The sequence below is a fragment of the Sporosalibacterium faouarense genome, from assembly GCF_016765695.1.
Lineage (GTDB): Bacteria > Bacillota > Clostridia > Tissierellales > VENL01 > Sporosalibacterium > Sporosalibacterium faouarense.
In genome coordinates this window covers 1-57,671 of the sequence record NZ_JAETGO010000094.1, presented here as the reverse complement: position 1 = coordinate 57,671, position 57,671 = coordinate 1, and the positions used below count along the sequence as shown (strand labels likewise).

At 30.6% G+C, this 57,671-nt stretch carries 57 protein-coding genes, 1 tRNA gene and 1 other annotated feature (1 of these 59 running past the window's edge); of the genes, 4 read left to right on the top strand and 54 right to left on the bottom strand.

From position 1 onward, the window contains the following. From rsmB to JMO20_RS18630, 11 genes are all read right to left on the bottom strand, one after another. Positions 1–585: the beginning of a 16S rRNA (cytosine(967)-C(5))-methyltransferase RsmB gene (gene rsmB, locus JMO20_RS18680; protein ID WP_202711269.1), read on the bottom strand. It extends 762 nt beyond the left edge of the window; the window shows 585 of its 1,347 coding nt (coding positions 1–585); its start codon is at positions 583–585; its stop codon lies beyond the left edge, outside the window. 43 nt (positions 586–628) lie between these two features. After that, positions 629–1,318, bottom strand: a complete 690-nt coding sequence (locus JMO20_RS18675; protein WP_202711268.1) for a zinc metallopeptidase — start codon at positions 1,316–1,318, stop codon at positions 629–631. A 2-nt stretch (positions 1,319–1,320) separates the two neighbouring features. Next, positions 1,321–2,073 (bottom strand): DUF116 domain-containing protein, encoded by a 753-nt coding sequence (locus JMO20_RS18670; RefSeq protein ID WP_202711267.1) that lies wholly within the window; start codon positions 2,071–2,073, stop codon positions 1,321–1,323. Between the two features lie 18 nt (positions 2,074–2,091). Further along, positions 2,092–3,021, bottom strand: coding sequence for a methionyl-tRNA formyltransferase (fmt, locus tag JMO20_RS18665; RefSeq protein WP_202711266.1), 930 nt, complete (start codon positions 3,019–3,021; stop codon positions 2,092–2,094). A gap of 22 nt (positions 3,022–3,043) precedes the next feature. Next, complete coding sequence (def, locus tag JMO20_RS18660) at positions 3,044–3,490, bottom strand: peptide deformylase (RefSeq protein WP_202711265.1); 447 nt, start codon at positions 3,488–3,490, stop codon at positions 3,044–3,046. Positions 3,491–3,502: 12 nt separating this feature from the next. Beyond that, entirely contained in the window at positions 3,503–5,989 is a 2,487-nt protein-coding gene (gene priA / locus JMO20_RS18655; protein WP_202711264.1) for a primosomal protein N', read from the bottom strand. Between the two features lie 106 nt (positions 5,990–6,095). Continuing rightward, complete coding sequence (coaBC, locus tag JMO20_RS18650) at positions 6,096–7,286, bottom strand: bifunctional phosphopantothenoylcysteine decarboxylase/phosphopantothenate--cysteine ligase CoaBC (protein ID WP_202711263.1); 1,191 nt, start codon at positions 7,284–7,286, stop codon at positions 6,096–6,098. 11 nt (positions 7,287–7,297) lie between these two features. After that, a complete protein-coding gene (gene rpoZ, locus JMO20_RS18645) occupies positions 7,298–7,504 on the bottom strand; it encodes a DNA-directed RNA polymerase subunit omega (protein ID WP_202711262.1) in 207 nt (68 codons plus the stop codon). Positions 7,505–7,517: 13 nt separating this feature from the next. Continuing rightward, on the bottom strand, positions 7,518–8,114 hold the full coding sequence (gmk, locus tag JMO20_RS18640) for a guanylate kinase (protein WP_202711261.1): 597 nt from the start codon (positions 8,112–8,114) through the stop codon (positions 7,518–7,520). After that, positions 8,115–8,396: an extracellular matrix/biofilm regulator RemA gene (gene remA / locus JMO20_RS18635; RefSeq protein WP_481133365.1), complete on the bottom strand. Its 282-nt coding sequence runs from the start codon at positions 8,394–8,396 to the stop codon at positions 8,115–8,117. A 21-nt stretch (positions 8,397–8,417) separates the two neighbouring features. Then, the gene (locus JMO20_RS18630; RefSeq protein WP_202711259.1) at positions 8,418–9,299 is read right to left on the bottom strand and encodes a YicC/YloC family endoribonuclease; all 882 of its coding nucleotides are present in this window, start codon (positions 9,297–9,299) and stop codon (positions 8,418–8,420) included. Between the two features lie 363 nt (positions 9,300–9,662). Here JMO20_RS18630 and JMO20_RS18625 point away from each other — a divergent pair, with 363 nt between their 5' ends. After that, positions 9,663–11,444 carry an Rqc2 family fibronectin-binding protein gene (locus JMO20_RS18625; protein WP_202711258.1) on the top strand — a complete coding sequence of 594 codons (1,782 nt, stop codon included), beginning with the start codon at positions 9,663–9,665 and terminating at the stop codon, positions 11,442–11,444. Positions 11,445–11,827: 383 nt separating this feature from the next. Here the strand turns inward: JMO20_RS18625 and JMO20_RS18620 are convergent, their stop codons facing one another. The 27 genes from JMO20_RS18620 to JMO20_RS18490 form a co-directional block, all read right to left on the bottom strand. Beyond that, entirely contained in the window at positions 11,828–12,547 is a 720-nt protein-coding gene (locus tag JMO20_RS18620) for a hypothetical protein (RefSeq protein WP_202711257.1), read from the bottom strand. Further along, a complete protein-coding gene (locus JMO20_RS18615) occupies positions 12,548–13,252 on the bottom strand; it encodes a fluoroquinolone export ABC transporter permease subunit (protein WP_202711256.1) in 705 nt (234 codons plus the stop codon). Continuing rightward, the gene (locus JMO20_RS18610) at positions 13,249–14,103 is read right to left on the bottom strand and encodes an ABC transporter ATP-binding protein (protein ID WP_202711255.1); all 855 of its coding nucleotides are present in this window, start codon (positions 14,101–14,103) and stop codon (positions 13,249–13,251) included. The genes JMO20_RS18615 and JMO20_RS18610 overlap by 4 nt, the downstream gene beginning before the upstream one ends. A gap of 164 nt (positions 14,104–14,267) precedes the next feature. Further along, on the bottom strand, positions 14,268–14,885 hold the full coding sequence (locus JMO20_RS18605) for a TetR/AcrR family transcriptional regulator (RefSeq protein WP_202711254.1): 618 nt from the start codon (positions 14,883–14,885) through the stop codon (positions 14,268–14,270). Positions 14,886–15,043: 158 nt separating this feature from the next. Further along, entirely contained in the window at positions 15,044–16,171 is a 1,128-nt protein-coding gene (locus JMO20_RS18600; RefSeq protein ID WP_202711253.1) for a DHHW family protein, read from the bottom strand. Between the two features lie 13 nt (positions 16,172–16,184). Beyond that, positions 16,185–17,456 carry an MBOAT family O-acyltransferase gene (locus JMO20_RS18595; RefSeq protein WP_279380186.1) on the bottom strand — a complete coding sequence of 424 codons (1,272 nt, stop codon included), beginning with the start codon at positions 17,454–17,456 and terminating at the stop codon, positions 16,185–16,187. A 220-nt stretch (positions 17,457–17,676) separates the two neighbouring features. Continuing rightward, positions 17,677–18,162, bottom strand: coding sequence for a DUF4358 domain-containing protein (locus JMO20_RS18590; RefSeq protein ID WP_202711251.1), 486 nt, complete (start codon positions 18,160–18,162; stop codon positions 17,677–17,679). Positions 18,163–18,252: 90 nt separating this feature from the next. Continuing rightward, on the bottom strand, positions 18,253–18,786 hold the full coding sequence (locus JMO20_RS18585) for a DUF4358 domain-containing protein (protein WP_202711250.1): 534 nt from the start codon (positions 18,784–18,786) through the stop codon (positions 18,253–18,255). Positions 18,787–19,199: 413 nt separating this feature from the next. Further along, the gene (gene pyrE / locus JMO20_RS18580; RefSeq protein ID WP_202711249.1) at positions 19,200–19,772 is read right to left on the bottom strand and encodes an orotate phosphoribosyltransferase; all 573 of its coding nucleotides are present in this window, start codon (positions 19,770–19,772) and stop codon (positions 19,200–19,202) included. A gap of 29 nt (positions 19,773–19,801) precedes the next feature. Further along, a complete protein-coding gene (locus JMO20_RS18575) occupies positions 19,802–20,722 on the bottom strand; it encodes a dihydroorotate dehydrogenase (RefSeq protein WP_202711248.1) in 921 nt (306 codons plus the stop codon). Then, positions 20,715–21,482 (bottom strand): dihydroorotate dehydrogenase electron transfer subunit, encoded by a 768-nt coding sequence (locus JMO20_RS18570; RefSeq protein WP_202711247.1) that lies wholly within the window; start codon positions 21,480–21,482, stop codon positions 20,715–20,717. The genes JMO20_RS18575 and JMO20_RS18570 overlap by 8 nt, the downstream gene beginning before the upstream one ends. Positions 21,483–21,493: 11 nt before the next feature. Beyond that, on the bottom strand, positions 21,494–22,417 hold the full coding sequence (gene pyrF, locus JMO20_RS18565) for an orotidine-5'-phosphate decarboxylase (RefSeq protein WP_202711246.1): 924 nt from the start codon (positions 22,415–22,417) through the stop codon (positions 21,494–21,496). Then, entirely contained in the window at positions 22,408–23,697 is a 1,290-nt protein-coding gene (locus JMO20_RS18560) for a dihydroorotase (protein WP_202711245.1), read from the bottom strand. Before JMO20_RS18560 ends, pyrF begins: the two co-directional genes overlap by 10 nt. Before the next feature lie 33 nt (positions 23,698–23,730). After that, positions 23,731–25,008, bottom strand: coding sequence for a uracil-xanthine permease family protein (locus JMO20_RS18555; protein ID WP_202711244.1), 1,278 nt, complete (start codon positions 25,006–25,008; stop codon positions 23,731–23,733). Between the two features lie 87 nt (positions 25,009–25,095). Further along, complete coding sequence (pyrR, locus tag JMO20_RS18550; protein WP_202711243.1) at positions 25,096–25,632, bottom strand: bifunctional pyr operon transcriptional regulator/uracil phosphoribosyltransferase PyrR; 537 nt, start codon at positions 25,630–25,632, stop codon at positions 25,096–25,098. A 208-nt stretch (positions 25,633–25,840) separates the two neighbouring features. Next, positions 25,841–26,761 carry an RluA family pseudouridine synthase gene (locus tag JMO20_RS18545; protein WP_202711242.1) on the bottom strand — a complete coding sequence of 307 codons (921 nt, stop codon included), beginning with the start codon at positions 26,759–26,761 and terminating at the stop codon, positions 25,841–25,843. A 4-nt stretch (positions 26,762–26,765) separates the two neighbouring features. Next, a complete protein-coding gene (gene lspA / locus JMO20_RS18540; RefSeq protein ID WP_202711241.1) occupies positions 26,766–27,230 on the bottom strand; it encodes a signal peptidase II in 465 nt (154 codons plus the stop codon). 216 nt (positions 27,231–27,446) lie between these two features. Further along, on the bottom strand, positions 27,447–28,151 hold the full coding sequence (locus JMO20_RS18535; RefSeq protein WP_202711240.1) for a TraR/DksA C4-type zinc finger protein: 705 nt from the start codon (positions 28,149–28,151) through the stop codon (positions 27,447–27,449). A gap of 58 nt (positions 28,152–28,209) precedes the next feature. Then, positions 28,210–28,491, bottom strand: coding sequence for a DUF5665 domain-containing protein (locus JMO20_RS18530; protein WP_202711238.1), 282 nt, complete (start codon positions 28,489–28,491; stop codon positions 28,210–28,212). A gap of 250 nt (positions 28,492–28,741) precedes the next feature. Next, positions 28,742–28,879: a hypothetical protein gene (locus JMO20_RS18525; protein WP_202711236.1), complete on the bottom strand. Its 138-nt coding sequence runs from the start codon at positions 28,877–28,879 to the stop codon at positions 28,742–28,744. A gap of 107 nt (positions 28,880–28,986) precedes the next feature. Beyond that, positions 28,987–29,445 carry a DivIVA domain-containing protein gene (locus JMO20_RS18520; protein WP_202711234.1) on the bottom strand — a complete coding sequence of 153 codons (459 nt, stop codon included), beginning with the start codon at positions 29,443–29,445 and terminating at the stop codon, positions 28,987–28,989. A gap of 13 nt (positions 29,446–29,458) precedes the next feature. Then, a complete protein-coding gene (locus tag JMO20_RS18515; protein WP_202711232.1) occupies positions 29,459–30,250 on the bottom strand; it encodes a YlmH family RNA-binding protein in 792 nt (263 codons plus the stop codon). Continuing rightward, a complete protein-coding gene (locus JMO20_RS18510) occupies positions 30,251–30,523 on the bottom strand; it encodes a YggT family protein (RefSeq protein ID WP_207753555.1) in 273 nt (90 codons plus the stop codon). A gap of 16 nt (positions 30,524–30,539) precedes the next feature. Then, positions 30,540–30,992 (bottom strand): cell division protein SepF, encoded by a 453-nt coding sequence (locus JMO20_RS18505; protein ID WP_202711228.1) that lies wholly within the window; start codon positions 30,990–30,992, stop codon positions 30,540–30,542. A gap of 11 nt (positions 30,993–31,003) precedes the next feature. Continuing rightward, positions 31,004–31,693 carry a YggS family pyridoxal phosphate-dependent enzyme gene (locus tag JMO20_RS18500; RefSeq protein ID WP_279380185.1) on the bottom strand — a complete coding sequence of 230 codons (690 nt, stop codon included), beginning with the start codon at positions 31,691–31,693 and terminating at the stop codon, positions 31,004–31,006. Between the two features lie 18 nt (positions 31,694–31,711). Continuing rightward, positions 31,712–33,016: a biotin/lipoyl attachment domain-containing protein gene (locus JMO20_RS18495; protein ID WP_202711224.1), complete on the bottom strand. Its 1,305-nt coding sequence runs from the start codon at positions 33,014–33,016 to the stop codon at positions 31,712–31,714. Between the two features lie 183 nt (positions 33,017–33,199). After that, positions 33,200–33,574 carry a hypothetical protein gene (locus JMO20_RS18490; RefSeq protein WP_202711222.1) on the bottom strand — a complete coding sequence of 125 codons (375 nt, stop codon included), beginning with the start codon at positions 33,572–33,574 and terminating at the stop codon, positions 33,200–33,202. 193 nt (positions 33,575–33,767) lie between these two features. Between JMO20_RS18490 and JMO20_RS18485 the strand changes: the two genes are divergently transcribed. Continuing rightward, a tRNA-Pro gene (locus JMO20_RS18485) sits at positions 33,768–33,844 on the top strand. 63 nt (positions 33,845–33,907) lie between these two features. Here the strand turns inward: JMO20_RS18485 and spoIVA are convergent. The 8 genes from spoIVA to JMO20_RS18445 all read right to left on the bottom strand — a co-directional run bounded on the left by spoIVA (position 33,908) and on the right by JMO20_RS18445 (position 42,719). After that, complete coding sequence (spoIVA, locus tag JMO20_RS18480; protein WP_202711220.1) at positions 33,908–35,386, bottom strand: stage IV sporulation protein A; 1,479 nt, start codon at positions 35,384–35,386, stop codon at positions 33,908–33,910. Positions 35,387–35,541: 155 nt separating this feature from the next. Beyond that, positions 35,542–36,570: an NAD(P)H-dependent glycerol-3-phosphate dehydrogenase gene (locus tag JMO20_RS18475; protein WP_202711218.1), complete on the bottom strand. Its 1,029-nt coding sequence runs from the start codon at positions 36,568–36,570 to the stop codon at positions 35,542–35,544. A gap of 27 nt (positions 36,571–36,597) precedes the next feature. Then, a complete protein-coding gene (gene plsY / locus JMO20_RS18470; RefSeq protein ID WP_202711217.1) occupies positions 36,598–37,194 on the bottom strand; it encodes a glycerol-3-phosphate 1-O-acyltransferase PlsY in 597 nt (198 codons plus the stop codon). Further along, positions 37,194–38,513 carry a ribosome biogenesis GTPase Der gene (gene der / locus JMO20_RS18465; protein ID WP_202711215.1) on the bottom strand — a complete coding sequence of 440 codons (1,320 nt, stop codon included), beginning with the start codon at positions 38,511–38,513 and terminating at the stop codon, positions 37,194–37,196. The genes plsY and der overlap by 1 nt, the downstream gene beginning before the upstream one ends. A gap of 25 nt (positions 38,514–38,538) precedes the next feature. Continuing rightward, on the bottom strand, positions 38,539–39,885 hold the full coding sequence (locus JMO20_RS18460; protein ID WP_202711213.1) for a DUF512 domain-containing protein: 1,347 nt from the start codon (positions 39,883–39,885) through the stop codon (positions 38,539–38,541). Positions 39,886–40,122: 237 nt separating this feature from the next. Beyond that, positions 40,123–40,317, bottom strand: a complete 195-nt coding sequence (locus JMO20_RS18455) for a capping complex subunit for YIEGIA (RefSeq protein WP_202711212.1) — start codon at positions 40,315–40,317, stop codon at positions 40,123–40,125. 5 nt (positions 40,318–40,322) lie between these two features. Next, on the bottom strand, positions 40,323–41,243 hold the full coding sequence (locus JMO20_RS18450) for a YIEGIA family protein (protein WP_202711210.1): 921 nt from the start codon (positions 41,241–41,243) through the stop codon (positions 40,323–40,325). 243 nt (positions 41,244–41,486) lie between these two features. Beyond that, complete coding sequence (locus tag JMO20_RS18445) at positions 41,487–42,719, bottom strand: serine hydroxymethyltransferase (RefSeq protein ID WP_202711208.1); 1,233 nt, start codon at positions 42,717–42,719, stop codon at positions 41,487–41,489. Positions 42,720–43,163: 444 nt separating this feature from the next. Between JMO20_RS18445 and JMO20_RS18440 the strand changes: the two genes are divergently transcribed. Continuing rightward, positions 43,164–44,009, top strand: a complete 846-nt coding sequence (locus JMO20_RS18440; protein WP_202711206.1) for a threonine/serine exporter family protein — start codon at positions 43,164–43,166, stop codon at positions 44,007–44,009. Continuing rightward, positions 43,945–44,379, top strand: coding sequence for a threonine/serine exporter family protein (locus JMO20_RS18435; protein WP_202711205.1), 435 nt, complete (start codon positions 43,945–43,947; stop codon positions 44,377–44,379). The genes JMO20_RS18440 and JMO20_RS18435 overlap by 65 nt, the downstream gene beginning before the upstream one ends. A 145-nt stretch (positions 44,380–44,524) precedes the next feature. Here the strand turns inward: JMO20_RS18435 and JMO20_RS18430 are convergent, their stop codons facing one another. From JMO20_RS18430 to hisS, 8 genes are all read right to left on the bottom strand, one after another. Further along, the gene (locus tag JMO20_RS18430) at positions 44,525–47,659 is read right to left on the bottom strand and encodes a M28 family metallopeptidase (RefSeq protein ID WP_202711203.1); all 3,135 of its coding nucleotides are present in this window, start codon (positions 47,657–47,659) and stop codon (positions 44,525–44,527) included. Continuing rightward, positions 47,649–49,004, bottom strand: a complete 1,356-nt coding sequence (locus JMO20_RS18425) for a hypothetical protein (RefSeq protein ID WP_202711201.1) — start codon at positions 49,002–49,004, stop codon at positions 47,649–47,651. Before JMO20_RS18425 ends, JMO20_RS18430 begins: the two co-directional genes overlap by 11 nt. 162 nt (positions 49,005–49,166) lie before the next feature. Continuing rightward, positions 49,167–50,450 (bottom strand): S41 family peptidase, encoded by a 1,284-nt coding sequence (locus tag JMO20_RS18420; RefSeq protein ID WP_202711199.1) that lies wholly within the window; start codon positions 50,448–50,450, stop codon positions 49,167–49,169. A gap of 378 nt (positions 50,451–50,828) precedes the next feature. Next, positions 50,829–51,098, bottom strand: coding sequence for a metal-sensitive transcriptional regulator (locus tag JMO20_RS18415; RefSeq protein WP_202711198.1), 270 nt, complete (start codon positions 51,096–51,098; stop codon positions 50,829–50,831). Positions 51,099–51,114: 16 nt separating this feature from the next. Continuing rightward, positions 51,115–53,418, bottom strand: coding sequence for a spermidine synthase family protein (locus tag JMO20_RS18410; RefSeq protein ID WP_202711196.1), 2,304 nt, complete (start codon positions 53,416–53,418; stop codon positions 51,115–51,117). A 37-nt stretch (positions 53,419–53,455) separates the two neighbouring features. Then, entirely contained in the window at positions 53,456–53,884 is a 429-nt protein-coding gene (locus JMO20_RS18405; protein WP_202711194.1) for a SoxR reducing system RseC family protein, read from the bottom strand. Positions 53,885–54,238: 354 nt separating this feature from the next. After that, positions 54,239–56,026 (bottom strand): aspartate--tRNA ligase, encoded by a 1,788-nt coding sequence (gene aspS, locus JMO20_RS18400; protein WP_243414872.1) that lies wholly within the window; start codon positions 56,024–56,026, stop codon positions 54,239–54,241. 4 nt (positions 56,027–56,030) lie between these two features. Further along, complete coding sequence (gene hisS, locus JMO20_RS18395) at positions 56,031–57,296, bottom strand: histidine--tRNA ligase (RefSeq protein ID WP_202711192.1); 1,266 nt, start codon at positions 57,294–57,296, stop codon at positions 56,031–56,033. A gap of 77 nt (positions 57,297–57,373) precedes the next feature. Beyond that, positions 57,374–57,599, bottom strand: a binding site (T-box leader). Between the last annotated feature and the right edge of the window lie 72 nt (positions 57,600–57,671).

Genomic DNA, 57,671 nt, shown 5'->3' with positions numbered 1-57,671 from the left:
TAAATTTTCTTTAGATGTTTTTAATGTATTCGCTCTTATATTTAGCTTAGGCTTTTTGTTATTTGCATTACATAATTCTTCAGTAAAATCTACACCAAACTCTTTAATCCACCTATTAATCATCCATTTAGGATGGGAATACTTAATAGATAGGTATTCAACAGGATTCTTTTCTTTACTTGGTATTTCTATACTCTCTTTCTTCCTAGAAATACTCCTCAATACACCATTAACAAATCCAAAGGTTCCTTTATGGGAATTCTTCTTCGCTAAACTCACCGACTCATAAACTGCAGCTCTATCAGGAACCTTATCCATAAATATAATTTGATAAATACCCATTCTTAATATATTTTTTATAACCGGAGATATCTTTTTAAATCTAACTTTTGAGAACTTCTTTATTACCCAGTCTAGATACATTCTGTTTTCTAATACTCCATAGACGATTTCTCTAATTAATCCTTCATCTTGAGGACTTACTTCATTATTAATATTTCTATTTATTGAGATATTAGAAAAGGCTCCCTCCTGGTCTATCTCTAAAAGAATCTTTAATACTATCTCTCTACTATTGTTAGCCATTGTATCCCTCCAATAAAATAAAAGGGGTATTCTCCCCTTTTAATTAATCCCTTCTATTACTTAAAAGTATTAACCTAATTAACTGAGCTATACCTACTAAGGTTGCAGCTACATATGTTAATGCTGCTGCACTAAGAACTTTCTTTGCAGGCTTAATTTCTTCTCTAGTAATAATTCCACCTTCAAGCTGTGCCAATGCTCTACTACTTGCATTAAACTCAACAGGCAATGTAACTATTTGGAAAGCTACAACAGCTAAATATAGTAAAATTCCTACCTGTATTAAAACAGAGTTGAAAATAAACCCCGCAAATACTAATATCCAAACGAATCTTGAACCAAAATTTGCAATTGGAGCAATATTATTTCTCAGCATTAAAGGAAAATATCCCTTTGCATGTTGTATTGCATGACCAACTTCATGGGCAGCTACACCTGCCGATGCTACTGATCTACCATTATGTACAGGTGTAGATAACCTTAAAACTCTAGTTCTTGGGTCATAATGGTCTGTGAGGTTTCCTCTTATATGCTCAATTCTTACATCATGTAGTCCATTTTTATCTAATATCATCCTAGCTACTTGAGCTCCAGTATACCCAGATCTATTTTGAACTTTTAAATATTTATTGAATGTTCCTTTAACCTTAGCTTGAGCATACATAGCAAACAAAATTGCTGGAATTAAAATAATAAACTCAATTGGAGCTCCATACATATATGGGAAATACATAATTATTCCTCCTCTAAAAATAACTTAATTGCTTCTTCTAAGTTTTTTACATTGACTTTAGTGTTAAAGCATGGTCCGTTAGGTCTTTCATTAAATACACCTATAACTGGAATAAGCTTAACATCATTTATTCCACTGGCTAAATCTCTTTCACATGCTACAGCTATAATTGCTTTTGGTCTTTTCCTTTTTATCCATTCCCTAGCCAAAGTACCACCTGTTGCAACCACAGCGTCAACGTTATATTTATTGGATATCTCTACAATATCTTTGATATCACATTTGCCACACATTCTACAATTTTTTATGTCATTAGTTATCTTATACTGACATTTTGAATCTTGTAAACAATGGGGCAATAATATAAGTATTTCTTCTGGCTTCACTTTAATAGTTTTTGTTTTTACTAAAAAATTATTTATTTTACCATAAACTCTTCTTATACTATCAATATCAATTTTAAAAACCTTTGAAATCCATATCAATATAGGATATATAAATCCTAATAAACCTCTAAGAATTTTATAATTTAATTTGGAAATTTTTTTATTAGATGCTATTTTATATAACATATAAATAGTCCAAAGTAAAACTATAATAAAAACTATCATAACAACAAAGGTTCCCATTAAAATAACCCTCATTACACTTATACTTTCTAAGGTTAAAATAAATAAGCTTATAGCACTAACAGCACCAAGAATAGAAATAATTGCTATAATTGCAAATAAAAATCTTTTCTCATCTCTTTTCATTAGCTTCACATCCGTAACTTATGATAATATTACTCCTTGTTCAAACTCATTACCCTTTAGGTAATCTTCAACCTTCATACTTCTTTTCCCAGGAAATTGTATTTTTTTAATTTGTAAACAATCATCTTTAGTATTTACAAATATTCCTTCATTACTTACTTTAACTACTTCTCCAGGAACACCTTCTTTAAATTTTTTAACTATTTCTACATTGGATATCTTTATCTTCTTATTCTTATATTTTGTAAATGCACTTGGCCAAGGTTCAGTACCTCTTACAAGATTCTTTATATCTATTGCAGTATCACTCCACTCTATTCTACCTAAATTTTTATTCATTATAGGAGCATAGCTTGATTCACTTTCGTTTTGAGGAATACTTTCTATACTACCCTCTTTCAAGCCATTAAGAGTATCAATTAGTAACTCAGCACCCATAACCATTAATTTATCATGTAGTACTCCTGCTGTTAAATTTTCAGCTATATCCATTTGGCTTTTAAGTAGCATATCACCTGTATCTAATCCTTTTTCCATAAGCATAGTAGTTACACCAGTAATTTTTTCTCCATTTATTAATACCCAGTTTATCGGTGCTGCTCCCCTATATTTAGGAAGCAAAGAAGCATGTACATTTATACAACCGTACTCTGGTAGATTTAAAATCTCTTCCTTTAAAATCTGACCATATGCAACTACAACAATAACATCTGGTGATATTTCCTGTAATTTGCTGATACTTTCAGCACTATTAATTTTTTCTGGCTGAAAAACTTCAATCCCTAGTTCCTTGGCCTTTACTTTTACAGGAGGAGGAGTCATTTTTTTCCCCCTCCCCTTTGGTCTATCTGGCATAGTTACTACTAATGAAACATTATAATTTTCTTCATATATTTTGTTTAATGTTGGAACTGCAAAATCTGGAGTTCCCATAAAAACTACATTCATCTTATTAACACCTCAGCTATCTTTATTCTTCCTCTTCGATTTTATCAATAAATAAAACTCCATTTAAATGGTCTATCTCATGACATAGTGCCCTTGACAAAAGCATACTTCCCTCAATTGTTTTTTCATTTCCTTCTTCATCTAGATACTTAACCTTTACTTTCTCAGGCCTTCTGACCTTTCCATTTTTTCCTGGAATACTTAGGCATCCTTCTGAATCCAAATATTCACCATTTTGTTCTATTATTTCAGGATTTATTAAAGCAATTGGCCCTTCTCCTATATCCACAACGATAACCCTTCTTAATATACCTACTTGTGGCGCTGCAAGACCTACTCCTTCTTCCTCGTACATTGTATCTTTCATATCGTTTATTAAAGTCTTTATCCTACCATCTATTTTTGCTACTTCCCTTGATTTTTTTCTTAATAAAGGATCTCCTTCATATCTTAATTGTCTAATTGCCATATGACTTACCTCCTAAATAATTGAAATTGGATTAATATCTATACTAAATCTTATATTACCATACTTAACTTTATTCATGTCTGTCAAGCATATTTCTTCTATTATACCTTTTATTTTATCCATTTCAAAGTCTTCACTTTTTATAACTACTTGCCACCTATAGTTACTTTTAATTTTAGCTATTGGTGCAGGATTTGGTCCCATTAAATTATCTTTACTAAATTTTATATTGGTTTTTCTTATTTTATTCATAATATCGTTAGACAACTTACCTGCAGCAATTGATACTTCTCTTTCATTTTTCCCTATTATAGTTATATTAATTATATTACTATAAGGTGGATAATTGAAAGTTTCTCTTAATAATATCTCTTTATCGTAAAAGCTAATAAAATCATGTTCTCTGGCAGCTTCTATACTATAATGATCTGGCTCATAGGTTTGAAGAATGACTTTACCTTCGTGGGCACCTCTACCTGCTCTTCCACCAACTTGCGTAATTAGCTGAAAAGTTCTCTCTGAAGCCTTAAAATCTGGCAAATTCAAACTCATATCCGCTGCAATTATACCAACTAAAGTTACATTTGGAAAGTCTAAGCCTTTTGATATCATCTGCGTTCCTATGAGGATATCAACCTTACCTTCCTTCACTCCGTCTAGAATTTTTTCATGACTGCCCTTTCTGGATGTGGTATCAACATCCATTCTTGCAACCCTAGCTTCAGGAAAGTTCTTTCTAACCAATTCTTCAACTTTTTGAGTTCCTACACCAAAGTATTTAATATACTTGCTTCCACAATCAGGACAAACTGTAGGTGGTTTAATTGATAGTCCACAATAATGACAAATAAGTAAATGTTTAGAGCTATGATAGGTTAAAGATATGTCACAATGCTTACATTTTACCACATATCCACATTTTCTACAGGAAACAAATGATGAAAATCCTCTTCTGTTTAAAAATAAAATTGTTTGCTTTTTTCTTGCAAGATTTTCTTTTATTGATTTATATAAACTTATGCTAAATATTGACTTATTTCCTCTGTCTAACTCATCCTTCATGTCAACTACCTCTATTGGAGGTAATTCTTTATTATTTGCTCTATTACTTAATGTTAATAAATGAATATCACCTTGTATAGCCCTATAATATGTCTCTACCGACGGAGTGGCCGAGCCTAAAAGAAGAGAAGCATTCTCTATCTCACATCTTTTCTCTGCAACTTCTATTGTATTATACTTTGGGTTCATGCTAGACTTATAGCTATTTTCATGTTCTTCATCAATAATTATTAATCCAAGTCTACTAAATGGAGCAAAAACAGCAGACCTTGCACCAACAACTATATCTACTTCTTCATTCTTTATCTTTTGCCATTCATCAAATCTTTCTCCTAAAGATAATCTACTGTGTAATATAGCTACTCTATCGCCAAATCTACCTACAAATCTTTCTACAGTTTGAGGTGTAAGTGAAATCTCAGGCACTAGTACAATTGATTGCTTCTTATCCTTAAGCATTTTTTCGATTAATTGTAAATATACCTCTGTTTTCCCACTTCCAGTTATTCCGTGAATTAGAAATTTATTGTTAATATTATTACTACTGTAATCATAAATCGTATCAACACAATTCTTCTGTTGAGGAGTTAATGTAATTTTATGATATTTAGCTATTTCTTTAGAAATAGGATTTCTTCTTATCTCTTCATCGACTATTTTGATATAACCCTTTTTCTCTAATGCATTAACTGTCCCCCTAGTTGTAGACATTTCTTTTAATAACTTCGAAAGTACAATTTGGTCTAATCCTGAGATATACTCTAGTACCTCTTTTTGCTTATGGGCTCTATTACTCATGCTTTCAACAATATTACTAGTATCATCTTCATCAAAATTCCTAAAAACAACTTTTTGATACTTCTTATTCACATTGCTTTCGATTCTATCATATGTAGTAATATACCCATTTCCTTCTAAATAGGTTACATGTTTATGAATGTTTCTTAAATCTAATTTATTTCTAACTTCTTTTACATGACTATCTCCTTTTTCCTTTAAATAGTCCATAATCCTCTTTTCATTCTCCATCTGCTCTAAATGCAATTTATTAACAGTTCCTTTTTCTGTTAACTTAAGGTATTTTTTCACCTTATTAGTTATTCCCGAAGGCATTACTGTTCTAAAAACATCTATATACTGAGCTAAATACTTCTCTTTCATCCATATTGCTAAATCCAACATTTCTTTAGATATTATTGGTTTTACATCAATAATACTGTCTACATATTTTAATTTACTAATATCTAAATCAGAATTTTCCTTCAAGTAAACAACTACTCCTTCTAAGAGTCTATCTCCTCTACCAAATGGAACTAAAACCCTCATACCAATTTGAATTTCTGATTTATATTCATCAGGAACTAGATAGGTGTAACACATATCAGTGTTCCTACTTCTATTATCAACTATTATTTCTGCAAAAATATTTCCAACCATTACAATCAACCTTTCACAAAACCTATAGGTTTATTATAACAAAATATACGGGAATAAGTATATTAAAAAGCTAGATATAAAGTTAAAATTATATCTAGCCCTTAATCTACTTTAGCATATCAACTAATTTATCAATTATAACCTTTGAAACTTCTGCTTTTGACATTTTGGGATATTCCACTAAGTTTTCATTACTATCAATTATAGTAATTATATTGGTATCACTCATAAATCCTGCATCTCTATTTGATACATCATTTAATACTATAAAATCAAATTTCTTTTTTTCAATCTTTTTCTTAGCATTCTCAACTAAATTATCAGTCTCTGCTGCAAAACCAACCATTATTTGCTTTTCTTTCCTCTTGCTAATTTCTTGAGAAATATCTGGATTCCTTATAAAACTAAGCTCAAGGTTACCATCATTTTTCTTAATCTTAGTATCACTAACCTTTTCAGGTCTATAATCTAAAGGTGCTGCTGCCTTAATCAATCCATCACAGCTATCGAAATGATTGGATACTTCTTTGAGCATTTCTTCAGTTGTTTTTACTCTAATGACTTCTATCCCAGTGGGAGGCTCAAGATTTGTAGGACCACTTATCAAAACTACATTGGCTCCCCTTGCTTTTGCTTCTACTGCCAGAGAATAACCCATTTTTCCACTAGAATAGTTAGTAATGTATCTAACTGGATCTATAGGCTCAATTGTAGGACCTGCTGTAACTACTACTTTCTTTCCCTCAAGATCTTTATTTATGAGAAGTCCAGTAACATATTCAACAATATCTACTGGCTCTGCCATTTTGCCTTCACCATAATCTCCACAAGCTAATCTGCCACTGCCTGGCTTAATAAATTGATGTCCTAGTGATTTAAGCTTTTTAATATTCTCCTGAACAATTGGATTAGTGTACATATTCGTATTCATAGCTGGTGCAAATACTACTTTTGCTCTAGTTGCCATTATGGTAGTACTTAACATGTCATCAGCTATTCCATTTGCTACTTTGCCAATTATATTAGCCGTTGCAGGAGCGACTAAAAAAACATCAGCCTTTTGGGCCAAAGATATGTGTTCTATATCCCAAGTTTTGGGTTCTTCAAACATATCCACAGTCACATAGTTCTGAGAAAGTGATCGGAAAGTTAAGGGAGTAACGAATTCAGAAGCAGATTTAGTCATTATTACATCCACATTTGCGTGTCTTTTTCTAAGACGACTCACAACATCAACTGCTTTATATGCAGCTATTCCTCCTGTTACGCCTAGTACAATATTCTTTCCTTTTAGCATTTGATCACCCCTTATTGATCCTTTATAACTGCTTTGGTATATTCTACTTTATCTTCATTTATTTCATGGATTGCTACTGTTACAGGCTTATTTGTATCTACCTCAACTAAAGCCTCATCTCCATCTACTAGCTGTCTAGCCCTCTTAGAAGCTAGCATCACTAAAGTATATCTACTATCCACTTTTTTCAATAATTCATTCATTGAAGGATATAACATTTAAATACCTCCTTTACAGTTGTTTTATTATATCAACTTTTCTTGATACCTTACATTTCTCTGCAATAATAATTGCTTCTACTTTCTTTACAGCTTCATCTACTTCATCATTGATTACTCCATAGTCATATTTAAAAGCATAGTCTAGCTCTTTATATGCACTATTAAACCTTTTCTTAATAGCTTCTTGAGTTTCTGTTCCTCTACCAATAATTCGCTTTTTTAACTCTTCCATAGATGGAGGTAATACAAAAATAAATACACCATCAGAATAAATGTTTTTTACATTTAAAGCTCCCTGAATGTCTATTTCTAAAAGTACATCTATTCCTTTTTCTAGCTTTTCTTCAATATTTTTCCTAGGAGTGCCATAATAATTTCCATAAACCTCAGCATATTCTAGAAACTCATTATTACCTATCATAGCCTTAAATTTTTCCTTATCTTCAAAGTAGTAATTAACTCCATCTACTTCACCTGTTCTAGGACTCCTAGTAGTTGCAGAAATTGAAAGCTGTATGTCTTTATTCTTTTTTAGTAGTTTTTTGCAAATAGTTCCCTTTCCAGCCCCCGACGGACCTGAAACCACAATCAGCAATCCCTTACTCATTTACTTCTCCTCTTTCTTTTTTTGATTTATATCATTTTCTTCATTATCCTTATTGTTTAATCTATGAGCAACTGTTTCAGGCTGAACTGCTGAAAGAATTATATGATCACTATCTGTTACAATAACAGCTCTAGTTCTTCTACCATAAGTAGCATCGATAAGCATACCACGCTCTCTAGCCTCTTGAATTATTCTTTTAATAGGTGCAGATTCTGGACTTACAATTGCTACCATCCTATTTGCAGACACTATATTACCAAAACCAATATTAATCAGCTTTATATCCATCAAGCTTCCTCCTCATTATTCTATATTTTGTATTTGCTCTCTAATTTTCTCTAGTTCACTTTTTATCTCTACTACATTATTGGTCATTTCCACATCACTAATTTTAGAGCCTATGGTATTGGCTTCTCTATTCATTTCCTGAGCTAAAAAGTCAAGTTTCCTTCCAACAGAAATATCTGAATTCAAGGTCTCAACCATTTGGCCAATGTGACTATGTAATCTAACAATTTCCTCATTTATATTACTCTTATCTGCAAATACCGCAACTTCATTAGCTAGAATATTTTCGTCTACTTCATATTTCCCTTCTAATAACTCTTCTATACGAGTCCATAGCTTTTCTTTATATTCCTTAACTATTTCTGGACATCTTTTTTCAACTTCTTCTAATATTTCCTTTACTCTATTGCCTCTCTCTTTGATATCTTTAGCTAATTCCTTTCCTTCAGATATCCTCATTGTAATCATTTTATCTAATGCTTCTTCAATCGCAGCTTTAAGACAACTCCATACTTCATCTTCATCTACTTCTTTTTTCTCTAAGTTAAGAACCTCTGGAAATTTAGATAATATATCTAAAGATATATGGTCTATAATTTTAAGTTCATTCGCTAAGCTCTCCAAAGCATCCTTATAAGATTGGGCCAAAGATAAGTTCACCTTCACATCAAAATCACTTTCTCCAATATTCTCTAATCCTATGTATAGCTCTACCCTACCTCTCTTAACCTTATTTCTAATCATCTTCTTAATTTTTTCTTCTAGGTAGTTTAAATGCTTAGGCATACGAATAATTATATCACTATACCTGTGATTTAGCGATTTTATTTCGACTGTAAACTTTCTAGCCTCATCACTACTCTCACCTCTTCCAAATCCAGTCATACTTCTAATCATTACTTTCATCCTTTCTGAATTGTTATAATCAATTTTACCATAAAAAGAGCCTATGTCAATCAAGTGAAATCCTAATTATATACTTGATTATTACATTTAAATAATACTCTTACTGTAAAATTAAATTTACAAAATTTATTATTATGCACTATGCTATTTTAACACTAATTATAAATGAGGAAATTACATAATTCAATTTTGTCTATAGTTTTATTTTATATCTTATTTATATTTTATCCGTTCTTATGTATAAATCCTTCAATATGTTACAAAAACTTAATATTTGTTTTCATAATCACTGAGCCTTTATATTTTCATAATAAGATGATATACTTTATAAAAATGAGTTTTGGAGGAGTAATTATGTCATTAGACGGAATTGTAACAAGATCAATTATACACGAGTTGAATGAGAAAATAGTTGATGGAAAAGTCGATAAAGTGTATCAGCCAGAAGAAGATGAAATAATAATAAATATAAGAGCTAAAGGTAGTAATGCTAAACTGTTGATATCTGCCAGTAGCAATAACCCAAGAATATATTTAACTAAGCATACCAAATCAAACCCTATAAAGCCCCCTATGTTCTGTATGCTATTAAGAAAACATTTACAAGGAGGTAGAATTACTAATATAAGACAGTCAGCAATGGATAGAATTATCCATATTGACGTTCAAAGCTTTGACGAATTAGGAGTTCTATCTACTAAGACTTTAATAGTTGAGATAATGGGTAGACATAGTAATATTATTCTTATCGAGGAGGAAAATAATAAAATATTAGATTCTATTAAAAGAGTAACTCCTGATATTAGTAGTGTTAGACAAGTATTCCCTGGAATTCTATATAAGGAGCCCCCTTCTCAAGATAAGTTGAATGCTTTATTCATTGAAAAAAATACCTTATTAGAGAAAATTAATGAGAATAACGAGGGAACCCCTTTATTTAAATTTATATATAAAAACTATATGGGTATAAGTCCACTAATTGCTAGAGAGATATGCTATAGGGCTGAAATTGATAGTAGTACAAAATTAGGAGCCCTTTCTGATGAAATGATTGATGGTTTCTTCTCCTCTTTTAGTGATTTAATGGAAAAGGTTAAATATGAAAAATATTCACCTACAATGATTTTAGATAGAGAAAAGAGAGAAGTAGTAGCTTTCTCAACTATAGATATTAAGCAATATAGTAACTATTCTAAAACTCATTTCGACTCGATAAGTGAAGTCCTTGAAGAATACTATGAAACAAGGGACAGAATGGATAGAATAAAGCAAAAATCTTCAAGCTTGAAAAAACTTATCACTACTAAATTAGATAGAGCTAAAAATAAGCTTGCTAAACAAAAAGAAGAACTTCTGACTGCTGAGAAAAGAGAAAAATATAAAATATACGGAGAATTACTAACTGCGAATATCTATAGAATTGAACAGGGACAAAACGAGATTGAAGTAGATAATTTTTATAGTGAAAATAATGAGAAAATTACTATTAGTTTAGACCCAAGGTATACTCCATCACAAAATGCACAAAAATATTTCAAGAGATATACTAAGCTAAAAAATGCCTATGAATTTGTTAGTAATGAAATCATTCATACAAAGGATGAAATTGAATATTTAGACCATATATTAGTTAGTATTGATAATTGCACAGATGTTGAAGAATTAGAAGAAATCCGTGAAGAACTTATAGACGAAGGATATATCAAAAAACATTCTAAAAAGAAGAAAAAAAATAAAGGTAAAAGTAATCAGTCAGAACCTAGACATTACAAATCTTCAGATGATTATGATTTATATGTAGGTAAGAATAATAAACAAAATGATTATTTAACACTAAAATTTGCTTCTAAAGATGATATTTGGCTTCATACCAAAGATATTCCTGGCTCCCATGTAATAATTAAAACCAAGGGTGAAGAAGTGCCTGCCCAAACTATTAGGGAAGCTGCTCTACTAGCTGCTTATTATAGTAAGGGTAAGATGTCTAGTAATGTGCCAGTGGACTATACAGAAAGAAGGAATGTGAGAAAGCCCAATGGAGCTAAATTAGGCATGGTAATATATGAAAATAATAATACGATTTATGTTACTCCAAAGATTGAGGAAATAAATAAAATAAAGGAATTAGATTATTAATATTTTTGTGTATATACATCGAGATATTTACTAATCGTAGATAATCTTGTATGAAATCTTAATATAAAATTTCTTCAAGTAATTAGTATCTTAGTGATAATTATAAAGAATGAAGCTTTTTAAAGGATATATTTCGATTATACAATCGAAATATATCCTTTTTTAATATCCAATCTATTCATAGAATAGCGAACTTAAGTATTTACGCACAAACTCTAATTTCCCATAGAGCTTTAATATAGGAATTTTTCAATTAACAAGTATCACTCTTCCAGTTAATTGAGGAAATTGCATATTTAGATATTCAATATAATTTTGCAAGATTTCATCTGAATTGCGACTTATTAAGTCACTTTTTCCTTTGAAAAAATAATAAAAATATATCAGGCTGCCTTCTTTTCATATCTATTAACTAGCCATATTAGGATTAGTATCTCCACTATAAAACCACCAATAATATACAACCAAAAGCTATCATTCCCTTGATTTCCAGCTACTATTGCATTAAAAGGCCAATAATATGGTATTACACCTCCAATTATCTTCCAAGGAGATTTCATGAAATAAGCTATTATAGGTATTATCAAGAAGATTCCTAATCCCTTTGAAATAGCAAGCCCTTCCACCTTATTATTAGCTATTCCAGCTAGCAGTAAAGCTGTTACAGGGGCTTCTAATGATGCCAGTAATGATATAGCTATTACTTCTATAAATGATACTTTCACTATACCAATTAGTGGCAATAATATTACTGAGAAAATAATGCTTAAAATTGCAGGAAATAAAGTTCTATATATTAAATATCCCTTTCTCCCAAGGGGTGTAACAATTAACATAAGAAAAATACTATCATCTCGTTCATCTAAAAGTATAAATCCAATTAGCATTCCTATAAGCATAGGTATAAACAGTACTACCGACCCACCAATTAAAGGGTAATATTCAGTCAAGTCAAAATACTCACTTGTTAGATTTGTTAGAATAGGAATTAAGTACCTAATAGCTAATGTCATAGCCACAGGTCCTATAAGTAGCATTATTAACATAGGTTCTCTTAAAACATTTCTAAAATCATTATATGAAAGAGATATTATTTTTTTCATTTAATTATCTCCCTTCTTTAAAATAATATATTTATAAAAGGATATATTAGCTATCTTAAAAGTTGCCGCTATCCAAACTAATAGGTATAGTATACTGTATATTAATTGCCAAGTATCTATACCTTTGAATGCTCCAGAAATAAGAAGTAATGAAGCTTGGGTGGGAAACAAATAAAATAGTCTGCTTTTGAATATACCAAAATACCCTATCAATGGTAGGCATAATACAATAATATATCCTACAGATGATAACAAGTATTTATTTATTGTAGGAAACCTAGAAACGGCGATAAATCCAATTAGTATAAACAAAAAAGAAGTTAATGTAATTCCTACCAAGAAAATAGGATAGTTTATATTTTTACCAAAGCTAAAAAACTCAATAATAATACTGGTAATTAGCGATAGAAAAGTCAAAGATACAAGCTTAGAAATAATATACTCTTTCACCTGTAAAGGAGTAATAATAAGATACTCTAGTACACCCTCTCCCTTTTCTAACAGGACTAATCCACTAATAAAGAAGAAGCCCAAAACACTGGGATCTGAAAAAATTATAAAAGGTACAATTACAATTAGAGCTTCCTCTGGTAAGAAATTTAAAAGAAAAATATACATAATTGTTACAATTGTATACACCAAATAGAATCCATACTTAAATTGTAAAAATATATCTCCTTTTATTGATTTTAAAGTTCTAATCATAATAGCTTCCTCCCTGTAGTTTGAACAAATATATCTTCAAGAGTTGCCTCCTGAGTATGAATTGTTTTAATTTCCTTTTCCCTCAATAACTTTATATATTCATCGTTGTAACCAATTCCCTTTAATGCAAAATCCTTTTCTTGGAATTTATTTTTATCTATATACTCAACTTTGATATTTCTTTTTCCATGCTCTATTTTTAGTTTTTTAGGCGAATCAATTAGCTTAATCTCTCCATCAACAATAAAAGCAACTCTATCACAAAGCTCATCGGCTACTGTCATATTATGAGTTGTTAAAAAAATAGTTTTACCTTGATGTTTTTTCTCCATTATAATATTCTTTATATTCTTAGCGTTTAATGGGTCTAATCCCGAAGTTGGCTCATCAAAAAAAACTATGTCTGGATTATGAATAAAGGCCCTGACAAAGTTTAACCTCATTTTCATACCCTTAGAATATTTGGATACTTTTACATCTGCATTTTTTTCAAGTCCAACCATCTCTAATAATTTTTTTGAATCTTCTTTTTTACCAGAATAGAAAGACTTAACAAAGTCTAAATTTTCTAAAGCTGTTAGCTTATGATATAAATTAGGAAGCTCAAAAGATACTCCAATCTTTTCATAGAAATCTGTATTCCAATTTATTATTTCTTTACCTAAAATCTTCACACTGCCGAGATAATCTTTTAGAATGCCTATTAAAATTTTCTGAGTAGTGCTTTTCCCTGCTCCACTTGGTCCTAGAAAACCAAAAATTTCACCTTTGTCAATTTTAAAATTAAGTTCTTTTAATGTTTTTTCCTTAGCTTTTGGATATTTGAACATCAAGTCCTTTACTTCTATCATAATGATACCTCCTATTATTTACAATAAATATCATGCGTTCTTTTTTAACTTAAAAAAATATTTTTTGAAAAAATAAATTTAAATAACTGAGGAAATTGTATATTTACAAATTTAAGATATTGTTACTATAGATGAAATGATAAAGTGACTTAAGTAATTATAAATTATAGACTAAAATTTCCATTTAACAAGCCATAAGACCCCATTGTGAAGAATAGTATATAATCAGTAATAAGACTCTGTTTCTCTTCCATGGTATAGTCTTTTCTTAAAATATCTAAAAATCCCTCTACAAATCCATTTGATGCGCTTAAAGCAAATTTTCTATAATATTTTACATTATATGATACAGGAGACTCTAAAACATGCTCCATAAAATGATCTGCTATATATCCCTCGATAATAGTTTTAATGTTTTCATATTTTGTCCCTTGACTACCATCTATTAGAATTACTAATGCTTTTTGAACATCTTCATCTATTATTTTTAATTGCTCACCAATTAGATACTTTAAAGTATCTCTGTCTAATTTAACTATTTGGCTTAAATCATCTTCATCTGTATGTTGATTAATGAAAGAATAGAATTTACTATAAGCTGGGTCTACTATACTAGAAAATAATTCTTCTTTATTTTCAAAATAATTATAAAAGTTTCCAATGGTAGTGCCTGCATTCTTTACGATTCTCCTTAAAGAAGCTTTGCCATATCCAAGTTTATAGAATTCTTCCTTTCCACTATTGATTATTGAACTTTTAACCTCTTCTTTTTGAATTTGCATTAAATATCACCTGCTCTTTTTTTAATTCTACCACATTAGGAATTAAACTTCAATATAAAATAGTAAAAATGCAGCGTCAATCATTAGATTGACACTGCACATTGTTTATTATTGTCATTTTTTTACCCAAGCACACTCTATATACTTATATTTTTTTACTAATAATTTATTTTTCTAATATTATTATCCTTTGAAAATGTTGATACATTATATAAAAATAAAACTTCTTTAATATTATTTTTCTCTAAATAATCATTAATACTTAAATTATAATATCTTAAATCTATAACATGTATTTCCTCATAATGATTTACTAAAAATGGAATAAAACTATGGGAATAAGAATCCTTAAATATAGCAATCTTTTTTCCATTTTTTATGCTAGTATTTATAGTTATTAAGGCATGATTACCATCTAAGAAATATGAATATTTATCCTTTTCTTCTAAGTGACTAGACTCATAAAGGGAATTAGTTGATTTATTAGTATCCTTATAAGATACTTCATACTGAATATCAAACTTTGGATAAAATACTTCAATAGAATCAGATGAAATGCTCCAATCTTGAGCCTTTGAATAATATGTTCCCAAGAAGTTCTTACTTACTATTCTACTATTAAAGCTATCCATTTTATAGTAATTCAGTCCCAATTCCTTTGCCAATGCAGTATACCCATAATATGCCCCTCTCATAGTCCAATGGTGATCCGTCTTAAAATAAATATATTCATCTTTATTTTTCATTAATGTTTCATAAACATCTATAAATTCAACTGATTTATTCAATTTATCTTTCATTACCTTTATAGAATCTAATTGGTCATATGGACTGGCGAACAAAGGTAGCTTCTCTTCATATATTTTAATTGAATTAGGCACAAGTAAAAAATAGGTTGCTATATCAGGGTGTTTTCCACTGAATTCATTAATAATCTCAGTGTTGTCTTTTATTTTATTACCGGGACTCTCATAATCTTCAAATAAATATCCATTTTCCCCAAAGTAAATCCCATTATTTTCAGTCTTATTTAATAATTTCTCTACTTTAGCTTTAAATCCAACCCAAAATTCCCTGTAACTAAATTGGTCAACATAGTATTCCTCAAATTTATTAGTAAACTGTCCCGAAAGCAATTTATTCAATTGAAATTTTGGTATTTGAGAAAGCACTCTATTCTCTAATTCCGAAAATTCTTTATCGGGAATTACAATGTTTAATATATTAACACTTAACAAAAAAACAATAAACATTATTATAATTATTTTATTAGAACTATTTTTCATACTGACCACCTATCTAAAATCTAAAGTATAAAAATGGATTATAGGTTGCATCAACTAGATATGCTGTTGTAAGAATTAGTATAATAAAATAAAATCCTATTATTACTCCATTTTCATATAATATTTTCAAACTACCATCAGCTTTACTCATTATCTTACTATGAAGCTTAGTTATAAATGGAGTTGAAAATATAATTAAAGCAATTAATAAAAGACCATAATTAATAATATAATAAAAAGTTTGGCCATTATAAAACTGAACATTATTTAACCCAAACATAACCTTTAGATATTCTATTCCTTCATTTAATTTATCAAATACAAAAAATACCCATCCTACTGTCACCACAAACATAGCGTAAAAATGTCCTATCGGTTTACCTAGTCTTTTCAACACTTTAAGAAATCCTACTCTTTCAATAGCTATAATTATTCCAAAGTATAGCCCCCATACTACAAAATTCCAACTAGCTCCATGCCAAAGTCCTGTTAAGAACCACACTATAAATAAATTACGATACGCTTTTACTTTACTAACTCTATTGCCTCCCATAGGAATGTAAAGGTAATCCTTAAACCAGGTGCCTAAGGAAATATGCCATCTGCGCCAAAATTCAGTAATGTTCTTTGATATATATGGATAATTAAAGTTTTCAAGAAAATCAAAGCCGAACATTTTACCCAAACCTATGGCCATATCTGAATAACCACTAAAATCAAAATATATCTGAAATGAGAATGCAATTATTCCTAACCAAGCTGTTACTACTGTTAATTCATTTTGTGGGGTGTTCTGCACACTACTCCAAAGCATCCCTATATTATTAGCCAATAATACTTTTTTCCCCAAGCCAATCAAAAAACGTTTTATTCCTTCAGCAAATTTATCAATGGTTTCTTTCCTATTATTAATCTGACTAGCTACAGTTTGATACCTAACTATAGGGCCTGCAATCAACTGAGGAAATAGAGTTACATAGGTAGCTAATGCAATTGGATTCCTCTGCACCGGTGCTTCGCCACGATAAACATCGATTGTATAAGACATAGTTTGAAATGTATAGAAAGAAATCCCAATTGGAAGGGATAAATTAAGAGTATCAAAGCTTGTCCCAATTAAATAATTTATATTCAATATAAAAAAATCTGAGTATTTAAAAAAAGATAATAAAGATAAATTTATAATTACTGAGGATATAACTGCAAGCTTAGCCTTAATGCCATCATCCCTATATCTTTCAATTAGCATACCGTGGATATAATCCACGATTGATGAAAAAATCATTAATAATATATATATTGGTTCACCCCAAGCATAGAATATTAAGCTAGCTATCAGTAATATAATATTCTTTATTTTCCTTGGAAATATAAAGTAGAGCAATAATGTCATAGGTAAAAATATAAATAAAAAGGTTAAGCTACTAAATATCATACAATCACTCTTTTCCATAACAGATGTAAATTATTAAAATAAAACAAAGGCACAAAAATGTGCCTTTATTCTATTGAAACAATGAATTAAAAGATTCACTAATCTGATCACCTTCAAGATGAACAGCTAAAAGAATGTATCTATCGTTAGTAATTAATACTCTATTTTCAATTAACTCTACTGCTGCTGCACCATAACCTTCATATGATGTCATTAAGTCCTCAGTATGCTTTTCAAGAGAAGCTTTTATTTCTTCAACCTTAGACTTGTCTTTAGCCTTAATTATTATTATTTCCATAGGGGAAACTCCCATATCCGGCTTCTTAATAACCCCCGCTTCAACTGCTTCTAAGTCTAGTCCTATTTTTTCTGCTAATTCTTGTTGTTCAATAAGATTCTTATTGCTTAAATTCTTAATATCTTCTGTATTACTTTCAACTTTACTAATAATTTCATTTATTGAAATATCTACAATATCTTCCTTAGTTCCATCACTACAGCCAATAAATGATACAAGTATTAATGCAATCATTCCTAAATATATTACTTTTTTCATTCTAATCTCCTTTCAAATTTCATCAGATCTGTAAATATACAATTCCCTCATTCAATAATCTGATATATCATATTTATTATGAAAAACATATTATTGTTCTAAGCTACTATCAAATATTTCTTTTATACTTTCTGGTTCTTGACTAGTTATATATATTAGATACCTTCCATTAACTTCAATTATATTATTCTTTACCTTCTCATATTGATCTGGTAGATAACTAGACCATGTATTATCTTGCATTTCTTTAATTTCCTCTAGTTTTCCCTTTAATGCATCTACTTCAGTTTCTGTTTTTGCCTTTAGTACTATAATCAAATCTGAATTTACATTAAACATAGATTGCAAGGCTATACCCTCTTCTATGTCTTCTTTTTTTATAAAGTCCCCTAATACTACATTATCTGATTCTTCCATTAAATCTACTTCCATATATCCTGGAAGTTTTCCATCTTCAATAGCTTCCTCATCCAATCCATTAGCTATGGCATCCTCTATCATTTTGTCTTGTATTGTACCAATAATGTCTTTAACTGGAATATTTACTTCTGATGTTTGCTGACTACAACCTGCAAAACTTATTACTGCTAATAATATAAGAATAACACTTATTATCTTTTTCATTGATTTCCTCCTTAGTATTTTTAGTTTATTTTATTTGGCCAAAATTTCAATACATAACTTTGGACGAGCTATTGCATATATTGTTCCAACTTTTTATAATACAAAATATACCAGCACAATTATTAGATAAAGTTCTTCTCTATTTGATTCAAAAAAAATAGACCCTCCCAATTCCGTTGGAAAGCCCAAAATTACAAGCCGTCAAATATTTTTGTTACTCTTATAGTTTTTCTTACTCTATTTTATATTCCATCAATATTAATATTTGTTAATAATTTAAGTCTAAAAAGGTGAACCGATTGTATCCACCTAAATTTCTAAGGGATATTTTATGAAGGAGTTGATACAATCAGTTCAAAGTTTATATCAAATTTTATTTAACTTTATAATATATCAATCATCGTTTTCATAGGTTAAATTTCTCTACTTCCTGGCTTTATTGCTTTTAATCCTTTTTGACATAAAGGACAATTATCAGTATCATAGGTTTCTATATTAAACTTTATAACTGATTTAAGCTCTTCACTAAATTTTCTATTCCCACTACTTCTATCAACAATACTTCCTACTCCTACTATTTCTCCGCCCTTTTCCTTTATTACATCAATTACTTCTTTAACTGAGCCACCCGTAGTGACAACGTCCTCCACAACTAATACTTTCTCTCCTCTTTCTATATTAAAGCCCCTTCTTAAGGTCATTTCCCCATTCTCTCTCTCCATAAAAATATTCCTAACATTTAGTTGTCTAGCAACTTCATAAGATAATATTATGCCACCTATTGCTGGTCCTATGACTAAATCAATTTTTTCATTTTCAAACTTTTTAACTAGTTCCTTTGTAATTAGCTTAGAATACTCAGGAGTCTTAAAAAGTTGAGCACATTGTAGGTATCTCTCTGAGTGTCTCCCCGAAGTTAATAAAAAGTGTCCTTTTAGTAAAACTCCTGCATCCTCTAAAACCTTTAATATTTCTTCTCTATTCATAACATACCCCTCCTAAAATAATTAAAATTCTAATATGGCTTTATCTTCCCTACGATATCATTGATATCTTTAATTTCGTTTTCAATCATATACTTCTCTAGCTCCTTCAAAAGGTCAGTAGTTACTCTTGGATTAATGAAATTGGCCGTACCAATAGATATGGCACTTGCTCCAACAAGGAGAAACTCTATTATATCTTCAACTGTACTTATTCCACCCATCCCGATAATTGGTATATCTACCACTTGACTAACCTGCCATACCATTCTTAAAGCAACTGGTTTTATTGCAGGTCCAGATAACCCTCCAACATTATTTCTTAAAATCGGTCTTCTGCTCTTAATATTTACTGCCATGCCCAAGAGTGTGTTTATTAAACTTAATCCATCAGCTCCACCTTTTTGGGCACTTTTTGCAATTTCTCTAATATCAGTCACATTTGGTGAAAGCTTAACGATTAAAGGCTTGTTAGTACTTTTTCTTACTTCCTTGGTTATGTTATACACAATGTCCTTATCTGTTCCAAAGGCAACACCACCTTGCTTTACATTAGGACACGATATATTCATTTCTATGGCATCAGTCTTAGTGTTATCTAATATATTGCACATTTCACAATACTCTTCAACTGTATTTCCAGAAATATTTGCTATAACTGTGACTCCCTTCGATTTAAGATAAGGAAGTTCATTCTTTACGAAATACTCAACTCCTGGATTTTCTAGTCCTACACTATTTAGCATTCCACTACTGGTCTCAGCAATTCTAGGAGTTGGATTTCCTTCTCTAGGCTTAAGCGTTAACCCCTTGGCCATAATTCCACCTAATTTAGATATATCTATAAAGTTCTCATATTCCCTTCCAAAACCAAATGTACCAGAAGCAACAGTTATTGGATTATTTATTCTCAATCCTCCTATATCCACTGTCGTATTTAATGATTTAGTCATTAAAAATCACCTCACTACTCCAGAATACAGGTCCGTCAGAGCAAACCTTTTTCATACCATGTATTGTCTTTATAGAACAACCTAAGCAAGCTCCAAATCCACATGCCATTCGCTCCTCTAATGAAACCTGACACTCAATATTATTAAGTTTAGCTATTTCTGCTATCTCTCTTAGCATAGGATTAGGTCCACATGCAAATATTAGGTCTATTTTTTTATCAATTAGTTCATTTTTAAATATATCTACTACAAGTCCTTTATACCCTACTCTTCCCGATACCGTTGATACTCCTATACTAGTACTAAATTTCTTAAATTCTTCTTCTAAATAAGTGTTATCTGCAAAACCTAAATAAGAATACACTTTGTTCCTATCAGATAACCTTTTTCCCAACTCTATTAATGGAGCAACACCTATGCCTCCACCGATCAATGCAATACTTTTCTCTTCATAATTAGTTTCAAATCCTGTCCCTAAAGGTCCAATAACATTTAATATTTCTCCTGACTTAACTTCACTTAAGAGCTTCGTTCCCTTTCCAATTACTTTATAATAAATCACTATAACCTTCTCATCTATCTTTATCTCGTTTATACTAATAGGTCTTCTTAGCAAGGGTGTATCCTGATTATTAACCTTTATTTGAAGAAATTGTCCTGCTTTACCTAACTTGGTAATTTGCTCATTAATAATCTCCATCTTGTATATATCTTCAATAATTTTTTCATTCTTTTTTACTCTACAGTTCTCAATTAACATAATAGAACCCCCTACCAAGCTAGCTTCTTAGATTTTTTCAATTCGTTGTTTATTGAGTCCCTCATTTTTATAGCTGAATCTCTAATAGCTAGATGGAACTCCCTGTCATTATATTTATCAATATTTTCATTCTTTTTATGGGCTCCTATAATACCTCTCGATGAATTAATTATTGCTCCTAAACCATCTTCATTAAAACAATGTATTATATCCTCTGCTGTCCCTCCTTGAGCGCCATATCCAGGTACCAAGAAAAAAGATTTTTTCATTATCTTCCTAAGTATCTTCATTTCTTCTGGATAAGTAGCACCTACTACTGCTCCAACTGAGCTATAGCCATGGTTTCCTATATAATCCGCTCCCCATTTGTTAATTAGCTCACCCATGATTTCATAAACACTTTTACCCCTTATAGATAAATCTTGAATATCTCCCGATGATCCATTTGATGTTTTAGCTAAGATAAACACACCTTTATTCTGATCACAATAATTAATAAAGGGGTTTATAGAATCTTCTCCTAAATACGGGCTTAAAGTGACACTATCCACATCTACAAACCCTTGTCCAAAGTATGCTTTTGCATATCCTTCAGCTGTAGACCCTATATCACCTCTCTTTATATCTGCTATAACCATTAATCCCATTTCCTTAGCATATTCGATAGTTTCTTTAAATACCTTAAGGCCTTCTAAACCATAGGCTTCATAAAAAGCAATTTGTGGCTTAATACATGGTATTATATCCTTAATTGCATCAATAATTATCATATTGTACTCTAAAATAGCCTGAGTTTCCGCTACAATTTTATCCTCTTGGATCTCAAAATGCTTTTTCTTTATAAAATCTGGTACTAAATTTATTCTTGGATCTAACCCAACAACTGTTGGATTTTTTGTTTCTATAATTTTATCAATTAGCTTATCTACAAACATTGTTTATCCTCCCTATATACAATCTCACCATTTACAATAGTGTACTTTACCTTTCCCTTGAGCTTTTCTCCAATATAAGGCGTATTTTTCCCTTTTGATATCAGATTCTCCTCTTTCAACGTATATTCACTATCTAGGTCAATTATTGCTAAATCTGCAATCCCTTCTTTATAGATGCCTCTGTCTTTTAGACCTAAGAGCTTAGAAGGATTTATACTTAATAGCCTCACCATTTTAAATATATCAATAATGCCTTTATTCAATAGATTAATATTAGTTACAGGCAAAGCTAATTCTATACCAGATAATCCAAAGGGAGCTTGTTCTAAATCCTTTAGCTTTTCTTCTTTTGAATGGGGAGCATGGTCTGTTGCAATCATGTCTACAGTTCCATCCTTAATACCTTCGATTATAGCTTGAATATCTGCCTCTGTACGTAATGGAGGATTGACTTTTCCTATGGACTGCTTTTCAATAATAATGTCTTCTGTTATAGAAAAATGATGGGGTGCAACTTCGCAAGTAACCTTTACACCTGAACCCTTAGCATTTCTAATCATTTCAATTGCTTCCCTTGTACTTACGTGACATATATGAACACTGAGATCAAATTCTTTTGCTAATTCAATATCTCTAGCTATCATATTATTTTCTGCTTTGCGGGATATTCCTTTTACTCCTAATCTATCTGATATTTTACCTTCATTAATGCATCCATTATTTACATATCTTTTATCCTCACTATGAATCATTATTGGAATACCTAGATTATTTGAAGTTATTGTAGCTTCTTTCATTAATTTTTTATCCATTATTGGCTGTCCATCGTCGGAAACTCCATAAATTCCATTTTTAAATAACTTTTCAATATCAGTTAATTGATATCCCTTTTCTTCAATAGTTGCCGCTCCAATTGGTAGTACATTAATACAAGCATCTCTTTTAATAATTTCTTTTAGTAGATTGAGATGTTCAACACTATCAATCACTGGATTTGTATTTGGCATAACTGCCACTGTGGTATAACCACCCTTTGCTGCTGCTAATGAACCACTCTTTATCGTTTCCTTATATTCATAACCAGGTTCTCTAAAATGCACATGTGCATCTACTAATCCATGTATTACAAAATATCCTTTAGCATCTATAACCTCTACGCCCTTTTCATTTATCTCTTCATCTATTTCAAAGATTTTCTGGTCCTTTATATATATATCGGATTTTATAAGCCTATCACTTGCGCAATCTACTATTGTTCCGCCTTTAATAATCATATCCATATACTTTTACCTCCTAAAAAAAGAAGCAGCATATTATGCCACTTCTTCGTTTTTGATTTCAGGTAATATTTTATTTGCAATTACTCCGATTAACGCAGCTAAGCTTAATCCAATTATTTGAATGTTTTCTGTTATTTGAATTCCAATTGTTCCATGGAAGTCAGGATTTGCATCTAACATTTTTGTTCCTATTCCTGCTACTAATATTATTGATACTATTATTAAGTTTCTATTATTTGAAAAATCTATATCTGCATTGCTTATCGTTCTAATACCTACACTAGAAATCATACCGAATAATATGATACTAACTCCACCCATTACTGGTGCGGGTATAGTCTGTAATATTGCACCTACTTTTCCTATAAAGCTTAATGCTATTGCAAAGATAGCTGCTAATCTTAATATTGATGGATCGTAATTTTTAGTTACAGCTAAAACACTTGTATTTTCTCCATAAGTTGTGTTAGGTGGTGCTCCTATGAAACCAGCAAACATTGTCGCTAATCCATCTCCCATTAAAGTTCTGTGAAGTCCTGGGTCCTTGAAGAAATTTTTTCCTACAACTGATCCATTAGTTGTTATATCTCCTATATGCTCCATGAATACAGCCAGTACTATTGGTGCTATCATTGCTATAGCCCCAAGATCAAACTTGGGTAATGTAGCATCTGGTATGTGAAAAAGACTTGCTTCTGTTACTGCTGAAAAATCAATGATATTCATCATTGCTGAGACTGCATATCCTACTATAACTCCACATAATATTGGAATTACTTTAAACATTCCTTTTCCAAATATTGAGAAAACCATCACTGTTGCTATTACTATAAACGCCACCAACCAATTAGCTGAAGCCATTTCTATTGCGGTAGGACTCAGTATCAAACCTATTACTATTATCATTGGTCCTGTTACTACTGGTGGGAAGAAGCTTTTTACTCTATCTACTCCAAATACCATAATTAATAGGGATAGTAACAGATACAATGCTCCTGCTACCATAATTCCACCTTGAGCATAGGCTAAACTACCAAACTTGTCCCCAACTGCTATAATAACTGGTATAAAAGCGAAACTTGATCCTAAGAAAACTGGAACCTTACCTTTAGTAACGAAATGGAATAATAAAGTTCCTACACCTGCTGCAAGTAATGCCACCGCTGGATTTAATCCTGTTAATATAGGTACTAAAACCGTTGCTCCAAACATAGCTATAACATGTTGAATTGCTAAAATAGCTCTTTTTCCTTTATTCTTAACCTTCGTCACTTCCTTTTTGTCATTAGTAAATACTTCATTTCTGATCATAAAAAATTCCTCCTTTATTTTTTGTTAAGGAGGGAGAATTTATTCTCCCCTTTTCAGCCTCACAGGACTGATTTAAAAGGTACTCTATTAAAGTTCATAGATTAAAACTTCATTCAGACCATCAGTTTCTAACAATCTAACACTAATTATTTCTGTATTAGATGTAGGAACATTCTTACCAACATAGTCTGGTCTTATAGGAAGCTCTCTATGTCCTCTATCTATTAACACTGCTAACTGTACCTTGTTGGGTCTACCTTTGTCTACTAAGGCATCTAAAGCTGCTCTTACAGTTCTACCAGTGTATAGAACATCATCAACTAATACAACAGTCTTATTTGATATATCTATGTTGAATTTACTTGAGTCAACTATAGGATTATCTCCTACTTCAGATAAATCATCTCTATATAAAGTTATATCTAGTATCTCAACTGAAACATCTTTGCCTTCAATTTCACTTATTTTTTTTGCTAACATATTAGCAATTGGTACACCTCTGGTCTTTATTCCAACTAATATCAAGTCTGAAATACCTTTGTTTTTTTCAATAATCTCATGTCCTATTCTTGTAATTGCTCTCATCATTGCCTTTTGATCCATAATGGTAGATTTTACTTTCATAAGATCACCTCCAAGTAATCAATACATAAAAAAACTTCTTATCGATTGATAAGAAGTTATAAGTACCCTATTAAATACTCATGTCTACCCTAACTCATCTAGACAACAAGTAATTTCAAGTATTTCCTTATCAATCTCTCTGGATCGATTTAAAGGTTTCATATTCATTTTTTACATAATAACATATAATTATACTATTGTCTAGTATCTAAATAGATTTTTTATTTCCAAGAGCATCAAGTACTTTTATAAAATGTTCTGGTAGTTCTGATGTAAATTCCATATACTCTTTAGTTCTTGGATGAATAAATCCAATAATTTTAGCATGTAAAAGCTGACCATCTAAATTAAATTTTTGTTTTTTACTGCCATATACAGGATCTCCAACCAGTGGATGCTTTATATAAGCCATATGAACCCTTATTTGATGAGTTCTACCTGTTTCAAGTTGGGCCTTAATTAACGTATACTCTTTAAATCGCTCTAACACTGTAAAATGAGTCGTTGCCTCTTTACTATTCTTTTCAATTACAGTCATTTTCTTTCTATCTACTGGATGTCTTCCTATAGGCGCTTTAATTGTTCCCGTTTCTTCTTTAATATTTCCATCCACTAAAGCGTAATATATTCTAGTTATTGAATGCTCCTTTAGCTGTTCAGATAACTCCATATGGGCCAAGTTAGTTTTAGCTATCATTAATAGCCCAGAAGTATCCTTGTCTATCCTATGTACAATTCCAGGGCGAATAATTCCATTTATTGATGATAGATTGTCAAGATGATATAGAAGTGCATTTACTAAAGTACCACTATAATTTCCTGGTGCTGGGTGAACGACCATCCCCTTTGGTTTGTTGACAATGGCAACATCATCATCTTCATATACGATCTCTATGGGTATATCTTCTGCCTTAACTTCTAATTTTTTGGGTTCTGGTAGCTTTACAATTATTTTATCTCCTTGGTTAACATTGTACTTAGGCTTAACCTCTTTATCATTAACTGTTACCATACCCTTTTTAATAATTTTTTGAATGTATGACCTAGACACTTCATCTAATTGATCTGCTAAGTAAGCGTCTATTCTTTCATCATCTTCTTCATCAACTAGAATTTCAATTATTTCCACAATATCACTCTTTTCCTTTCAATTCATATTTATCAGTAAGTACTAGATATATAATAATCAATGTTGCTACTACAATTGAACTATCAGCTATGTTAAACACGGGATAGTCATAAACGTTCCCAAATTTAACATCTACAAAGTCAACTACATAGCCTAATCTTATTCTATCTATTAAGTTGCCAATAGCTCCTGCCAAAATCATAACCAAAGAAATTTTCATTATTTTATTTAAGTTATTATTTAATTTCATAAATATAATGATAGCAACAAATATAATAACAGTTATAATTATAAAGAAAGTTTGCTTGTTTTGCATGATTCCAAAGGCTGCTCCAAAATTTTCAACATAATTGAATTGAAGAAAATTATTAATAATTACAAAAGGACTTTGTCCCATAAGTTTTTCTACTGCTAGATACTTAGTCATTTGGTCTAAAGCTACAATTAATAAAAATATTATATATAACATAATTCCCTCCTCAAAAGTTTGATACTAAAAAACAATATTTACAGTATAAGTCTTGCCAATTAAAAGATAGTGTAATCTTTTATCACAAATATTACCTTTATCAATATTGTTCACTATTATATTTTAAGTCATATTATACTTTATTACAATAGAATGTAACAAAATCTTTGCTTGGATACTCTAATATAAAAAATAGGTTAGATGTTTACATCTAACCTACTCTATTTCATCAATAACATCATTATCTTTTTTTATCTTTTGTTCGTCAGGTATATCTTCTCGATTCATCCCTTCCAGTTGCCCTTTATAATACCCCTCTGAAATATTCTCAACATCTTCTACTATTCCTGGTTCCTTATCATCAAAAACACCTTGATAGAAGCCACCTTGATCAGAAGGATCATCTTGTATTTCATTAAACCTTGCCACTGCTTGATAGCTATCTTCACCATCAAATTCTACTGAATCATCCCCAGAGATATCATTATTAGTTCTTCCAAATGGAAAATTTAAATTATATTCTTCTACTGGCCTTTTGTCCATCATTTCATCTATAGGGATCTTGTCATTTGCACACTCTATACAAAGCTTTGCATGAGGTAAGAAATCTAATCTATCATCTGATATTTCCTTTCCACATATATCACATTCTCCATACGTACCCCTCTCAATTTTATCTAGAGAATCTTCGATTTCCCTGAGTGTAAGTCTTTCTACATTTTCTAGGTTCATCCCTTGTTCAGCCATAAACATTTCTGTTCCAAGATCGGCAGGATGATTATCATACATTGAAAGTTCATCAAAGTACTCAGGCATAGATCCATCAGGATAGCCTTTCTTCATTTTATCTATGCTTTCTAGTGCATCTTTTTTTTCTTGCATTAGCTTATTTTTATAAAATTCTAATTTATTTTTATCCATAATATCCTCCTACGTTAGAAAAGCAAACTATAGTATCATTAATATATTATTTAGTATTCTACAAATTCTCTTGAACTATTTTAACAATTTCAGCAATAAAATCTCCTATTAATGGTAGATTTAAATCTATTATCATTCTTAGGATATAAATTGCTAATGCTCCTAAAATAGTAAAGCCTATAGCCATACCAAATCCTCTAACTATTCCAATTATAAAATTAATAAATAATAGCCTTTTTTTATCACCCATCATCTCTACATATTCTGTCATTCTACTATTCTCAAGAAGGTCTGATAATTCTTCTACTTTATTTTCAACTCTATTTTTTTTTCTACCCATAAAAATACCTCACTAACAATTATATATATTTATAGCTTCTCATTTAGTTTTACCTAAATCAAAAAAAATAAAAAATCTCTTTTAAAAAAGAGACTTTTTATTTTCAAATTTAAAATTAGCGAAATAACATAATAACCAATTCAATTTAAGCTATGAGGATAAAATCTTACATAATATTCCAAAATGCAAACTCACCCACCAAGAGATTATAATGATTCTATTTTGGGATTTCCAAATCTAGAAACTTTTCTTATCCCTTATACAAAGCTAATAATAAATAAAAGAACAACAAGCTGTCACCTTTAAATTTAGCTCCCCATACTTCTGTTAATAATAAGAAGAAAAATAATAAATAATCACTATATGATCTTTCACCGATAGCTAACAATTTCATCACTCCATAGACATATTATTCTTAATACATCTTATGAAAAAAAATAAAAAGTGTTATGAATTTTATTCTAGAATATAATTTCATAACACTTTTTATTAAACTTATTCATCTAAATGCTTATCTTCAATGAATTCTATAGATTCCAACTGTGAATGAAGGAATGATTTAAACCTAGTTTTAAATATAGATATATCTTTTTTGGTATTTTCATATTCTCTTTTTACATCCAGTACTTCATTATTTGCCTTTGCAATAATTTTTCTAGCATTTTCTTCGGCTTCTCTTATAATAACTTCAGCTTTTTCCCTTGCATTAACCTTTACTTCTTCTGAAGCACTTTGAGCCACAACCAAGGTGTTTTGAAGGGTCTCTTCAATATCATTATAATGCTTAATTTGATCATTTAACATATTTATTTTTTCTTTCAATTCCATGTTTTCTTTGTACAATTTCTCATAATCTACAATTACTTCGTCTAAAAAGCTATCTACATCCGTTTCTTTATAGCCTCTCATTCCTTTTTTAAATTCTTTGTTTTGTATATCCAATGGCGTTAACATATTCATACCCCCGCTATTTTAAGATTCTTATAAGTAGTTTTCTTCTACCTTTTCTTGTAGTTCCTTTAACTCTATGTAGTACCATACGTCCAAATCCTTTTATTGAAATCATATCACCTTCATTAACCTCAAAGGACACTTGATCTATTGGTTGCCAATTAACTTTAACTCTTGATTTATTAATATAACTAGAGCTTGACGATCTAGACATATTATATGCTGAACTTATAACTGCGTCTAACCTTAATGAAGAAACTGTAGAAGATATTTCTTTATAATCTACATCTCCTTTTATTACATCACATAATTCAATTTCCTTTATTTCCACTGACTCCTTACCAATACTTTCAAGATTATATTTTATATAATCCAATATCTCATCATGTAAAACAATTTGACCAAAGTCTTGGTGTATCAATATATCTCCTATTTTCTCTCTTTTCACTCCTAATGCCATTATGGCACCTAAATAGTCCCTATGATTTAAATCAGTAAATTTAAACTTTCCATCCACTCTTACGGCAGAGATCGGATTATTAATATCCCTCATTTCTCTATAATCGGGAAAAAGAATGATAGACTTCCTTTCAGCGTCATGATATCCACCTTCTTCATGATAGGAAATATCATGAATTCGATTTAAAAACGAATAGCATAATTTTCTTTGATAAGGATCTAAGAAATCTGTATATTCAATAGTATGATTTCTTATAACCTGCTCAAGTTTATCTAATACTTTTCGCAAAGGTAAAATTTGTTCTTCATCATTAATATGCTCTATACATTTTGACTTATCTAAAATCATTTACATTAACCTTAGTAAGTTAGTTATTATACCCGCTATTATTTGAACTGCAAACATAGCCAAAATAGGAGAAAAATCAAACATTCCTGTGTTTATTCCTAACCTTGCAATAAGATTCCTAAAGGGAGCTAGTATAGGTTCTGTTATTTGGTAAATTACTCTAAAAAGTGGATTTGACATATCTCTTATTATAAAAGATAATGCAATCCTAACTAATATTAAAATCTGTATTAAATATACAAAACGATTAATTGATTCATACAATACCCACATTCATTTCACCTCATTTTTATTTTTGCCATGGAAAAATACCTTTATTCTTAAGTTCTTCTCTAATATTATTACCATCTATCTCAACACTTTTCGGTGCAAGAATAAAAATATCCTTCGTGACCTTTTGAATATTTCCTTCCAGAGAATAAAGTCCCCCATTTAAGAAGTCAAATACTCTTCTTTTTAATTCACTTTCTAGTTTCGTTAGATTTATAACTACAGGCTTTCTAGCCTTGATATCATCAATAATTTTGATAACATCTTCAAATCTTTTAGGTTCGTGTACCGATAGCTTCACATTACTATTTGTATGGATATTAACTATCTTATTATTCCTATTATACTTCTTGGGAGTAATATCTTCTATTTCTGTACTTTCTTCCTCTTCTTCATAATAATCCTCTTCTAAGTCATCCAACCCTATTAGATACTTAAACTTATCAAGTATTTTATTAGCATTCTTTCCCATTGTATAACCCCCTAATAGTTTCTTTTACCAAAGATACCAGTACCTATCCTTACCATATTTGAACCTTCTTCTATAGCCACCATATAATCATTCGTCATACCCATAGATAGGAATTTCATTTCCACACCTGGAAAAGCTCTTTCTTCAATTTCCTGAGATAATTTCTTTAACTCTCTAAAAACACATCTTGTTTTTTCTGAATCTTCCATATAAGGAGCCATAGTCATTAGTCCTTTAATCTTTATGTTTTCATACTTTAAAACTGATTCAATAAAAGTAATGACTTTTTCCTTCTTCAGTCCAAATTTAGATTCTTCTTCTGAAATATTAACTTGAACCAAACAATCCATAGTTATATTATTTTGTTTTGCCCTCTTTTGAATCTCCTTAGCTAAAGAAATTCTATCTAAAGAATGAATTAAGCTAACCTTATCAATAATATATTTTACTTTGTTACTCTGGAGATGTCCTATCATATGCCACTTAATTCCTTCTTTAATATTATCATATTTCCTCTGTATTTCCTGCACTTTATTTTCTCCAATGTCCTGAATCTCTAACTCTAAAGCTTCATTAATAATATCCTCATCAACAGTTTTAGTTACTGCAATTAAAGTTATATCCTTTTCATCTCTTCCTGATTTATTTGCAGCCTCTTTAATGTTTCTTTTAATCTCTTGTAAATTCTTTTGTATATGCAACATCTTCACTCCTCATTACTAGTTAATTATTTCCCCTTCCTTGACTTTGCCACCATTAACGATTATTTCATCATAGATAGCTAAAGCTACTATATTCACAGTCTCTCCATTATTAGTCGTTTTAATAATAGAATTATTATAGCCTTCTCTCTCTTCTACAATAGTATAATCCTTATCTGAGCCCAAAACATTAATTCCTCTAAATTTTGTTATACCTCCTGCCCCTTTAATATATACCCCTTTAATCCCATATTTCTCAACAATTGATTTAGATGGTATTTTTAGTCCCTCATACCTATTTAAAATAATTTGAACTGGAGTATATCTCATTTGGTAGAAATCATAAAGCTTTTTATTTAGAGATAATATTAATACGGCCTGACTATTTTCCTTGTTAATTTTATATATTTTAGCTTTTAGCTCTTCACCAGAATCATCTAATCTGATATATACATGATTTTCCTCATCTAATGAGTCAATAACTTCTTCATCGATTATCTTAATAGCTAAAAACCATTCATAATTATCAATGATTTTATAAATCTGCTCTCCAGAGTTAACCTTTTTACCAGAAAATTGCTTCATTACATCCTTGTCAATTTTATTAAAATTCTTAGGATACAATTCGCCTAATTTCTGTGGCACATAAACCATTTCTAAGTTATCAATGTCATAACTAATAACACCAGATTTTTCAGAAATATATTCTATATTAGAAGTACTGATCTCTTCCAATAGTTTTTCCCTTCTCTGTTCAAGTAAATCAATACTTGCAGCATTGTAAGTGTTCTCTCCTGTCATTGTACTTTGCTTGTCTAATCTTTCATCAAGAATTTTTCGAATTTCTGAAACCCGCTTATAGTCTTCCTTTAATATACTTTTTTGAATTTCAATAATCAAGCTATCTATGTATTCCTGATTCTTATTAATATCTTCTTCAAATATATTTTTGGATATATTATTGTCTTGAAGGTTTTCAATTTCAGTCTCTATTTCTTTTAACTCTTCCTTCTTTTGTTCTAAATCATCATTTAAAGATATTTCTGCAATCTTATGATTCACCCCAATTCGGTCACCTTCATTTGCAAAAAAGGTTATTTGCCCATTTGCAGTAGCTTTATATACCGTTTCATTCTTAAAAACTATTCCATCAAATTCTTTAACAATCTCAATTTCACCTTTAGTTGCTGTATAGGTTTCTAACTTCGATGCATGTAAAGTCGGTATTATTCTAAAAACTAAATATACCATGATTATAATAACTAAAAAGATCTTGGCCTTTTTCTTACCAAACTTCTTTTTTCGTTTGTTTTCAATTGCCATTGTAGCACCACCATTACCTAATCTCTACTCTTAGTATATAACAAAATATTTCTACTATATAATAATTCTTCAAACATTCCATTTTTCCTTCTTATATTTAAGATATCCTCAACACAATAATTTGGTAATAATAAACAAATACCCTATAATTAAAAACAGATAAAATAACTAGAATGAGTTATCTTATCTGAAAAATTTTCCATATCTATTTATTACTTTGAATTTCTTTATCTTTTTTACCTTAAGTCTTTTAATTTTGTCTTTATGGGTTACTAGCAGTATAGAATCTTCCTTTTTCTTTGCACCTATAACTATACCTGCAACCTTAATATTCCCATGTAAGACTACCTTAACCTCATCTCCAGACTTTACTTGTTTTCCTCCAAGGGCAAATATTTTAATATCAGCTTCATCCAAGTATTCTTGAGTAACTGCTTTTTTATCTATAATAATTGTATTATTTTTCAAATGTATTTTTTCTTTAACAACTACAAAAATATATCCAATCACACTAACTATTAAAAACATATATAGAATTGGCTTTAAGTTTAACAGCATGTTATCACAACCTTTAATTTATTGCTTGGATTTTAGTATAACATATAAACTATGTCTTTTTAAACATATTTTTAGAATCTTTGCATAGCCTTGATATCAATTTAATATATTTATTAATAATAAAAATTGTGAATAATTAGTATGAAAAAGCCTTTACAAAACTATATATTTTCTATATAATGATTATTACTGTCGGGATGTGGCGCAGCATGGTAGCGCACAAGTCTGGGGGACTTGGGGTCGCTGGTTCAAGTCCAGTCATCCCGACCAAAATGTAACCACCAATAAATATTGGTGGTTTTTTTAATGGGGGAAGGAAGATTCCCTTCCCCTTTATATAATAATACAGATTAGCCCTCCACTGCCTTCATTTACTATTTTTTGTAGCATTCTTTGCATCTTTCCTTGCGCTTCCTCTGGCATAGTGTTTAACTTACTTTGTAATTGCTCACTAACAAGGTCATGTAATGACTTTCCAAACATGTTTGATTCCCATATTTTTGATGGATCGCTTTCAAATTGATCTAAGAAATATTTTGCTAGTTCCTCGCTTTGTTTTTCTGTTCCAATTAGTGGCGATACTTCAGTAGTTATATCTGCTCTAATCAAATGAACACTGGGAGCTTTTGCTCTTAATTTTACTCCAAATCTATTTCCTTGTTTATATATTTCTGGCTCTGCTAGTTCTAAATCTTCGAGTCGTGGATGGACTAATCCATATCCTCTATCTCTTACATCTGTTAATGCCCTCTCAACCTTATCGTACTCTTGCTTAGCCTGTGCTAACTTAGTAACTAATGCTAATATCTGATAGTCTCCTTCTATCTTATATCCAGACAACTCTCCTAAAACATCATAGAATAGATTGCTATCTACATCTACATTAACATTAGTTATTCCCTCACCTAGTTTAATGCTCTCGATATTAACATTGTTTACAATATCCAAATCTTTAAATTTAGATATGCCATTATTAAGCTCGCTGAGTCTGTGTACATTACTAACAGATTCTTTTACAACGTCTAAAATACTAGATCTTATCGAATGAGTTCTAGATAATCCCTCTACCCAACCAGGTAAATTGATATTTATCTCCTTTACAGGGAATTCTAAAAGAACTTTTTCTAGTATATTATCAATATCCCCTAAATTCATATTCATACAATCTACACCAACAACTGGTACTTCATACTTTTCTTCTAAGCTCTCTTTAAGAGCTATTGTACTGTCTAGCTCTGGATGTTTAGAATTTAGTAAAACAACAAATGGTTTTTCTAACTCCCTAAGCTCTTTAATCACTCTTTCCTCAGCCTTTATGTAGCTTGATCTATCAATATCTGTTATTGAGCCATCAGTAGTAACGACTACGCCTATTGTGGAGTGGTCATTAATTACCTTCTTAGTTCCAATTTCTGCGGCTTCCTCAAAGGGTATTTCTTTTTCATACCATGGTGTGCTTACCATCCTAGGCATACTATCCTCTTCATATCCCAATGCACCATTTACTAGATAGCCTACACAATCCACCATCCTAACCTTAAAGGATATATTATCTTTTATTGTTAGATCTATTGCTTCATTCGGTACAAATTTAGGCTCTGTAGTCATAATAGTTTTTCCTGAACCACTTAATGGCAGCTCATCATTTGCTCTTTCTTTCTTATATTTGTTATCAATGTTTGGTAATACTAGTAATTCCATAAATCTTTTGATAAAGGTTGATTTTCCTGTTCTCACAGGACCAACTACACCGACATAGATATCTCCATCTGTCCTTTCAGCTATGTCACTGTATATATTAAAATTATCCACAAGAATTCCCTCCTTTATATAATATTGGATAATTAAAGTACAAATTTTAAGACACTGAGGGCTTTATACTTATCAATATATATATATGAGTGGATATACAGATTATGACATGCCAAAGGAAAAGAATAAAAAAAGGACATACATATTCGTATGCCCTACCAATCATTATCCTCTTTATGTACAATATCTTGTATTTCATGGGTTTTATCTCTAAGCATAAGATTGATTACTGAATTTTTAACCTCTTTGCCATTATATAAAACTCCATATATCTCTTCAGTTATAGGCATTTTTACACCCATCTTCTGTGCAAGCTCATAAGCTGATTTAGTAGTTTTTATACCCTCAACTACCATTCCAACAGCCTCAACAGCCTCTTCCATACTCATTCCTTCTCCGATCTTTATTCCAGCTCTTCTATTTCTACTATGCATACTAGTACAAGTAACTATTAAATCTCCAATACCTGATAAACCTGCAAAACTCATTTGGTCTGCACCCATTTTTTCTCCTAAACGAGCTATCTCAAATATTCCTCTGTTGATTAAAGCAGCTTTAGTATTATCTCCATAGCCAAGTCCATCGGATATTCCAGCTCCTAATGCAATAACATTCTTAAGAGAGCCTCCTAATTCCACTCCCACCACATCAGGGCTAGTATATACTCTGAATTTTGGTGACATAAATACATCTTGAACACGCTCTGCTGTCTCTTTACATTTAGACGCTGCTACAATAGCTGTAGGTATGTCCTTTGCTACCTCTTCAGCATGGGATGGTCCAGATAATACCGTATATCTTATATCTGGAATTTCTTCCTCAACTATCTGTGAAACCCTGTTTAGAGTCCCATTTTCAATTCCCTTAGCTAGATTTACAATTATCTCGTCACCATTAATAAATTCTTTTATACTTTTAAGTGTACCCCTAACTCCATGGGTTGGAACAGCTAAAACTATAATATCCTTATTGCTTGACGATTTTTCTATATCCGTTGTTATATTCACATTACTAGGAATAATAACTCCTGGTAAGTATTTTAAATTTTCTCTTGATTTGTTGACTTCTTGACATTGAGATTCATTTCTCAACCACATATCTACTTCATACCCTTTTTTTCCAAGAAGAATAGCAATAGCTGTCCCCCAGCTACCTCCACCTATTATTCCAATTCTATTTTTCATAACCTCACCTCAAAATAAAATTATTTTCTAAGCCTTTTGACCAATCTTAGATTCATTTCCTTTTAAAAGACGCTTAATATTACTTCTATGTCTATAAATAGACATTAAGCCTAAAACTAAAGCAAATACGAAAAACTTAATATCAAAGGGTCTTATGATTATTAAACTAACTATAGGTAAAACTGCCATACCAGTAATTGAACCAAGAGACACATATTTAGATCTTATTATAACTATTAGTCCTATTAAAACACTTATGATTGCAATTATTGGCTCAATTGCCATAACTATAGCAATTGTAGTAGCTACTCCTTTTCCACCTTTAAAGCCCAAGAAAACAGGCCAGTTATGTCCTATTACAGCACTTACACCTGCTATTAATGCCCCAGATTCCCCTAGAATATATCTGCCGATTATTACAGCAACTACTCCTTTTAAAATATCTAGTATAAATGTAATGGCTGCTAACTTAGCTCCAAATACTCTTAAAGCATTGGTAGCACCTGCATTTCCACTACCATGCTCTCTAATATCAATTTTCTTAAACATTTTGCCAAGAAAAAAGGAAGATGCAAAGCTACCTAAGAGATAACCTATCAAAATTATGATAATAACATCTAGCATTATTTATCCCCCCTCTGCCTCATTTCAAATTGAATTGGTGTTCCTTCAAAACCAAAGGATTGTCTAATTTGATTTTCTAGATATCTTTGATAAGAAAAGTGCATTAATTCTTTGTCATTAATGAATAATACAAACTTTGGAGGTTTAACCCCTGCTTGTGTTCCATAGAATATTTTTAATCTCTTTCCTTTATCTGACGGTGGTTGATTCATCAATATTGCTTCACTAATTATATCATTTAATACTCCCGTAGTAATTCTCATTGAGTGATTATTTGATACTCTATTAATTAAATCAAAAACATTATTTAATCTCTGGCCAGTCTTAGCAGAAATCATTACAATCGGAGCATATGAAGCAAAAGATAAATTATTACGTACATCTTGCTCAAATCTCAAATAAGTTTTAGAATCCTTTTCAACTATATCCCATTTATTTATTGCTATTATTAGAGCCTTTCCATTCTCATGGGCAAATCCTGCTATCTTCTTATCTTGGTCTGTTACACCTTCAGTAGCATCTATCATGAGTATACATACATCTGCTCTTTCAATAGCTGTTAAAGTTCTTATTGCACTATACCTTTCTACATCTTCATAAATCTTTTTCTTTTTTCTAAGTCCTGCAGTATCTATAAAGACATACTTATCTTCCCCTCTAGTAAAGGGAGTATCTATCGCATCTCTTGTTGTTCCAGGGATATCACTTACTATAACTCTATCTTCACCTAGTATTTTATTAACAAGAGAAGATTTCCCAACATTTGGTTTTCCTATCAAAGCAACCTTAATAACATCTTCATCATACTCTGTATCCTTATCCTCAGGGAATAATTCAATTACTTCATCTAGCATATCTCCTAGACCCAGCATTTGTCCTGCTGAGATAATAATTGGATCTCCTAACCCTAACTCATAAAATTCATATATTTCATCGGGAGTCTTATGTGTATCAATTTTATTACATATAAGTAATACATTCTTATGGGATCTCCTAAGCATATCTGCAACCTCTCTATCAGCCGATGCCAATCCTTCCTTACCATCTACCATAAAAAGTATTACATCTGCTGTTTCAATTGCTATCTCTGCCTGCCTTTTCATTTGGCTTAAGATTATATCCTTGCTCTCAGGCTCGATTCCTCCAGTATCTATAAGGGTAAAATATTTATTTAGCCACTCCGCTTCTGCATATATCCTATCTCTGGTCACTCCTGGTTTGTCTTCAACTATAGAAATCCTACTTCCTGCTAACTTATTAAATAAGGTTGACTTTCCAACATTCGGTCTTCCTACAATCGCAACTACTGGTCTTGCCATAATATCACCTCTTCATTCATTTGTCTTATTTGTTATCTTTGATAAAAATATCTATAAAGGACTTTCCATCTACTTCAGAAATAAGTACTTTTTTCTGTAATTTTTCTTCTACATCTCTAACTGTAACATCATCTAGGAAAATTTCATCATTTGCTTTAAGCATTGCCCTTGGAATAATTATTCCATCTAGCTCTTCAAAGTCTTCACATTCTTTAAATTGCCTAATTAAATCATTGCCAGTAACTAAACCTGATACTGTAATAGTTTCGCCAAAATAGGTGTTTTTTATTGGAACTACTTTTAAATCGAGTTTATTAAACTTATTCATAATCATACTTGATATATCATTCATAAAATCATTAGCTAATGTACCAGTTGCAATACCATATTTCTTTCTATTTTTTAATGATGCTTTATTATTGTCTAGAACCTCTTCTATTTCCATTAAGAATTTTCTCATAAGTCCTATACCATTTTCTAGCTGAGGAAATCCTTCATATGCTTCATAATTAGGCACTTCTTTATTTGCTAAAACATAAAACTCATCTGCTGCAAAAATAAACCTAGTGTTCTTTTCACTTAAAGAATCTCTTTGAAACTCATGTACCTGATCTAATAACTCTAGAGACTTATTATAATCATATGTCTCCGCTTCAAATAAACCTTCTCTGTATTTAGTTACTCCAATTGGTACAACAGCAGCACTTACTACATTTGGATATAGCTCTATCAAATCTCTTAATGTCCTGTTTAAATTCTCACCATCATTTATTCCTGGCACCAAGACTATTTGACAATTCATCTCTATTCCTACTTCATTAAACCTTCTTAGTATTTCAATTATTCTACCAGCCCTTTTATTCTTCATCATTTTTACTCTAAGCTCTGGATCAGTTGTATGTACAGATATATTTATTGGACTTAGTCTATATCTAATTATTCTATCAATTTCATCATCACTCATATTAGTTAATGTTATAAAATTACCTTGAAGAAATGATAGTCTTGAATCATCATCTTTAAAATATAAAGTATGTCTCATATTTTTTGGCAATTGATCAATAAAACAAAATATGCATTTATTCTGACATCTTTTTGCCTTATCAATTAAAGGATTTGTAAAAACAATACCAATATCCTCATGATATTCTTTTTCAATTTCTAATTCCCACAGCTCACCATTTGATTTTTCAATGGTAACTGTAACAAAATCATCAGACATAAAAAATTTATAGTCGATTACATCTTTTACCTCTTGACCATCTATATCAACTAATATATCTCCTTTTTCAACACCTAGTTCTTCAGCTATACTATCCTTTTCAACACTTTCTATTATGTTCCTAATTTCTTCATAATTATTTAACTCCATTTTATCCCCTTCTTTAATATATATGTGGTATTAGTACTAGGTAATAATATTATATCATAATAATACAACAGTTTAAACCTATACTACATATACTCTTATTTACTTACTACCAATAATTATCATTCTTAATCATACCTAGTAATTATAACATAATAGCTTAAACTTTATTATATATATCAAAAAAATAATAATTTAATCTTTAAATAAAGACGACCCCTTATACAGGTCGCCTAATTATTAATGTTTTACAATCACATAGGATCCATTTTCTAAATCGTGAACCATTCCCATTGTTACTTTTGATATTAGGAGAGCCACTCTTTCTTTCTCATCTTCATCTCTAGCATAAAATATAGGAGTAGTTCCACTGGAAACTAGTTCTTTATTAGTTGTTATAATTGCAAGTATATCCTCTTTAAAGCCGACATCCATTTATATCACTCCTTCGCAGCTTTTCTGCCAGTTTTAGAATCAAGAGGTCGTCTTTTGGCACTCTCTAAAACTATCGTAGATTTAACTGCTTCAACCAAGCAATTAACATCTGGTTCCATAGTAACAATAGCCATTACTACCTTACCAGTATGAGGGTCTCTTCTAGCTATAGGAGTAAAGTCCGGCTCATCAACATCCTTTCTGATTCCTAACAAGGTTGCTGCATTATGTTGGATTGCCTGTCTTTGACCCATGTTTGCTAAAGTAGCTACTCCATTTGCATCATAGGGATTGATCTCCACAGCTATTCCCTTTTCCAAATATATCTTCCTAGATGCCTTTAACCCTATATTCATAATTACTATTCCGTTTATTAACAAAAGTGGCCCTTCAAAGGTTATTGTTGCGGGTTTTACTTCTGCTATCTTGCTAACTGTATCTCTTTTTATTGCGAAATTAAAGAAAAGTATTGCTATTACCCCACCAATAACACCACTCATTATCGCATAGTAAGTAGGCACTCCAAAGTGCTCAGAAAAAAATATTATTGCACTGACAACTAATCCTGTTAACATAGTCATATAATTTCTTGCTTCAAAAGCTTTAGCTATATCTTCTATGTATGCTGTTCCCCTTGAAACCAACTCAGTAGGTTCTATATTGTCTAAGCTCTGTCTTTCTAAGCTACGTACATCACGAAACTGTTGGGCAGCAAGGGCCAGAAAAGTAACTGCAGAAAATTCTTTTTCTGCCAATGCAGGAATTGCAACCGCACCTAAGCTAGCTGATACTATTCCTAGTGTAAAATGAGAAAAAACTCCCTGTGGATAGCTTGGATATTGCCTATAATCAGACTTTAGCATAGATATTCTTGAAATAATTCCTACTATTATTGCAGGAATTATTATATATGAGTAATCAAACATTTTGTCACCACCTAAAACTATAATAATATTAAAGGCTTTAAAATCCTCTATTTAGATTACCCTTAAACAGTTGCTAGTATACAGAGTCATAACCTATATTTGCTATATATGCTTGTTTTTCTTAACGTAATATAATTTAAAATACTAATCAAAATCACTTTTGCATTAAATCTAAAAAAAGAGACATTGTCTAAGATATTAATCAGACAACATCTCTCTTTAGCAATACTAAATAAATACTACCTATTCATATAATGGGAATCTTTGACATAAAGCAATAACTCTCTCTCTTAATGCTTTTCTGTCGTTAGATTCATCTAAAGCAAGATTGATTATTTCTGCTATCTCTTTCATTTCTGGTTCCTTCATACCTCTAGTAGTCATAGCAGGAGTACCAATTCTTAGTCCACTTGTTACAAATGGGCTCTCTGGGTCGAATGGAATAGTATTCTTATTAGTTGTAATTCCTACTTCATCCAATAATTTTTCAGCTTTTTTCCCAGTTAAATCTTTATTTCTAACATCTACAAGCATTAAATGATTGTCAGTACCGCCAGAAACTAATCTAAATCCTTGCTCAGTTAAAGCATCTGCTAATGCTTTTGCATTCTTTAATACTTGGTTCTGATATTCTTTGAAATCTTCCTGTAGTGCTTCTTTAAAGCTCACTGCTTTAGCAGCAATTATATGCATCAAAGGTCCGCCTTGAAGTCCAGGGAAAATAGCTTTATCAACTTTCTTGGCATATTCTTCTTTACAGAGTATTGCACCACCTCTTGGTCCTCTTAATGTTTTATGTGTAGTTGTAGTAACAAAGTCAGCATAAGGTACAGGACTTGGATGTAATCCTACAGCTACTAGTCCAGCTATATGAGCCATATCTACCATTAAGTAAGCTCCTACCTCATCAGCTATTTCTCTGAACTTCTTAAAATCAATCTTTCTTGGATATGCACTGGCTCCAGCTACTATCATCTTAGGTTGTTCTTTTTTTGCTATTCTCATTACTTCTTCATAATCAATAGTTTCTGAATCTTTATCAACACCATAGTCAACAAAGTTAAAATATGTTCCTGAAATATTTACTGGACTACCATGGGTTAAATGACCACCATGGGAAAGATTCATACCTAAAACCTTATCACCTGGTTCAAGTACTGCAAAATACACCCCTAAATTTGCATTAGAACCAGAATGAGGTTGAACATTGGCATGATCAGCATTAAATAGTTTTTTCAATCTATCTCTTGCCAAATCCTCAGCAATGTCAACTACTTCACAACCTCCATAATACCTTTTTCCAGGATATCCTTCGGCATATTTATTAGTTAATTGACTTCCCATAGCCTCCATAACTTGCTTTGTTACAAAGTTTTCAGATGCAATTAACTCTATGTTATTGTTCTGCCTTCCTGTTTCTTTATTTATGACCTCCATAATTTCGGGATCAAATTTCTTAATATTACTAAAATCCATTTTGTCACTCCTCCTTTAATGTTAAATTTACATTACTCCATTTACTCCATAATTTCAAAATTTCACTAATGCTATTTGAATATTTGAGTATTTTTTATATAATATACCCTAAAAGGTAATATTACCTATATACATTGTATATATTAATATTTCTTTATACAAGCTTTATTAATATATTTTATTGTTCTTTGTATACTATAGATTAATCTTGTACCCCATAATATAAAGTAGATAAGCACAAAATCAGCAATAATACATTTGTTAATATTCCTTAAAATATTATAAAAGAAAGCTTAATAGAATTATTGTAAAACTTAACTAAATCGTAACCTACTCATAATAAAGTACATTTAAAATAAATAAGGTGTTAAATATGGACTATATAAGTATATTATTAAACAATAATGCAATATTATTAGGAATATATCTTTGGAGGTATTTTTTATGATTAATAAGTCAGAACTAAAAGAATTATTAATAATGGCTATGATAGCTGGAAGAATAATGTTAAAAAATGGTGCAGAAACCTATAGAGTAGAAGATACTATTTTAAGACTTTGTAAGTCTAGAATGAATATTAAATATGCTGAAACATTTGTTACTACCACAGGTATATTTCTAACTGTTGAGTACGGTGAAGATGTTATCTCTTATACCTATAGAATTAAATCAAGAAAAATCGATTTAAATAAAGTTGCTATGGTAAATGACTTTTCAAGAAGATTTGTAAATTCTGATATGTCTATTAGAGAAGGCAAGTCTATTTTAGGAGATATAGAGAAATCAACAACATACTCAAAACCCATTAATTTGTTAGCTGGTGGTGCAAGTGGTGGATTTTTCTCTCTTCTTTTTGGAGGAAGTTTCCGAGATTTTGTAAGTGCTTTTATTATTAGCTTACTCTTAGTAGGATTGATAGATTTTTTAGATAAGAAAAAATTTAGCTTTTTTATTAAAAATATATTAGGAGCCATGATTATTACGGTGCTATCTATTATCTCTATAGAGATTGGCATTGGAGAAAGTTTAAATATGGTTATCATAGGCTCAATCATGCCCCTTGTACCGGGTGTTGCAATAACAAATGCCATCAGAGATTCTATATCTGAAGACTTTCTGTCTGGAGTTTCAAGAGGAATTGAGGCTCTTATTATAGCTCTATCTATAGCATTTGGTGTAGGTATTGTTTTAAGATTTTATATTAGTTTTTTAGGAGGTGTTCATAATGTTTATGGTCAAGCAATTTCTATTAGCTCTAGTTTCTACAATTGGCTTTTGCATATTATTTAATGTTCCAAGAGATTCAATTTTTAAAGCTGGAATCATTGGTTCAATTGGATGGATTGTTTATATATCTATAAGTGATATTTTCGATTCAACGGTTGGTGGAGCTTTTGTAGGTGCATTGACTATTGGCATTTTAGGTGAAATCTTTGCGAGACTCTTTAAAAAGCCTGCAACTATCTTCATAATCCCAGGTATTATCCCACTTGTTCCTGGAGCTGGCTCCTATTACACAATGCTTGCAATTATTGAAAAGAGATATACCGATGCAGCAAACTTTGGTTCTGAAACTATTTTTATTGCCTTGTCAATATCTAGTGGTATAATAATAGCTTCTACCATAAGTAAATCTTTTAGAAGAAGAAAAGCAGCATAGAAATTTAAATAAACATTTTAGTGAAAACTTAAGGATAACTCGTAAACGAGTTATCCTTTCTCACTCTATAAATTTAATAGTAAAGTAGCTAAGTATATAAGTCACAAGAATATAATATCACATGAAATCTTAATATAAACTTTCCTCAGTAAACCATTTCATCCTCATTTTCTTCCTGAAATAATTCATGTTTTCTTAAATTGTCTAATCCACCCACTGATGAATAGGGGCCATATAATGTCGATATAAAAATCATGTTTATAATAGTAAATATAATAAACATTGTAAAAATATTAATAGATTTTCTCTCAAATCTTAAAACCTTAACTATACCTAATGATATAGCAGCTATTACTAATCCAATCAGAAAGTTTTCATATTTAAAGTTAGTCAGATAGGGTAAATTAAAAGTAATCATTTGAATAGCAACATTAGCTAATATCGAAGTATATATTATATATTTATTCTCAGATATTTTCTTTTTAGTTATAAGCTTCCATATTGCAATTAGAATAAAACCAGGGACTATCCAATAGAATTTTACTAAAAACAAAATAGAACTATAAATAATATTTTTTATTATACTATCTCCTCTTAATAGCAACTGATTTCTAAAGTTATTAAATCCGAATTCATTACTTGAGGATATAGCCATAAGATTTCCTTGTTTATTATCCATAAGGTCATCTAGCCAAAATATATAGCTATTATTAGCACTTTCAACTAACATGATATTATTAACATCTATCTTTTTGCTACTATATATTGTTCTCTTTGATTGAATCTTACCGTTATATAGTTTAACCAAATAAATATAAGATTTACCGTGTTTGTCTGTTCCATGATATACAACATTTAATCCATCATTTTCTCTACTAATATTATTATTTTCATTGCTTACATAGGGTAATTCTTCAACGTTTACTAGGATCCCTCCATCACCATTAAATTCTACATCTGACCTTATATTACTATTGATTGGTCTATTTCCTAAATAAAAAGGAATATAATTTTGAGTTGTTTTTTCTTCATAAAAAATATATCCCCTTGCCACTTCTATCCCAAATCTAATTTCTTTATCTGATTTAAAATTGCTAATTTCCCTAGACTTTAATATGTCCCCATTTCCTTGTATCATAGTATATTTTACACTGACTTGGTTATTATCAGATTTCTCCTTAAAAATGATGTGTACTCTTTCTTTATTATCGATTCTAGCTATAAAATCTGATATTTTATTATTATCTATCTCATATATAGCATTATTATTTATTACTTTTAAACCTTCATTTGTTTGAATAAAAATATATTGCTGTTGTTCTAAATCTATCACTTGATAATTTGAAACATTATCATATAGTTTTTCTACTTTATTTTGAATGTTAAGTAAATATAATTTATCTTCTTCTAAGAAATATATGCCTTTGCTAGCATTAGATAATTCTGTAGCATTATTACTTATCTGGGATAATTCTTCCTCTTGAATAATTTCTCCTTTAGAATCAATCTTCATCATTTTAATATTGCTTCCATCCTTAACTAAAGTTCTAATCCCATTATTATCTAAATCATATATCTCAGAAATGGTGTCTCCAGTTAATGAAACAATATTTTTCCAAGAATTTGTTTTATATCCAGAGTAGCTTACATTCTCATATCTATATCCACTATTATAGAATAGAATAGAAGTTATTATTAATATTACAAGTATTAACGTGAATATAGGTTTGCCTTCAAACTTTTTCCTTATTTTTTCGTTTTTATAAATAATCCTTAATAGTACAATTATCATGATAATTATTAAAGCTAAGGTTATTAAATATATAATAAATTGCCTTATAGACTGAAGTTGATTTTCAGATATGCTACTTCTTTCTATATCTTTGGCTTTGTAACCATAATAATCAATTGTTTTTAATAATAGTTGACCAGGATTAACTAATCTTTCCTTATCTACATTAGAAATATCATCATAGGGTGTATGAACCAAATCTGTAGAAAGATGGGTCATTGTAAGTGCTACTCCTCCCCTTGGGTTAAAGCTCCAATGATCACTACTATATGAATATTGATCAGTCTTAATATCAAGTCCAAGTTCCTCTCCTAATTCATTGATATTATTGATCATTTCTTTATTTTCTATTTGAATACTTGAATCAACTGAAAATATTGGACCTGTATCAAGCTCTAGATTTACTTCTTCTTTTGAGCCTATCATATCAATGTTTATTACCTTTGTATCTCTGATATAAAACTGACTATCCCTTGCATAATTTTGTAGTGCATAATAATCAGAGCCAAACAAACCACTTTCTTCTGCATTAAAAGCAGCGAAAATAATAGTTTTAGTAGGCTTCTTCCCACTTTCCTTAATTGCCCTAGCTAATTCTAACATCATTCCTGTTCCCGATGCATTATCCAAAGCTCCATTATATACTCTACCATCAGGGCCTGTTCCTACATGGTCAAAATGGGCTGATATTAATAAATATTTATCTTCTTCATCTTTATTATTTTTCCCTGGAATGTACCCAATTACATTAGAAGCCTCTACCCTTGGGAATTCTAAATCTAATTTTATATTAAGCTTATATCCTTCCTCAGAGTAGGTAATTAATTCTTCAAAAATACCTTCTTTTACAGCTATATTTATAAATTCTGGAGTAGACTTACCTGTAGCTTTATCTCCAATTACAACGCTATTTATGATTTCTTCATCTTCTTTATATTTACTTGTAGGTCTTATTACAGCTTTAATATCATTTTCAATTAATATTTTACTATTTTCCTCTTCATTAGGATTTATAGTTGTAAGTATTATAGAAGCTCCTGACTTGCTCATTTCATCTAAGTTATTGATAAATTCCATCTTATCAGTTACTTCTCCCCCTGAGCTAAAACCATTTACAAGATAAATATAATCCTTCATTAATTGGTATTCCTTTATTTTATTTCCATTTTGGTCTATAATTTGAAACACTGGTTTACCCTTAAGCATAGGTGATATAACCTTAAAGCTTTGTAAATAGCTACCCTCTTCATTAATTGGTGTTAATCCGATTTCTTTAAACTCATTAGCAATATACTCTGTTGCTTTATAATTTCCCTCTGTTCCAGGTAATCTTCCGCCATACTTATCTGAGGATAATTCTTTTATGTGATTATATGCGTTATCTTCATTAAAATCATTTATGTCAATAGATGAACAGCCTGATAGTACTAGTGACATTAAGATAATCAGGGTTAAAATAGATGATATAACTCTTCTTTTATTTCTCATCATTTTCAACTCCTTTAATATTAGAATCTATTAAGTCTTCATCTATATTATCAAGGTATTCTAGCCATTCACCTTCCAATTCTAATAAGTCCTTATTATATGTGGAGTGTAAAGCTTCATCAATTCTCTTTACTGTATTTGCTTTATACAATTCTATGTATTTGTCTATGCCATAGGTATTGATTAAGTAGTTACCAAAGGATGCTAACTCTGAAGATATAATATCCTTATTAAGACTACTTTCATAGCTAAATCCTACAAGATAGTCCAAGGGTATGTATTCTTGTTTTTGAATAATCTCTTTCATCCAAGTATGCATTTCAATTCCTGTGTTATAATAAGGATTAAAGTAACCGAGATATAGGCCATCAAAAGACATTCTATCGAAATATTTACCGTACTGATACATTAATTTCTGAGCTATTTTAAATTTATAATAATCTTCATGAGCTGTACTATTGGCATAGAAGTCTACCATCATAGTTTTATTGTATCTATCATAGTTATAATGAGTGTAGGATCCCATTAGTTTTTCACTCATAAACATATAATCTTCTATCTTATCTTCAAAGCTTACCCCCAATTTTTCTATACATTGATTGTAATACTCTTCCCTTGATTGAATTATCTTTTCAATATCCCTCTCTACAAAAGTATTAATTGGATTATAGTAAAAATCAAAATTCTCACTTTCTACTTTTTTGAACTTTTCTAGCTTATACTCTTGTAACTCTGGACTTTTAATCGTCCAATTTTTCTCATTTTTAAAAAAAGCACCATAATACACTTCATGAAGATTTACTTTTATTTCATAATCCATATTCCTTATAAAGCCAAGATCAAAAGCATCTCTTAAATGATCATTTGATATTGACCCTACAACCCAAAGATATTTTTCTTTATTTAATGGGTTTGGAGTAACAAAATGAAAGGTAGTACTTTTTTCAGTTATTTCTTTATTCCCCGCTATTAGCTTTGCATCTTTAATTATTATAGGAAGTTGAGAGTTTACTTTTTCAAATAAGCTATTTGTAGATGGGTTTCCCAGTAGAATAATGTGATTATTTTCAATATCTTCTTCTGTAACATCCTTATCTGCTTTCATCTTTAAGTCATAACCTATAGCTCCACCTAACCAGATTAAATCAGTTATTTCCTTTTCACTCCCTTTGGTCCCATATACAATAAGACCATTCTTATGAGTATCTATCCTATCATTAAAATCTACAATCCCTGTCATATCCTTAGGAATCTTATTGCTATTGGTGTTAATTATACTACTACATCCTGAAATAGTTGTTAAACTAATTATTAGTACTACTATAACTATTAATTTCTTTCTCATTGTAAGTCCCCCCAAAAAGTACTCATGCTTTCACAAAATCTTGAATAGATTTAATCTTATATAGTTTGCACATACTATTAAAGTGAATTTCATTGAATAATATTTCTAATATTACTCGGTTTTGTTTTTAAATTAAATGCAACCTATAGTTATCTCCTTATATTACTTATCTTCACCTTCACGACTCTCCAGTTCTAAAACCTTATTTATAGTTCTATCTATAGAAATAGAAATTCCTATTTCTGCGTCAACCTTAACATCTGGTTCAGTTTTAAACTCCTCATTACAAGTCCCATCTGATGTTAATCCCATATCATAGGAAAATCTAAATATGAATCCACTGTTTGGAAGTGCACATAATGCTGGGTCAGTACCTATTCCATCCCCTCCAGTTTTCTCACCAACTAAAATAGCAAATTTTGTAGCTTTAGCAAATGTAGCAAACATCTCTGATGATGAATATACACCTTTATCAACAAGTAAGTAAATATTACCATCAAAATTATTTATGCCATTAGGAGAAATTTTTTGATTGAACTCTATAAAATATTTAAAATTTGTTTTAGTCTCTGGTGGAAGATTTTTCAACTCTTCTAATGGTAATTTATCTATTGTCGATAGTGTTTTATAATCTTTCCAAGTTTTCGCTTTCACAAAGTCCTCAGTAAATTCCCCGCCAGTAAGCAACACATATTGAGTATTATATAAGGGTTCGTTTATAAGCATAGGTACTAAATGATTTTGCCAATATCTACTATCACCACCACCGTTTCCCCTTATGTCAATAATCAATGCATTGTAATCCTCTATTCCATTAATGAAAGGTTCTATTATCTCCATATCATTTTCAATATTGGATAAAGTCTTAATTCTTAAGTATGCAACATTTTTTTCAAGCTTCTTAGTTTCAACGTTATCAGAAATAGAATCTCGATTTTTCTCACTATTTGCAGAGTTACTATCTAAATCTGACTTCTCATTTTCAGAATATCTATCTATAGTCTTAGGATTATTAAGTTGCTTTAACCAAGGATTATTAAGGGACAAACTAGATTCATAAACTCTTTTAAGTCTGCCATAATACTTTCTATTAATCATATGCGTATGACCATTATGTAAATCCTTTATAATAGAATCTAAAGCTTTATAAAATTCCTTATCATCTTGAGTATCCTTTATCATTTCATAGTACTTTTCTTTATTTGCCAACCAATCTATACCATATAATCTTTGATTGACTTTTAGAAAAGGATAGTTTTCCTCCATTATCTTATACATAAATTCAAAATCCTCTATTTTTTCATCTTCAGTAAGCTGAGTATTTGAATTCGAAAAGTCGTAAAAATGAAAAGAGTTAACATTTTCCACATCATTACTTGTACTACATCCTATCAAAGTAAACAATAAAAAAAATGTAATTACTACTAAAGTAATTTTCTTTTTCATGCATTATCCCCCCATAAGCATTTAATTAATGTTCAATATATTTAACTTGTTTTACTTGTTATTATTATACATCTTTAGATGTTGTTCTTTTACATATACTCCATGAAACCTGCAAATCAATGTTTGAATTGTCATATAAAATATGTAAGCAAGAAAACCGCATATTTACAAATTGAATATAATTCCGCATAAAAATTTAATATACAATTTTTCCAAGTTGTAAAATTATAATTTTAGAATATTATATCATTGTTTCCTTTTGCTGTAAAAAAAGCAAGATAATATAGATAGAATAAAAAATAACACTAAACATAGTCCTATGTTTAGTGTTATTTTTCGCCTTATCTTTTTACGGGTGTATTAAAAAAGCCTTCATTCTTACTTCGTATACTTAATCATAATTTCAATTAACTCATCTAAGTCCTTATCGTCCTCACTATTATCTAAATAATCAGTCAAGCAATCCTTCATATGGTGCTCTAAAATCAGTCCTCCCACTTTATTCAGAGCAGCTCTAGCAGCAGATATTTGCGTTAATATATCTCCACAGCTTTTTTCATCGCCAACCATTTTTTGAATACCTTTAATTTGACCTTCTATCCTTCTTAATCTTTTTAATATAGGGTCTTTATTTGTTATTTCTTCCATTCGTATCCCTCCTATACTATGCTCTTAACGGATTCTTTATAAATAGTAACAAATAGAACATAGTTCCTAGTATTAAAGTAATATTAAATCCAAGTTTCATAGATATAATCAGAGAAAGTATAGAGCTAACAACGGACATTACTCCATTAATTCCCCATGCTAATGGCACTCCATTTGGCGTGATATCTTGAGAAATAGTCTTAATTCCTCTAGGAAATGGCATACCTAAGAAAACACCAAGGGGGAATATCATAGCAAAAACTATAAAGAATTTCAGAACAATATCTGATCCTACAAAAGAATTAAATACCACAGGAGCTACAAAAGCTAATACTAAATTAAAGCCACCAATTATTAGAAAAATATAATCTTTCTTCTTATTAAGTCTTTCAATAATTCTTGACCCACTTACATAGCTTCCAATTCCACCACCAAATAATAAAGCAAATAGAATAAAAGAAAATGCTCTAGTAGTACTCCCCATAAATAAAATTGTTTTCTGAATAAAAGGTATTTCCACAAGCATAAATCCTAACCCAATTATTGAAAAATAAAATGATATTTTTCTTAGATTTTTATTGTTAAAAACTGTTGCTATAATAATAAGACCAAAGGCTAAAATGCCTAAAAGTAAAAATAATAGTGTATTAGATATACCTTTATCATAATCATAGAAAAATGGCTTGTTATCAGTTGTTGGTTCAGCATTAAATGCGAAAGCATCAACTAGTCTATCATATTCTATCTGTCCATTCCCATAGTACTCATATAATTTAATTTCCTCTCTCTTTTCAATATAAGGTAAATTGATTATTTCCCTATTTTGCTTTTCAATTTCCTTTAAAGCTAACTGAGATTCCTCTTCGGTGAAGGGAGTCTCCTTATAAATAACCACAGGCATATATATTTCACCATTTAATTGCTGACTATTCTCTTTTGACAGTGAATTAATAGCAATAAAGTGATCAGCAATTTCCCCTTTATCTATACCTCTATCGACTAATACTTTCGTCATTGTATTCAAGGATTTAAAAAGCTCCTTCATATCATTGAATACAAAGGTCAGTCTGCCGTTATCGCTTAGATGATTAAGATATTCATTGTATGCTTCTTCAGTATAGATATAATTCTCTGAAAGCATAGCTGCTGAATTATCTACCACACCGGAAAAAACTTTTCCTAAATAAATATGATTATATTTTTTATTAGTCGTACTTATGAATTTTCTTCCATCTTCTACAAATAAAGATACTTCATCAAGATTGTATATTCCACCATTGAATGTGTTGAACTCCTTAACTGCATCAATAGTTGAAGGATTAATTTCTACAGCATCTATTTGATTTGATTCTCCCAACAAAGCTAGTAATACATCCTCTCCACCACCAGATCCAATTAAAAGTGTACTATCATTTTCCCCAACTTGAAAGGATATATATTCAATATTTTCTTTTAAATAATCTACCTTATCGAGATTTCCATCAAATTGAACCATTGGAGCACTGGCTCCACCATCTGTAATTATGGTCTTTCTGTTAGGATCTCCAATGTCAATAACATCGGTCCTAGAAATTGAATCCCATCTTGTATATTCTATATCAACATCTCTCTTCATCGTATCGTGCCAATAGCTTATTACTGTATGAGGGCTAGTTATATATGCAGTAAAGTCTTTTTGGAAGCTAATAACAAACGATCTATTAAAGGATAGTATAGTAAGAACTATTATTAGAGCTATAGGGATAATTTTTATAGATCTTTGCTTTATCTTGACTGCGAAAACTAGTGATGCTACTAGAGCCATTATAGAAACCACTAACAATGTACCTATAAATCCTAAACCATCCATAAGTACTAATATCCCTAAACTACCAATTGATGATCCTAATAGGTCTGCAAAATAAAGCTTATGACCTATAACTTGAAATTCTTTAAATATCAGAGACAGCACTATCCCACCAAAAACAAAGGGAACGCTAGCCATTATTGAATATATAAAGTAAGGATTTATATATGGAAGCTTATATATAATTAAAGTAATTACTATATAGCTCAATGCTAAAATCAAGGTAAATAAAGAAATTGCCTTTGTCCTATCTTTAAATATTCGTAATTTTTCACCGAACAAGAATACTATAATTCCTCCTATTCCCGTACCTAATATAGCCAATGAGGTAACTAAGAATACAAAGTGATAAACTAAAACTGTAGAAAACAATCTAGTTGTCAAAACCTCATAAATAAACATTGAGGATGAGACTAAGAATAAACCTACCATAATTAGTAATCTCTTGTATCTTTCTAAAATTCCATTACTCAAAAAGCACCCACTCCCATTTAATTTTTTCTGATGTATACTAATTTTTCAATATCTTTACCATTTTAAAATGTATTCTATCACTCTTATTCACACTCTTATCGATAATTCTTAAAATGAAATAAGATACTCCTAACAATAGAATACCTGATGCAAATCCTAATGCTTCATAGTTGTCAATCCCCAAGTTTTCAAATAAATTAATTCCTCCAATAATTCCTCCAACCATTAATATTAAAGGCATAATATATACTAAAAATGCAGATTTAAGAACAAAATCAGTTTGCATTTCAACTTCTACCATATCTCCCTTTTCCGCTCCTAACGAATTCTTGATTTTTACCTTTGTAGCTGGAACATTACAACCGCCGCCACATGATCCACATTTATCGCCACAGGCGGAAACTCTTCTTACTTCTAAATGAGCTATACCATTGTCGACTTTTGTTACATATCCTAATTGATTCATAATATCACCCTTTCTATGCTAATATGATATACCCCTAGGTAGTAATTACCCTATGATTAAATAATAGCATATTTTTGATTCATCATCAATATAACCCAGTATACTAATAACTCGAATCTTACTCCACTTAAAGAAGTTTGGGATTCTTATTTAAAAGAAATTTGGTATTTAAGTTTCCGCCTAATACTAGGTAACCCTTATTTTTTGCGGGTGGTAGTATTCTCAGCTATCTAGATAAAGGCTGGAGTCTTTCTCCAGCCTTATGTATTGTAGTAAATTTCATATTTAAAATACAATCCTATTTTTTTACAGTTTATATCTTAAAAATTCTTTATTCAGTCATTTTATAGTACCTTACTTTTCTTCCTTAAGCTTAACATCAACATGAAGTTCTTCTAATTGCTTATCAGAAACTATTGTTGGAGCCTCAGTCATTAAGCATGTAGCACTTTGAGTTTTAGGGAATGCAACAACGTCTCTGATATTCTCAGTATCGGCAAAAGTCATAATTAATCTATCAAAACCATATGCAATTCCTCCATGAGGTGGTACTCCATATTTAAATGCTTCCAATAGGAATCCAAATTTATCCCACGCCTCTTCTTGCGTAAATCCTAATGCTTTAAACATTTTCTCTTGCAACTGAGAATTATTAATTCTAATACTTCCTCCACCAGCTTCTTCCCCATTAATAACTATATCGTAAGCCTTAGCTCTAACCTTTTCTGGTTCAGTTTCTAATAACTCAATGTCTTCATCCATTGGATGAGTAAAAGGATGATGCTTAGCAACATATCTATCCTCTTCTTCGTCATACTCAAATAAAGGAAACTCTGTTATCCAAACAAGTTCATACTTATTCTTTTCTATGATATTAAGTCTTTTAGCTGCTTCTATTCTTAAATGTCCTAATGAATCAAATACTACTGAAGACTTGTCAGCAACAAATAATAATAAATCTCCTTCCTTACCTTCCATTTTCTCTATTAAATTATTAAGTTCTTCTTCACTCAGGAACTTAGCTATAGGCGATGAAACGCCATCCTTTGTTATCTTAATCCAAGCTAATCCCTTTGCGCCATAAGTCTTAACATAATCCTCAAGCTTAGAAATATCCTTTCTACTGAAACTATCAGCATATCCGTTCAGATTGATACCTCTTACCTCTCCACCTTTTTTAATTGTGCCACTAAATACCTTAAATTCACTATTTGCAAGGACATCACTTACATTATTAAGCTCAAAGCCAAATCTCAAGTCTGGTTTATCTGAACCAAATCTCTCCATTGCTTCTTTGTATGTCATTCTTTTAATTGGTAATTCTATTTCAATTCCTTTAATGTCTTTAAACATCTTATAAATTAGTTTTTCATTTATTTGAATTATATCCTCAATATCTACAAAGGACATCTCAATATCAATTTGAGTAAATTCTGGTTGTCTATTTGCCCTTAAATCTTCATCTCTAAAGCATCTAACAATTTGATAATATCTATCCATACCTGATACCATTAGAAGCTGCTTCATAAGTTGTGGGGACTGAGGTAATGCATAGAACTTCCCTGGGTTAACTCTACTTGGAACTAAGTAATCTCTAGCTCCTTCTGGAGTAGGTTTAGCTAACATTGGAGTCTCTATCTCAACAAAATTATTTTCATCTAAAAATTCCCTAACAACCTTTGCAGTTTTATGTCTTATCTTTAATTTCTTTTGCATAGATGGCTTTCTTAAGTCAAGATATCTATATTTCAATTTCATAGCCTCTGAGACATCGTCGTCATCTTTTATGTAAATCGGCGGTGTTTCAGCTTCATCCAATATCTTTAGCTCTTCCACAAAAACTTCTATATCTCCAGTTGGTAAGTCAGGATTTTTTGATTGTCTCTCTAAGACCTTACCTTTTATAGCAATAACAAATTCACTTCTAATTTTATTTGCCTTTTCAAAGGATTCCTTTGAAACTTCACTATCAAATACTACTTGTGCAATACCTGTTGTATCTCTTAAATCAGCGAAAATTAACGATCCAAGATTTCTTCTCTTTTGAACCCATCCCATTAAAATTACTTCTTGATTTTCGTTTTCTATCCTTAAATTGCCACACATGTGCGTTCTTCTCAAATTTCCCATTCTTTCTCCCATTTTTTTACCTCCCTAGCTTCTCTTTAATAGTGTTTATTAAATTGCTTAATTTAATCTCATTTTGATCCCCAGTTTTCATATTCTTAAGGGTAACTACATCCTTTTCAATCTCTTCATCTCCAATCACAATTGTGTAAGTTGAGTTTATCTTATTGGAATATTTAAACTGTGCCTTCATACTTCTTCCTAAATAGTCCTTATCAGCAGATACACCATTATTTCTAAGGTTATAAAGAATTTTAAAAGCTTCTTTTTCAGCCCTTTCTCCAATAGTAACAATGAATACATCTACTTCATCAGAATTAGGAATTTCTATATTATTAGTTTCAAGATATAGCATAAGTCTTTCTATACCCATTCCAAATCCAATTCCTGGAGTAGAAGGTCCACCGATGCTTTCAATTAACCCATCATACCTTCCTCCACCACAAACTGTATCTTGGGCTCCAATACCACTTGATACAAATTCAAATGCAGTCTTAGTATAATAATCCAGTCCTCTTACTATCTTAGGATCTACAGTAAACTCTATGTTTAATGATGATAAATAATCTTGTACTTTTTCAAAGTGTACTTTACATTCATCACAGATATGATCTAGTATTAAAGGTGCATCTTTAATTTCTTCTTGGCAGGACTCTACCTTACAATCTAGAATTCTCATAGGATTTTTATCGTATCTTGATTGACATGTTTTACAAAGATTATCAATCTTGGTTGATAGATAATTCATTAGTGTTTCATTATATTTTTTCCTACATTCTGGACATCCTATACTGTTTATGTGTAGCTCTACTTCATTTAAACCAAGTTTTTTATATAAAGTGGCTACTATACTCATAACTTCAGCATCAACTGCAGCATCGTTACTTCCAAAAACCTCTATGCCAAATTGATGATGCTCCCTTAATCTCCCTTTTTGAGGTCTTTCATATCTAAATACTGGAGTTATATAAAATATCTTAGTCGGCTGTGCTTCTGCATAAAGCTTATTTTCAATAAAAGCCCTAGCCGCTGGAGCTGTTCCCTCAGCCTTTAATGTTATACTTCTTCCTTTTTTGTCCTCAAAGGTATACATTTCTTTTTGTACAACATCAGTAGTTTCTCCTACTCCTCTTTCAAAAAGCTCTGTATGTTCAAATGTAGGTGTTCTTAATTCTTTATATCCAAAGCTCTTACAAATATCTCTGAATAGTCCTTCTAAATACTGCCACTTATAGGAATCAAATGGTAATACATCTTTAGTACCCTTTGGTGCTTGTGTTAGCATATTTTCTCCTCCTTACAAAATATTTTTAGTACTATCAAAATTTAAAATGAAAAAACCCCAAGTCTCTGCCTTACTATGACAGGGACGAGAGGTTTGAATTCCCGCGGTTCCACCCAAATTGCATATAACAATATGTTTATATACCACTTCATTTAACTTTAACGCAGCTTCACGAATAGTCCTAATACATTTTCAGACTATCTACTCCAGAGTGTGTTCGTTGAGTATTGACATCGGATTTCCACCGTCACCGATTCTCTATTGTCAAGGAATTCAACTACTACTCCCCTTCATTGTATTTGAAATTTATATACTTAGTGAACTCGTTCTGCTAAAGCAGAACATCGGGGCTTCAGATGGAGACTCTACTCCACC

Excerpts from the sequence above, each read along its gene's own strand:
- JMO20_RS18675 (WP_202711268.1), bottom strand. The coding sequence starts at position 1,318 with ATGTATTTCCCATATATGTATGGAGCTCCAATTGAGTTTATTATTTTA.
- JMO20_RS18670 (WP_202711267.1), bottom strand. The coding sequence starts at position 2,073 with ATGAAAAGAGATGAGAAAAGATTTTTATTTGCAATTATAGCAATTATT.
- fmt (WP_202711266.1), bottom strand. The coding sequence starts at position 3,021 with ATGAATGTAGTTTTTATGGGAACTCCAGATTTTGCAGTTCCAACATTA.
- def (WP_202711265.1), bottom strand. The coding sequence starts at position 3,490 with ATGGCAATTAGACAATTAAGATATGAAGGAGATCCTTTATTAAGAAAA.
- priA (WP_202711264.1), bottom strand. The coding sequence starts at position 5,989 with ATGGTTGGAAATATTTTTGCAGAAATAATAGTTGATAATAGAAGTAGG.
- coaBC (WP_202711263.1), bottom strand. The coding sequence starts at position 7,286 with ATGCTAAAAGGAAAGAATATTGTACTAGGCGTAACAGGAGGAATAGCT.
- rpoZ (WP_202711262.1), bottom strand. The coding sequence starts at position 7,504 with ATGTTATATCCTTCAATGAATGAATTATTGAAAAAAGTGGATAGTAGA.
- gmk (WP_202711261.1), bottom strand. The coding sequence starts at position 8,114 with ATGAGTAAGGGATTGCTGATTGTGGTTTCAGGTCCGTCGGGGGCTGGA.
- JMO20_RS18630 (WP_202711259.1), bottom strand. The coding sequence starts at position 9,299 with ATGATTAGAAGTATGACTGGATTTGGAAGAGGTGAGAGTAGTGATGAG.
- JMO20_RS18625 (WP_202711258.1), top strand. The coding sequence starts at position 9,663 with ATGTCATTAGACGGAATTGTAACAAGATCAATTATACACGAGTTGAAT.
- JMO20_RS18620 (WP_202711257.1), bottom strand. The coding sequence starts at position 12,547 with ATGAAAAAAATAATATCTCTTTCATATAATGATTTTAGAAATGTTTTA.
- JMO20_RS18615 (WP_202711256.1), bottom strand. The coding sequence starts at position 13,252 with ATGATTAGAACTTTAAAATCAATAAAAGGAGATATATTTTTACAATTT.
- JMO20_RS18610 (WP_202711255.1), bottom strand. The coding sequence starts at position 14,103 with ATGATAGAAGTAAAGGACTTGATGTTCAAATATCCAAAAGCTAAGGAA.
- JMO20_RS18605 (WP_202711254.1), bottom strand. The coding sequence starts at position 14,885 with ATGCAAATTCAAAAAGAAGAGGTTAAAAGTTCAATAATCAATAGTGGA.
- JMO20_RS18600 (WP_202711253.1), bottom strand. The coding sequence starts at position 16,171 with ATGAAAAATAGTTCTAATAAAATAATTATAATAATGTTTATTGTTTTT.
- JMO20_RS18595 (WP_279380186.1), bottom strand. The coding sequence starts at position 17,456 with ATGATTTTTTCATCAATCGTGGATTATATCCACGGTATGCTAATTGAA.
- JMO20_RS18590 (WP_202711251.1), bottom strand. The coding sequence starts at position 18,162 with ATGAAAAAAGTAATATATTTAGGAATGATTGCATTAATACTTGTATCA.
- JMO20_RS18585 (WP_202711250.1), bottom strand. The coding sequence starts at position 18,786 with ATGAAAAAGATAATAAGTGTTATTCTTATATTATTAGCAGTAATAAGT.
- pyrE (WP_202711249.1), bottom strand. The coding sequence starts at position 19,772 with ATGAATAGAGAAGAAATATTAAAGGTTTTAGAGGATGCAGGAGTTTTA.
- JMO20_RS18575 (WP_202711248.1), bottom strand. The coding sequence starts at position 20,722 with ATGACTAAATCATTAAATACGACAGTGGATATAGGAGGATTGAGAATA.
- JMO20_RS18570 (WP_202711247.1), bottom strand. The coding sequence starts at position 21,482 with ATGTTAATTGAGAACTGTAGAGTAAAAAAGAATGAAAAAATTATTGAA.
- pyrF (WP_202711246.1), bottom strand. The coding sequence starts at position 22,417 with ATGTTTGTAGATAAGCTAATTGATAAAATTATAGAAACAAAAAATCCA.
- JMO20_RS18560 (WP_202711245.1), bottom strand. The coding sequence starts at position 23,697 with ATGGATATGATTATTAAAGGCGGAACAATAGTAGATTGCGCAAGTGAT.
- JMO20_RS18555 (WP_202711244.1), bottom strand. The coding sequence starts at position 25,008 with ATGATCAGAAATGAAGTATTTACTAATGACAAAAAGGAAGTGACGAAG.
- pyrR (WP_202711243.1), bottom strand. The coding sequence starts at position 25,632 with ATGAAAGTAAAATCTACCATTATGGATCAAAAGGCAATGATGAGAGCA.
- lspA (WP_202711241.1), bottom strand. The coding sequence starts at position 27,230 with ATGTTATATATAATATTTTTATTAATTGTAGCTTTAGACCAAATGACT.
- JMO20_RS18535 (WP_202711240.1), bottom strand. The coding sequence starts at position 28,151 with ATGGATAAAAATAAATTAGAATTTTATAAAAATAAGCTAATGCAAGAA.
- JMO20_RS18530 (WP_202711238.1), bottom strand. The coding sequence starts at position 28,491 with ATGGGTAGAAAAAAAAATAGAGTTGAAAATAAAGTAGAAGAATTATCA.
- JMO20_RS18520 (WP_202711234.1), bottom strand. The coding sequence starts at position 29,445 with ATGTTAACGCCATTGGATATACAAAACAAAGAATTTAAAAAAGGAATG.
- JMO20_RS18515 (WP_202711232.1), bottom strand. The coding sequence starts at position 30,250 with ATGATTTTAGATAAGTCAAAATGTATAGAGCATATTAATGATGAAGAA.
- JMO20_RS18510 (WP_207753555.1), bottom strand. The coding sequence starts at position 30,523 with ATGTGGGTATTGTATGAATCAATTAATCGTTTTGTATATTTAATACAG.
- JMO20_RS18505 (WP_202711228.1), bottom strand. The coding sequence starts at position 30,992 with ATGGGAAAGAATGCTAATAAAATACTTGATAAGTTTAAGTATCTAATA.
- JMO20_RS18495 (WP_202711224.1), bottom strand. The coding sequence starts at position 33,016 with ATGGCAATTGAAAACAAACGAAAAAAGAAGTTTGGTAAGAAAAAGGCC.
- JMO20_RS18490 (WP_202711222.1), bottom strand. The coding sequence starts at position 33,574 with ATGCTGTTAAACTTAAAGCCAATTCTATATATGTTTTTAATAGTTAGT.
- JMO20_RS18475 (WP_202711218.1), bottom strand. The coding sequence starts at position 36,570 with ATGAAAAATAGAATTGGAATAATAGGTGGAGGTAGCTGGGGGACAGCT.
- plsY (WP_202711217.1), bottom strand. The coding sequence starts at position 37,194 with ATGCTAGATGTTATTATCATAATTTTGATAGGTTATCTCTTAGGTAGC.
- der (WP_202711215.1), bottom strand. The coding sequence starts at position 38,513 with ATGGCAAGACCAGTAGTTGCGATTGTAGGAAGACCGAATGTTGGAAAG.
- JMO20_RS18460 (WP_202711213.1), bottom strand. The coding sequence starts at position 39,885 with ATGGAGTTAAATAATTATGAAGAAATTAGGAACATAATAGAAAGTGTT.
- JMO20_RS18455 (WP_202711212.1), bottom strand. The coding sequence starts at position 40,317 with ATGGATGTCGGCTTTAAAGAGGATATACTTGCAATTATAACAACTAAT.
- JMO20_RS18450 (WP_202711210.1), bottom strand. The coding sequence starts at position 41,243 with ATGTTTGATTACTCATATATAATAATTCCTGCAATAATAGTAGGAATT.
- JMO20_RS18445 (WP_202711208.1), bottom strand. The coding sequence starts at position 42,719 with ATGGATTTTAGTAATATTAAGAAATTTGATCCCGAAATTATGGAGGTC.
- JMO20_RS18440 (WP_202711206.1), top strand. The coding sequence starts at position 43,164 with ATGATTAATAAGTCAGAACTAAAAGAATTATTAATAATGGCTATGATA.
- JMO20_RS18435 (WP_202711205.1), top strand. The coding sequence starts at position 43,945 with ATGTTTATGGTCAAGCAATTTCTATTAGCTCTAGTTTCTACAATTGGC.
- JMO20_RS18430 (WP_202711203.1), bottom strand. The coding sequence starts at position 47,659 with ATGAGAAATAAAAGAAGAGTTATATCATCTATTTTAACCCTGATTATC.
- JMO20_RS18425 (WP_202711201.1), bottom strand. The coding sequence starts at position 49,004 with ATGAGAAAGAAATTAATAGTTATAGTAGTACTAATAATTAGTTTAACA.
- JMO20_RS18420 (WP_202711199.1), bottom strand. The coding sequence starts at position 50,450 with ATGAAAAAGAAAATTACTTTAGTAGTAATTACATTTTTTTTATTGTTT.
- JMO20_RS18415 (WP_202711198.1), bottom strand. The coding sequence starts at position 51,098 with ATGGAAGAAATAACAAATAAAGACCCTATATTAAAAAGATTAAGAAGG.
- JMO20_RS18405 (WP_202711194.1), bottom strand. The coding sequence starts at position 53,884 with ATGAATCAATTAGGATATGTAACAAAAGTCGACAATGGTATAGCTCAT.
- aspS (WP_243414872.1), bottom strand. The coding sequence starts at position 56,026 with ATGGGAGAAAGAATGGGAAATTTGAGAAGAACGCACATGTGTGGCAAT.
- hisS (WP_202711192.1), bottom strand. The coding sequence starts at position 57,296 with ATGCTAACACAAGCACCAAAGGGTACTAAAGATGTATTACCATTTGAT.